The organism is Nonomuraea insulae (assembly GCF_042656245.1).
The window spans coordinates 1-55420 of the sequence record NZ_JBHSPA010000057.1 but is presented as its reverse complement, the minus strand read 5'-3'; the positions used below and the strand labels follow the sequence as shown (position 1 = coordinate 55420).

56 protein-coding genes and 1 riboswitch are annotated in these 55420 nt (G+C 71.1%); of the genes, 18 read left to right on the top strand and 38 right to left on the bottom strand.

Translation table 11 applies throughout. The features are described from left to right. Window positions 1–3: 3 nt before the first annotated feature. From gmk to pyrR, 10 genes are all read right to left on the bottom strand, one after another. On the bottom strand, window positions 4–591 hold the full coding sequence (gene gmk / locus ACFPZ3_RS43505; protein WP_379520392.1) for a guanylate kinase: 588 nt from the start codon (window positions 589–591) through the stop codon (window positions 4–6). Between the two features lie 121 nt (window positions 592–712). Next, window positions 713–1036 carry an integration host factor, actinobacterial type gene (mihF, locus tag ACFPZ3_RS43500; RefSeq protein WP_379520244.1) on the bottom strand — a complete coding sequence of 108 codons (324 nt, stop codon included), beginning with the start codon at window positions 1034–1036 and terminating at the stop codon, window positions 713–715. A gap of 1178 nt (window positions 1037–2214) precedes the next feature. Further along, the gene (gene pyrF, locus ACFPZ3_RS43495; RefSeq protein ID WP_379520243.1) at window positions 2215–2907 is read right to left on the bottom strand and encodes an orotidine-5'-phosphate decarboxylase; all 693 of its coding nucleotides are present in this window, start codon (window positions 2905–2907) and stop codon (window positions 2215–2217) included. Window positions 2908–3318: 411 nt separating this feature from the next. Then, window positions 3319–4296, bottom strand: a complete 978-nt coding sequence (locus ACFPZ3_RS43490) for a dihydroorotate dehydrogenase (protein WP_379520242.1) — start codon at window positions 4294–4296, stop codon at window positions 3319–3321. Beyond that, on the bottom strand, window positions 4286–5137 hold the full coding sequence (locus ACFPZ3_RS43485) for a dihydroorotate dehydrogenase electron transfer subunit (RefSeq protein WP_379520241.1): 852 nt from the start codon (window positions 5135–5137) through the stop codon (window positions 4286–4288). The genes ACFPZ3_RS43490 and ACFPZ3_RS43485 overlap by 11 nt, the downstream gene beginning before the upstream one ends. A 38-nt stretch (window positions 5138–5175) precedes the next feature. After that, complete coding sequence (gene carB, locus ACFPZ3_RS43480) at window positions 5176–8463, bottom strand: carbamoyl-phosphate synthase large subunit (protein WP_379520240.1); 3288 nt, start codon at window positions 8461–8463, stop codon at window positions 5176–5178. After that, window positions 8450–9556, bottom strand: a complete 1107-nt coding sequence (carA, locus tag ACFPZ3_RS43475; RefSeq protein WP_379520239.1) for a glutamine-hydrolyzing carbamoyl-phosphate synthase small subunit — start codon at window positions 9554–9556, stop codon at window positions 8450–8452. The genes carB and carA overlap by 14 nt, the downstream gene beginning before the upstream one ends. Further along, window positions 9553–10839: a dihydroorotase gene (locus ACFPZ3_RS43470; RefSeq protein WP_379520238.1), complete on the bottom strand. Its 1287-nt coding sequence runs from the start codon at window positions 10837–10839 to the stop codon at window positions 9553–9555. Before ACFPZ3_RS43470 ends, carA begins: the two co-directional genes overlap by 4 nt. Continuing rightward, on the bottom strand, window positions 10836–11753 hold the full coding sequence (locus ACFPZ3_RS43465; protein WP_379520237.1) for an aspartate carbamoyltransferase catalytic subunit: 918 nt from the start codon (window positions 11751–11753) through the stop codon (window positions 10836–10838). The genes ACFPZ3_RS43470 and ACFPZ3_RS43465 overlap by 4 nt, the downstream gene beginning before the upstream one ends. After that, on the bottom strand, window positions 11750–12310 hold the full coding sequence (pyrR, locus tag ACFPZ3_RS43460; RefSeq protein ID WP_379520236.1) for a bifunctional pyr operon transcriptional regulator/uracil phosphoribosyltransferase PyrR: 561 nt from the start codon (window positions 12308–12310) through the stop codon (window positions 11750–11752). The genes ACFPZ3_RS43465 and pyrR overlap by 4 nt, the downstream gene beginning before the upstream one ends. A gap of 275 nt (window positions 12311–12585) precedes the next feature. On the opposite strand from pyrR, the gene ACFPZ3_RS43455 reads away from it, so the two are divergent. The 6 genes from ACFPZ3_RS43455 to bldD all read left to right on the top strand — a co-directional run bounded on the left by ACFPZ3_RS43455 (window position 12586) and on the right by bldD (window position 18884). Then, window positions 12586–13830: an arginine deiminase gene (locus tag ACFPZ3_RS43455; RefSeq protein WP_379520235.1), complete on the top strand. Its 1245-nt coding sequence runs from the start codon at window positions 12586–12588 to the stop codon at window positions 13828–13830. A gap of 14 nt (window positions 13831–13844) precedes the next feature. Continuing rightward, window positions 13845–14849 carry an ornithine carbamoyltransferase gene (gene argF / locus ACFPZ3_RS43450; RefSeq protein WP_379520234.1) on the top strand — a complete coding sequence of 335 codons (1005 nt, stop codon included), beginning with the start codon at window positions 13845–13847 and terminating at the stop codon, window positions 14847–14849. A 1-nt stretch (window position 14850) separates the two neighbouring features. Beyond that, entirely contained in the window at window positions 14851–15786 is a 936-nt protein-coding gene (arcC, locus tag ACFPZ3_RS43445) for a carbamate kinase (RefSeq protein WP_379520233.1), read from the top strand. A gap of 10 nt (window positions 15787–15796) precedes the next feature. Next, window positions 15797–17218: an amino acid permease gene (locus ACFPZ3_RS43440; protein ID WP_379520232.1), complete on the top strand. Its 1422-nt coding sequence runs from the start codon at window positions 15797–15799 to the stop codon at window positions 17216–17218. Window positions 17219–17220: 2 nt separating this feature from the next. Continuing rightward, a complete protein-coding gene (locus tag ACFPZ3_RS43435) occupies window positions 17221–18087 on the top strand; it encodes a universal stress protein (protein ID WP_379520231.1) in 867 nt (288 codons plus the stop codon). A 302-nt stretch (window positions 18088–18389) separates the two neighbouring features. Next, window positions 18390–18884 carry a transcriptional regulator BldD gene (gene bldD / locus ACFPZ3_RS43430; RefSeq protein WP_026214021.1) on the top strand — a complete coding sequence of 165 codons (495 nt, stop codon included), beginning with the start codon at window positions 18390–18392 and terminating at the stop codon, window positions 18882–18884. Window positions 18885–20543: 1659 nt separating this feature from the next. On the opposite strand, the gene ACFPZ3_RS43425 is transcribed toward bldD, so the two are convergent. From ACFPZ3_RS43425 to ACFPZ3_RS43415, 3 genes are all read right to left on the bottom strand, one after another. After that, window positions 20544–20990, bottom strand: a complete 447-nt coding sequence (locus ACFPZ3_RS43425; protein WP_379520391.1) for an SAV_6107 family HEPN domain-containing protein — start codon at window positions 20988–20990, stop codon at window positions 20544–20546. A 740-nt stretch (window positions 20991–21730) separates the two neighbouring features. Next, window positions 21731–21922: a ferredoxin gene (locus ACFPZ3_RS43420; RefSeq protein WP_379520230.1), complete on the bottom strand. Its 192-nt coding sequence runs from the start codon at window positions 21920–21922 to the stop codon at window positions 21731–21733. Between the two features lie 6 nt (window positions 21923–21928). Then, window positions 21929–23119, bottom strand: coding sequence for a cytochrome P450 (locus ACFPZ3_RS43415; protein WP_379520229.1), 1191 nt, complete (start codon window positions 23117–23119; stop codon window positions 21929–21931). 78 nt (window positions 23120–23197) lie between these two features. Here ACFPZ3_RS43415 and ACFPZ3_RS43410 point away from each other — a divergent pair, with 78 nt between their 5' ends. Beyond that, window positions 23198–23821, top strand: a complete 624-nt coding sequence (locus ACFPZ3_RS43410; RefSeq protein WP_379520228.1) for a TetR/AcrR family transcriptional regulator — start codon at window positions 23198–23200, stop codon at window positions 23819–23821. A 67-nt stretch (window positions 23822–23888) separates the two neighbouring features. Next, on the top strand, window positions 23889–24515 hold the full coding sequence (locus tag ACFPZ3_RS43405; protein WP_379520227.1) for a hypothetical protein: 627 nt from the start codon (window positions 23889–23891) through the stop codon (window positions 24513–24515). 7 nt (window positions 24516–24522) lie between these two features. Here ACFPZ3_RS43405 and ACFPZ3_RS43400 read toward each other — a convergent pair whose 3' ends face one another. Continuing rightward, complete coding sequence (locus ACFPZ3_RS43400; RefSeq protein WP_379520226.1) at window positions 24523–25404, bottom strand: NAD(P)H-binding protein; 882 nt, start codon at window positions 25402–25404, stop codon at window positions 24523–24525. A 71-nt stretch (window positions 25405–25475) separates the two neighbouring features. Between ACFPZ3_RS43400 and ACFPZ3_RS43395 the strand changes: the two genes are divergently transcribed. Continuing rightward, complete coding sequence (locus tag ACFPZ3_RS43395; RefSeq protein ID WP_379520225.1) at window positions 25476–25868, top strand: winged helix-turn-helix transcriptional regulator; 393 nt, start codon at window positions 25476–25478, stop codon at window positions 25866–25868. On the opposite strand, the gene ACFPZ3_RS43390 is transcribed toward ACFPZ3_RS43395, so the two are convergent. Then, a complete protein-coding gene (locus ACFPZ3_RS43390) occupies window positions 25865–26704 on the bottom strand; it encodes a L,D-transpeptidase family protein (protein ID WP_379520224.1) in 840 nt (279 codons plus the stop codon). The two genes, ACFPZ3_RS43395 and ACFPZ3_RS43390, sit on opposite strands and share 4 nt — an antisense overlap. A gap of 97 nt (window positions 26705–26801) precedes the next feature. Between ACFPZ3_RS43390 and ACFPZ3_RS43385 the strand changes: the two genes are divergently transcribed. Beyond that, window positions 26802–27278 carry a YbaK/EbsC family protein gene (locus tag ACFPZ3_RS43385; RefSeq protein WP_379520223.1) on the top strand — a complete coding sequence of 159 codons (477 nt, stop codon included), beginning with the start codon at window positions 26802–26804 and terminating at the stop codon, window positions 27276–27278. 10 nt (window positions 27279–27288) lie between these two features. Next, window positions 27289–27855, top strand: coding sequence for a GNAT family N-acetyltransferase (locus ACFPZ3_RS43380; RefSeq protein WP_379520222.1), 567 nt, complete (start codon window positions 27289–27291; stop codon window positions 27853–27855). Between the two features lie 130 nt (window positions 27856–27985). Here ACFPZ3_RS43380 and metF read toward each other — a convergent pair whose 3' ends face one another. Then, window positions 27986–28906: a methylenetetrahydrofolate reductase [NAD(P)H] gene (metF, locus tag ACFPZ3_RS43375; protein WP_379520221.1), complete on the bottom strand. Its 921-nt coding sequence runs from the start codon at window positions 28904–28906 to the stop codon at window positions 27986–27988. 91 nt (window positions 28907–28997) lie between these two features. Between metF and ACFPZ3_RS43370 the strand changes: the two genes are divergently transcribed. Beyond that, on the top strand, window positions 28998–30065 hold the full coding sequence (locus ACFPZ3_RS43370) for a polyprenyl synthetase family protein (RefSeq protein WP_379520220.1): 1068 nt from the start codon (window positions 28998–29000) through the stop codon (window positions 30063–30065). 115 nt (window positions 30066–30180) lie between these two features. Here ACFPZ3_RS43370 and thiE read toward each other — a convergent pair whose 3' ends face one another. From thiE to ACFPZ3_RS43355, 3 genes are read right to left on the bottom strand one after another with little or no spacing between them, the layout of a single operon-like run. After that, window positions 30181–30819, bottom strand: a complete 639-nt coding sequence (gene thiE, locus ACFPZ3_RS43365; RefSeq protein ID WP_379520219.1) for a thiamine phosphate synthase — start codon at window positions 30817–30819, stop codon at window positions 30181–30183. After that, on the bottom strand, window positions 30797–31171 hold the full coding sequence (locus ACFPZ3_RS43360; protein ID WP_379520218.1) for an Rv2175c family DNA-binding protein: 375 nt from the start codon (window positions 31169–31171) through the stop codon (window positions 30797–30799). The genes thiE and ACFPZ3_RS43360 overlap by 23 nt, the downstream gene beginning before the upstream one ends. A gap of 30 nt (window positions 31172–31201) precedes the next feature. Then, window positions 31202–32365, bottom strand: coding sequence for an NAD(P)/FAD-dependent oxidoreductase (locus ACFPZ3_RS43355; RefSeq protein ID WP_379520217.1), 1164 nt, complete (start codon window positions 32363–32365; stop codon window positions 31202–31204). 58 nt (window positions 32366–32423) lie between these two features. Next, a riboswitch (TPP riboswitch) is annotated at window positions 32424–32540 on the top strand. Between ACFPZ3_RS43355 and ACFPZ3_RS43350 the strand changes: the two genes are divergently transcribed. The 4 genes from ACFPZ3_RS43350 (at window position 32509) to pknB (ending at window position 36741) form a co-directional block, all read left to right on the top strand. Then, window positions 32509–33762, top strand: a complete 1254-nt coding sequence (locus ACFPZ3_RS43350; protein WP_417629171.1) for an FAD-dependent oxidoreductase — start codon at window positions 32509–32511, stop codon at window positions 33760–33762. It overlaps the preceding riboswitch by 32 nt. Further along, window positions 33759–33959, top strand: a complete 201-nt coding sequence (gene thiS, locus ACFPZ3_RS43345) for a sulfur carrier protein ThiS (RefSeq protein ID WP_379520215.1) — start codon at window positions 33759–33761, stop codon at window positions 33957–33959. The genes ACFPZ3_RS43350 and thiS overlap by 4 nt, the downstream gene beginning before the upstream one ends. Then, window positions 33952–34707 (top strand): thiazole synthase, encoded by a 756-nt coding sequence (locus tag ACFPZ3_RS43340; RefSeq protein WP_379520214.1) that lies wholly within the window; start codon window positions 33952–33954, stop codon window positions 34705–34707. The genes thiS and ACFPZ3_RS43340 overlap by 8 nt, the downstream gene beginning before the upstream one ends. A 126-nt stretch (window positions 34708–34833) precedes the next feature. Continuing rightward, window positions 34834–36741, top strand: coding sequence for a Stk1 family PASTA domain-containing Ser/Thr kinase (pknB, locus tag ACFPZ3_RS43335; protein ID WP_379520213.1), 1908 nt, complete (start codon window positions 34834–34836; stop codon window positions 36739–36741). Between the two features lie 71 nt (window positions 36742–36812). Here pknB and alc read toward each other — a convergent pair whose 3' ends face one another. The 11 genes from alc to uraD form a co-directional block, all read right to left on the bottom strand. Further along, window positions 36813–37751 carry an allantoicase gene (gene alc, locus ACFPZ3_RS43330; RefSeq protein WP_379520212.1) on the bottom strand — a complete coding sequence of 313 codons (939 nt, stop codon included), beginning with the start codon at window positions 37749–37751 and terminating at the stop codon, window positions 36813–36815. Further along, window positions 37752–39062, bottom strand: a complete 1311-nt coding sequence (allB, locus tag ACFPZ3_RS43325) for an allantoinase AllB (RefSeq protein ID WP_379520211.1) — start codon at window positions 39060–39062, stop codon at window positions 37752–37754. Further along, on the bottom strand, window positions 39059–40216 hold the full coding sequence (locus tag ACFPZ3_RS43320) for a glycerate kinase (RefSeq protein ID WP_379520210.1): 1158 nt from the start codon (window positions 40214–40216) through the stop codon (window positions 39059–39061). The genes allB and ACFPZ3_RS43320 overlap by 4 nt, the downstream gene beginning before the upstream one ends. A gap of 82 nt (window positions 40217–40298) precedes the next feature. Then, complete coding sequence (locus ACFPZ3_RS43315) at window positions 40299–41615, bottom strand: nucleobase:cation symporter-2 family protein (protein ID WP_379520209.1); 1317 nt, start codon at window positions 41613–41615, stop codon at window positions 40299–40301. A gap of 125 nt (window positions 41616–41740) precedes the next feature. Beyond that, on the bottom strand, window positions 41741–42001 hold the full coding sequence (locus tag ACFPZ3_RS43310) for an EF-hand domain-containing protein (protein ID WP_379520208.1): 261 nt from the start codon (window positions 41999–42001) through the stop codon (window positions 41741–41743). Window positions 42002–42080: 79 nt separating this feature from the next. Further along, a complete protein-coding gene (locus ACFPZ3_RS43305) occupies window positions 42081–43481 on the bottom strand; it encodes an 8-oxoguanine deaminase (RefSeq protein ID WP_379520207.1) in 1401 nt (466 codons plus the stop codon). Beyond that, a complete protein-coding gene (locus ACFPZ3_RS43300; protein WP_379520206.1) occupies window positions 43478–43948 on the bottom strand; it encodes a (2Fe-2S)-binding protein in 471 nt (156 codons plus the stop codon). The genes ACFPZ3_RS43305 and ACFPZ3_RS43300 overlap by 4 nt, the downstream gene beginning before the upstream one ends. Continuing rightward, window positions 43948–44808 (bottom strand): FAD binding domain-containing protein, encoded by an 861-nt coding sequence (locus ACFPZ3_RS43295; RefSeq protein ID WP_379520205.1) that lies wholly within the window; start codon window positions 44806–44808, stop codon window positions 43948–43950. Before ACFPZ3_RS43295 ends, ACFPZ3_RS43300 begins: the two co-directional genes overlap by 1 nt. An 8-nt stretch (window positions 44809–44816) precedes the next feature. Continuing rightward, window positions 44817–45680, bottom strand: coding sequence for a factor-independent urate hydroxylase (pucL, locus tag ACFPZ3_RS43290; protein ID WP_379520204.1), 864 nt, complete (start codon window positions 45678–45680; stop codon window positions 44817–44819). Then, window positions 45681–45980, bottom strand: a complete 300-nt coding sequence (gene uraH, locus ACFPZ3_RS43285) for a hydroxyisourate hydrolase (protein WP_379520203.1) — start codon at window positions 45978–45980, stop codon at window positions 45681–45683. Continuing rightward, window positions 45977–46477 carry a 2-oxo-4-hydroxy-4-carboxy-5-ureidoimidazoline decarboxylase gene (gene uraD, locus ACFPZ3_RS43280; RefSeq protein ID WP_379520202.1) on the bottom strand — a complete coding sequence of 167 codons (501 nt, stop codon included), beginning with the start codon at window positions 46475–46477 and terminating at the stop codon, window positions 45977–45979. The genes uraH and uraD overlap by 4 nt, the downstream gene beginning before the upstream one ends. A gap of 259 nt (window positions 46478–46736) precedes the next feature. Here uraD and ACFPZ3_RS43275 point away from each other — a divergent pair, with 259 nt between their 5' ends. Next, window positions 46737–47576, top strand: coding sequence for a deoxyribonuclease IV (locus tag ACFPZ3_RS43275; RefSeq protein ID WP_379520201.1), 840 nt, complete (start codon window positions 46737–46739; stop codon window positions 47574–47576). A gap of 370 nt (window positions 47577–47946) precedes the next feature. On the opposite strand, the gene ACFPZ3_RS43270 is transcribed toward ACFPZ3_RS43275, so the two are convergent. The 5 genes from ACFPZ3_RS43270 to ACFPZ3_RS43250 all read right to left on the bottom strand — a co-directional run bounded on the left by ACFPZ3_RS43270 (window position 47947) and on the right by ACFPZ3_RS43250 (window position 52431). Beyond that, window positions 47947–49437 carry a sodium:solute symporter family transporter gene (locus tag ACFPZ3_RS43270; RefSeq protein ID WP_379520200.1) on the bottom strand — a complete coding sequence of 497 codons (1491 nt, stop codon included), beginning with the start codon at window positions 49435–49437 and terminating at the stop codon, window positions 47947–47949. Continuing rightward, complete coding sequence (locus tag ACFPZ3_RS43265) at window positions 49434–49721, bottom strand: hypothetical protein (RefSeq protein WP_379520199.1); 288 nt, start codon at window positions 49719–49721, stop codon at window positions 49434–49436. The genes ACFPZ3_RS43270 and ACFPZ3_RS43265 overlap by 4 nt, the downstream gene beginning before the upstream one ends. A 103-nt stretch (window positions 49722–49824) precedes the next feature. Beyond that, window positions 49825–50565 carry a LytR/AlgR family response regulator transcription factor gene (locus ACFPZ3_RS43260; protein WP_379520198.1) on the bottom strand — a complete coding sequence of 247 codons (741 nt, stop codon included), beginning with the start codon at window positions 50563–50565 and terminating at the stop codon, window positions 49825–49827. 66 nt (window positions 50566–50631) lie between these two features. Next, window positions 50632–51780, bottom strand: coding sequence for a sensor histidine kinase (locus ACFPZ3_RS43255; RefSeq protein ID WP_379520197.1), 1149 nt, complete (start codon window positions 51778–51780; stop codon window positions 50632–50634). 54 nt (window positions 51781–51834) lie between these two features. After that, the gene (locus ACFPZ3_RS43250) at window positions 51835–52431 is read right to left on the bottom strand and encodes a molybdopterin-dependent oxidoreductase (protein ID WP_379520196.1); all 597 of its coding nucleotides are present in this window, start codon (window positions 52429–52431) and stop codon (window positions 51835–51837) included. Between the two features lie 155 nt (window positions 52432–52586). On the opposite strand from ACFPZ3_RS43250, the gene ACFPZ3_RS43245 reads away from it, so the two are divergent. Then, window positions 52587–52874, top strand: coding sequence for a YiaA/YiaB family inner membrane protein (locus tag ACFPZ3_RS43245; protein ID WP_379520195.1), 288 nt, complete (start codon window positions 52587–52589; stop codon window positions 52872–52874). A 57-nt stretch (window positions 52875–52931) separates the two neighbouring features. Here ACFPZ3_RS43245 and thiI read toward each other — a convergent pair whose 3' ends face one another. The 3 genes from thiI to ACFPZ3_RS43230 all read right to left on the bottom strand — a co-directional run. Further along, window positions 52932–54128 carry a tRNA uracil 4-sulfurtransferase ThiI gene (gene thiI / locus ACFPZ3_RS43240; protein WP_379520194.1) on the bottom strand — a complete coding sequence of 399 codons (1197 nt, stop codon included), beginning with the start codon at window positions 54126–54128 and terminating at the stop codon, window positions 52932–52934. Window positions 54129–54189: 61 nt separating this feature from the next. Further along, window positions 54190–54840: a response regulator gene (locus tag ACFPZ3_RS43235; RefSeq protein WP_379520193.1), complete on the bottom strand. Its 651-nt coding sequence runs from the start codon at window positions 54838–54840 to the stop codon at window positions 54190–54192. Between the two features lie 138 nt (window positions 54841–54978). Beyond that, window positions 54979–55420, bottom strand: a 442-nt coding sequence (locus tag ACFPZ3_RS43230) for a sensor histidine kinase (RefSeq protein ID WP_379520192.1), incomplete at its 5' end; no start/stop codon positions are given.

The following is a 55420-nucleotide window of genomic DNA, read 5'->3' as shown; positions in this document are numbered from 1 at the left end:
TCGTCAGACCTCTCGGTTGGTGGTTGTCGTGACCCCCTGAGGGTCAGTCATCAAGGCTATCAGCCGGTGGCACACGCCTTGGACGCTCGTGTTCACCAAAGTCAGGTCGAATTCCGATTCCGCGGCCATCTCGACGTGCCCGGCCTCCAGACGGCGTGCGATGACGTCCTCCGGCTCGGTGCCGCGCCCGCGCAGCCGCTTCTCCAGCTCCTCCCAGGTGGGCGGGGCCAGGAACACCAGCAGCGCCTCCGGCATGCTCCGGCGCACCTGCCTGGCTCCCTCGAGGTCGATCTCGAGCAGAGTCGGTACGCCCTCGGCGAGTTTCTTCAGCACCGGCTCGCGTGGCGTGCCGTAGCGGTTGCCCGCGAACTCCGCCCATTCGAGCAGCTCACCCGCCTCCACGAGACGGTCGAACTCCTCGCCGTCGACGAAGAAGTAGTGCACCCCGTTGACCTCGCCGGGCCGGGGTCTCCTGGTAGTCACCGAGACCGACAGCCACACCTCTGGGTGTGCCCGCCGGAGCTCGGCGACGACCGTGGACTTACCGACGCCCGACGGCCCGGAAAGGACCGTCAGCCGTCTTTCACTCAGGGGCGGGAAGCCGACCTCGGCTCCCGATCCGACCGCCTCATAGGCACTGACATCGCCGGACCAGGACCTGTCGGTCACTTCCTACCCCCCATTGAACCTGCGCTTTCGTGTGGAACAGAGATTAGCTCTCGTTGCCACCGAACTCGCGCTCGAGGGAGGCCCTCTGGTTCGCACCGAGACCCCGCACACGGCGGGACTCGGCAATGGCAAGCCGCTCCATGAGCTGCTTGGCGCGGACCTTGCCCACGCCAGGGAGCGATTCCAACAAAGCCGACACCTTCATCTTGCCGATGACGTCGTCGGTCTGCCCACCTTTAAGCACCTCAGCCAGAGAAACCGCGCCATGCTTGAGCCGGTTCTTGACCTCGGCACGCTCTTTACGGGCCTTGGCAGCCTTCTCCAGGGCTGCGGCGCGCTGCTCAGGGGTCAGGGGAGGAAGAGCCACGCCGGGTCACCTCGAATTTCTGTCGATGTACTCGGACGGGAAGGGAAACTAGCTGGTCATCGCCCCCTAAGCAACGTCAAGAGCGGTTTCTCTCGCCACAAAATCCACTTCATCACTCTCCGTATTCGTAAAATCACATTGTGCTGATCAAATCGCCCTCACATCCGTCTTCGCGCGTCGGCTCGCGCCGGTGTCGCGAAACGCAACGATGATCACAATCCCGTCATCGCCCTATGTCCGAAACCCCGCCCGCACCAGGGCCGAAACCCGACGGCGCGATGGTGTCACGGCGTCCGCACAGATGCCTTATGATCTTGTTAGCGGGGGCTGCCAGGCACATTTGTCAGCTCCGCCGTCCGAGGCGCTTTTGTCCTCGGTCGAGCGTTTGGCACACCCGCCCTCTCAAAGCGAGAGTGACGGGGTTGATCGCGCACCATCACAGCGGCATTTCCACGCGGCGGTACGGCGCCGGCGCACGAACACAGGCGAATCAATCGGCGCGTCACAATGACCACCACAAAGAACGACGCAGGCACGACCAATCGGGGTCGGCACGACGCCCACACAACCGAACGGCGTAGTCACGGCAGCCAGCGCCGGTATGCACCAAGCGGCCGGGAAGCAGCGCGATCCCGCACGGCGCAGAACGCGGGGCAGCGCAACGGCGCAGATCCCACGGACGGAGGACCGGCGCACACACCAACAGCGCCGCCCCCTGGTGCGCTGAGCCGCGTGCACGGCACGTCGGCGGCACGTCGGTGGCGCGTGCGAGGCACGTCGGCGGCGCGTGGGTGCACGTCGGAGGTCCGTCGATGGCGCGTCGGCGGATCGGCTGTGTGCGTGCACACCCGGCCATCCCAAGCGCCGCAACGGCGAGAGGCGGTACGGCGGAGCCCGGCGCCCGCGAACGGCGCCCAGCCAGACGTCAGGCGGCGCGCTGCAACGGCCGACCGTCAGGTAGCGGGGCGACCAAGCGTCAGGTAGCTCGATGGAGCAGCCGGCGTCAGGTAGGGCGGGCCGATCCGCCATCACGTGGCGCGGTGGGGGTGGCCGGGCATCAGGTAGCGGGGCGGGCCGACATCGCGGGGCGCGGCGGAGCGGCTGGGCATCAGGTAGCGGGCGGGGCGGGCCGACGTCGCGGGGCGCGGCGGGTCAGCCCGGTAGCAGGTGGGCGGTGGTCAGGTGGCGCGGCGGAGGGAGGCGGCGATGGCGGCGGCGGCCGCGCCCGGGTCCGGGGAGCCCGTGATGGGGCGGCCGATGACCAGCAGGTCCGCCCCGTCGGCCAGCGCCTGCTCCGGCGTCGCCACCCGCATCTGGTCCTGCGTGGCGGCCCCTGTGGGCCGTACTCCGGGGGTGATGAGGGTGATGCCCTCCCCCACCTCCGCCCGTACCGCTGAGACCTCGTTGGGCGAGCACACGAGGGCGGTGGCGCCCGCCTCGACCGACAGCGCTGCCAACCGGCGGACGGCGTCGTCGGCGGGCCCCTTGACCCCGATGCGGTCCAGGTCGGTCTCCGTCAGGGAGGTCAGGATGGTCACGGCGGCGATCTGGGTGTGCGGCGCGGCCTCCACGGCGGCCCTGATCATGGCAGGGCCCCCAGCGGCGTGCACCGTGAGGATCGCGGGCCGCAGGCGCGCCACCGCCCGCGCGGCCCCGGCGACGGTGTTGGGGATGTCGTGCAGCTTGAGGTCGAGGAACACGCGTACGCCGCTGGCCCCGCGTACGGAGGCGATCACGTCGGGGCCGTAGCGCAGGTAGAGCTCCAGTCCCACCTTGACCGTGCTGACATGGGGCGTGACCAGGGCGGCCCACCGGGCGGCGGTCTCCAGGTCGGGGGCGTCGAGAGCGACGGCGATGGGTGCGGGAGTCAAGACGTGCGCTCCTGAGGTGCGAGGGTCAAAACGTGCTTTCCTGGGCTCCGGGAGCCGAAGCCTGGAGCCCAGGAATCCATGCCCGAGGTCCGAGAGCCGATGCCTGGGGCCCAGAAGTCAGAGCCCGCGGTCCAGGAATGAGTGCCTGAGGTCCAGAGATCAATGCCTGGGGCCCAGGAGCCACGACCTGTGGTCCAGGGGCCAGGGCCTGCGGTGCAGGGGCCAGGGCCTGCGATCCAGGGGCCAGGGCATGGGGTCCAGGAGCCAGGGCATGGGGTCCAGGAGCCAGGGCATGGGGTCCAGGAGCCAGGGCATGGGGTCCAGGAGTCAGGGCATGGGGTCCAGGCGCCAGGGCATGGGGTCCAGGAGCCACGGGTTCGGGTGCGGCGGCCGAGGAGTGAGGGGCGAGAGTCACGGCGCGACCTCCTCGGTGTCGACCAGCAGGTGCCGGGGCGCGCTCCCCGGCGGGCGGTGCGCCAGCCCGACCGCGTCGGCCAGCCGCTGGAACCCGCGGGCGCTCAGAAGGTCCTCAAGCTCACGCTCGATGCGCAGGCACGCGTACGGGTCGTGGAAGAGCGCCGTGCCCACTCCGACCGCGCAGGCGCCCGCCAGGACCAGCTGGAAGGCGTCCTTGCCGCTCATCACCCCGCCGATGCCGATCAGCGGCACCCCGGGGAGGGCGGCGTGGACCTGCCAGACGCACCGTACGGCCAGCGGCAGGATGGCGGGCCCCGACAGACCGCCGGTGACGGCGGCGAGCGAGGGACGCAGCGCCTCGGTGTCGATGGCCATGCCCAGCGGATTGTTGATCATGGACAGCGCGTCGGCCCCGGCGTCCACGCAGGCCCGGGCGACGGAGACGATGTCGGCCACGTCGGGCGCGAGCTTGGCGACGACCGGCACGTCGTAGCGCATGATGGAGCGTACGGAGGCGATGACCTCGGCCGCGGCGCTGCCCTCGCGGGCGAAGACGCGCCCGCGGTCCTCCATGTTCGGGCAGGAGAGGTTGACCTCCAGCGCGGTCACCCCGGGCGCGTCGGCGAGCCTGCGGGCCAGCTCCGAATACTCGGCGACGGTGCCCCCGCCGATCGAGACGATGGTCTTGATGCCCCGCTGGGCCAGCCAGGGCAGTTCGCGTTCCAGGAACGCGTCGATGCCGGGCCCCTGGAGGCCGACGGCGTTGAGCATGCCGGAGGGCGTCTCGGCCATGCGCGGCGTGGGCCGGCCCGCGCGCGCCGCCATGGTGATCGAGCGGGTGGTCAGGGCGCCGAGCCGGTGCAGGTCGAAGAACTGGGCCAGCTCGCGGCCCGAGGCGGCGCAGCCGGCGGCGGTGGTGATGGGGTTGGTCAGCTCCACGTGGGCCAGGAATGTACGCATATCAACTGACATGTCGCGCACCGCCTCCGGGGGCGCCGAGCGCGTCGAACGGGATCGTTCCCACGTCCTCGAACCGCACCCGCTCCCCCCGGAACACCGGGCCCTCAGCGCACGCCCTGACCATCCTGGTCGCCCCGTCATCCCCGATGACGGGCAGCACGCACGTCATGCACACCCCGATCCCGCAGGCCATCGACTCCTCGACGGCCACCTGCACCGGGATGTCGAACTCCATCGCCACCGCCGTCACCGCCCGCAGCGTCTCCATGGGCGCGCAGGCGTAGACGGCGTCGGCCCGCGTGTCGGCGATCACCGAGGGCAGCGCGTCGGTGACCTTGCCGCGCAGCCCGAGCGAGCCGTCCTCGGTGGTCAGCGTGGTCGTCTCGGAGATCCTGCGGGCCCGCATCGCCCCGAACACCCGCTCCGCCCCGGCCCCGCCGAGCACGAAGTCGACCCGGCAGCCGCGCGCCAGCAGCGCGTCGGCCAGCGGGAACAGCACGGCGGAGCCGTATTCGGCGCCGACCAGCACGCAGTTCACCGGGTCGCGCGGCAGCGGGAACGGGCGCCCGAGCGGCCCGACCAGGTCGAGCGTGTCACGGGCGCGCCGCTCGGCCAGCCATGCCGTGCCGGGACCGCGCATGGTGAAGACCAGCTCCACCGTGCCGCCGTAGTCGGCCTTCACGTCGTGGATGGACAGCGCGCGGCGCGTCACCATCGACGTGTGCGCCCCGCCGACCGCCACGGAGACGAAGTGACCGGGACGGTAACGCTCGGCGATGCCGGGCGCCACCACCGTCAGCGCATGGTAGGCGTCGACCCGGCGCGTCGTCAGCACCGTGCCCGTCACCTGCACCGGTGTACCGGCCAGTCGTCTTCACCTCCCGTGCGGGGTCAACCCCGGAGTGCCTGTGCGTGCTCCTGCAGGGACCGTACGCCGATGTCACCGCGTACGGTCGCCTGGATGCCCGCCGCCGCCGCGGCGAGCCCGGCGACCGTGGTGATGCACGGGATGCCGCGCAGCACGGCGGCCGTGCGGATCTCGTAGCCGTCGAGCCGCGGCCCCGACTGCCCGGGGCTGCCGAAAGGCGTGTTGACGATCAGATCGACCTCGCCGTCGAGAATGCACTGCACGCTCGTAGGCTCACCTCCGGGCCCGATCCCCTCGCTGTGCTTTCGCACGATCTTGGCATGGACGCCGTTGCGGCGCAGCACCTCCGCGGTCCCCTCGGTGGCCAGGATCTCGAATCCGAGATCCGCCAGCGCCTTCACAGGAAAGATCATCGCACGCTTGTCCCTGTTGGCCACGGATACGAACGCGCGTCCCTTCGTCGGCAGTTCGCCATAGGCGCCCGCCTGGGACTTGGCGTACGCCACGCCGAAGTGCGCGTCGATGCCCATGACCTCGCCCGTGGAGCGCATCTCCGGCCCCAGGACGATGTCCACGCCGCGGAACCGGTTGAACGGCAGCACCGCCTCCTTGACCGCGATGGACGCGTCGAGGGGCAGCGTGCCGCCGTCGCCGGAGGCGGGCAGCATGCCCTCCTCGCGCAGCGAGGCGATCGACGCGCCGAGCATCACCCTGGCCGCCGCCTTGGCCAGCGGCACCGCCGTGGCCTTGGACACGAACGGCACGGTACGGCTGGCGCGCGGGTTGGCCTCCAGGACGTACAGGACGCCGGCGGACATGGCGTACTGGACGTTCAGCAGGCCGCGCACGCCCACCCCGGCGGCGATGGCCTCGGTGGCGGCGCGGATGGCCTTGATGTCGGCGCTGCCGAGCGTGATGGGCGGCAGGGCGCAGGCCGAGTCGCCGGAGTGGATCCCGGCCTCCTCGATGTGCTCCATGACGCCGCCCAGGTAAAGTTCGTGGCCGTCGTAGAGGGCGTCCACGTCGATCTCGACGGCCTCGTCGAGGAACTTGTCCACCAGCACCGGGTGGCCGCCCTCCTGGGCCGCCATGTACGTGGTGAGCGTCTCCTCGTCGTACACGATGGCCATGCCGGCGCCGCCGAGCACGTACGAGGGGCGGACGAGCACGGGGTAGCCGATCTCCTCCGCGATCTCCTGGGCCTCGGCCACGGTCACGGCCGTGCCGTGCTTGGGCGCGGGCAGGCCGGCCTCGGCCAGCACCCGCCCGAACGCGCCGCGCTCCTCGGCCAGGTGGATGGACTCGGGCGAGGTGCCGACCACGGGCACGCCCGCGTCCTTGAGCGCCTGCGCGAGGCCGAGCGGCGTCTGCCCGCCGAGCTGCACGATCACGCCCGCCACCGGGCCTGTCTGCTGCTCGGCGTGGACGACCTCCAGGACGTCCTCCAGGGTGAGCGGCTCGAAGTAGAGCCGGTCGGAGGTGTCGTAGTCGGTCGAGACGGTCTCGGGGTTGCAGTTGACCATGACGGTCTCGAACCCGGCCCTGGCCAGCTCGAATGAGGCGTGCACGCAGGCGTAGTCGAACTCGATGCCCTGCCCGATGCGGTTGGGCCCGGAGCCGAGGATGATGACCTTGGGCCGGTCGCCGTCCGGGACCTCGTTCTCCTCGTCGTAGGTGGAGTAGAGGTAGGGCGTCTTGGCGGCGAACTCGGCCGCGCACGTGTCGACGGTGTTGTAGACCGGCCGCAGCCCGAGCGCGTGCCGCAGGTCGCGCACCCTGGCCTCGTCGATGCCGCGGATCTCGCCGATCTGCACGTCGCTGAACCCGAGGTGCTTGGCGTGTTCGAGCACCTCGGCGGTCAGCTCGGGCGCGCCGGAGACCGCCTCGGCCTCCTCGTGGAGCAGGAGGAGCTGGTCGATGAACCAGGGGTCCACGCTCGTCGCGTCGAACAGCTCCCCGGGCGTGGCGCCCGCCCTGATGGCCTGCTGCATCGTGCGCAGCCGGCCGTCGTGCGGCGTGCGGCAGGCCTCCAGGAGCTCCTCCTTGGGCTGTACGTCGCCCGCCCAGGAGAAGGAGGAGTCCTTCTTCTCCATCGAGCGCAGCGCCTTCTGCAACGCCTCGGGGAAGGAGCGGCCGATGGCCATGGCCTCGCCCACGGACTTCATGTGCGTGGTCAGCGTCGGGTCGGCGCCCCTGAACTTCTCGAAGGCGAACCGCGGCACCTTGACCACGATGTAGTCGAGCGTCGGCTCGAAGGAGGCCGGCGTCTCCTTGGTGATGTCGTTGGGGATCTCGTCGAGCGTGTAGCCGATGGCCAGCTTGGCGGCGATCTTCGCGATCGGGAAGCCGGTGGCCTTGGACGCCAGCGCCGACGACCTGGACACGCGCGGGTTCATCTCGATGACGATCATGCGTCCGGTGGCCGGGTCGACCGCGAACTGGATGTTGCAGCCGCCGGTGTCGACACCGACCTCGCGGATGACGGCGATGGCGACGTCGCGCATGTTCTGGTATTCGCGGTCGGTCAGGGTCAGCGCGGGCGCGACGGTGACGCTGTCGCCGGTGTGGACGCCCATCGGGTCGATGTTCTCGATGGAGCAGACGATGACGACGTTGTCGGCCATGTCGCGCATGACCTCCAGCTCGTACTCCTTCCAGCCGAGGATCGACTCCTCCAGGAGCACCTCGGTGGTCGGCGAGGCGTCGAGCCCCGCGCCGGCGATGCGCCGCAGGTCCTCCTCGTGGTAGGCGAACCCGGAGCCCGCCCCGCCCATGGTGAACGAGGGGCGCACCACCACGGGGTAGCCCAGCTCACCGGCGGCGGCCAGGCAGTCCTCCATGGTGTGGCAGATGGCCGACTTGGCCGACTCGGCGTTGAAGCCCTGCTCGCGGGCGACCTTGGCGACGATCTCCTTGAACCGCTCGCGGTTCTCCCCCGCCTGGATCGCGTCGAAGTCGGCGCCGATCAGCTCGACCTCGTACTTCTCCAGCACGCCCGACTCGTGCAGCGCGACCGCGGTGTTGAGCGCGGTCTGGCCGCCCAGCGTGGGCAGCAGCGCGTCGGGGCGCTCCTTGGCGATGATCTTCTCGACGAACTCGGGGGTGATCGGCTCCACGTACGTGGCGTCGGCGAACTCGGGGTCCGTCATGATCGTCGCCGGGTTGCTGTTGACGAGGATCACGCGGAACCCCTCGGCCCGCAGCACGCGGCACGCCTGGGTGCCGGAGTAGTCGAACTCGCACGCCTGGCCGATCACGATCGGCCCAGAGCCGATCACCAGGACCGACCTGATGTCCTCACGCTTGGGCACGGCTCATGACCTCGCAAAACTCGTCGAAAAGGTAGGCGGCGTCGTGGGGACCGGCGGCGGCCTCGGGGTGGTACTGGACGCTGAAGGCCGGCCCGTCCAGCAGGCGCAGCCCCTCCACGCAGCGGTCGTTGAGGTTGACGTGGCTGACCTCGGCCTGCCCGTACGGGGTCTCGAACGGCCCGTCGAGCGGCGCCTCCACCGCGAACCCGTGGTTGTGCGCCGAGATCTCCACCTTCCCGGTGCGCACGTCCTGGACCGGCTGGTTGACGCCGCGGTGGCCGTAGCGCAACTTGTACGTGGACAGCCCGAGGGCCCGCCCGAAGAGCTGGTTGCCGAAGCAGATCCCGAAGAAGGGCACCCTGGCCTCCAGCACTCCCTGCAGCGCCGAGACGTCGGCCGTGGCCGGGTCGCCGGGCCCGTTGGAGAAGAACACCCCGTCGGGCCGGACCGCCATGATCTGCTCGTAGGTGGCCTGCGCCGGCAGCACGTGCACCTCGCAGCCCCGCTCGGCCATCCGGTGCGGCGTCATGCCCTTGATGCCCAGGTCCACGGCGGCCACCGTGAAGCGCTTGGCCCCGATCGCGGGCACGACGTAGGTCTCGCCCGTGGCGACCTCGCGCGCCAGGTCGGCGCCCTCCATGCGGGGCGAGTGGCGTACGCGCTCGACGAGCTCCTCGACCGGGACGCCCGGCTCGGTGAAGATCCCGGCGCGCATGGCGCCGCGCTCGCGCAGGTGGCGGGTGAGGGCGCGGGTGCCGGGGATGGCGATGCCGACGACGCCCTGCTCCTTGAGGTAGTCGTCGAGCGATCGGTTGGCCCGCCAGTTCGAGACGACCCTGGACGGCTCGCGTACGACGTAGCCGGCCACCCAGACGCGGCCCGACTCAGGGTCCTCGTCGTTGACGCCGGTGTTGCCGATGTGCGGCGCCGTCATGGCGACGATCTGCCGGTGGTAGGAGGGGTCTGTCAGGGTCTCCTGGTAGCCGGTCATGCCGGTGTTGAAGACCATCTCGCCGAACGTCTCACCTTCGGCGCCGTACGGGGATCCGTGGAAGACGCGGCCGTCTTCCAGAACGAGCACCGCTGTATTCAAACCAGCTTCCCTTCGAGAACGGTCGGCCTGCCGCGCAGGAACGTCGCCACTACCCTGCCGGGCAGCGTCATCCCCTCGTAAGGGGTGTTCCTGCTCTTGGACGCGAAGGCGGCAGGATCCACCTTCGTACGCGCGGACGGGTCGTAGAGCGTGATGTTGGCCGGAGCGCCCACCTCCAGCGTCTGGCCCTGCCCGGCCAGGCGGCCGATGCGGGCGGGCACGACGGACATGCGCTGGGCCACTCCGGCCCAGTCGAGCAGGCCCGTCTCGACCATGGCCTCCTGGACCACGCTGAGCGCGGTCTCCAGGCCGACCATGCCCATGGCCGCGGCCGACCACTCGGTCTCCTTGTCCTCGACCGGGTGGGGGGCGTGGTCGGTGGCCACGATGTCGATCGTCCCGTCGGCCAGCGCGGCGCGCAGCGCCTCGACGTCGGCGCGGGTGCGCAGCGGCGGGTTGACCTTGTAGATCGGGTTGTAGGCGCCCACCGGCGACTCCTCGACCAGGTCGTCGGTGAGCAGCAGGTGGTGCGGGGTGACCTCGGCGGTGACGTTCCAGCCCTTGGACTTGGCCCAGCGCAGGATCTCGACCGAGCCCGCCGTGGAGACGTGGCAGACGTGCAGCCGGGAGCCGACGTGGGCGGCCAGCAGGCAGTCGCGGGCGATGATCGCCTCCTCCGCGACGGCCGGCCAGCCGGTCAGGCCGAGCCTGCCGGAGATGACGCCCTCGTTCATCTGGGCGCCGGAGGTGAGCCTGGGCTCCTGGGCGTGCTGGGCGACGACGCCGTCGAACGCCTTGACGTACTCCAGGGCGCGGCGCATCAGCACCGCGTCGTCCACGCACTTGCCGTCGTCGGAGAAGACGCGCACGCGGGCGGCGGAGTCGGCCATCGCGCCCAGTTCGGCGAGTTGCCGGCCCTCCAGCCCGACGGTGACGGCGCCGACCGGATGCACGTCGCAGTGCGCGAACTCGCGGCCGAGCCGCCACACCTGCTCGACCACGCCCGCGGTGTCGGCGACGGGCGAGGTGTTGGCCATGGCGTGCACGGCGGTGTAGCCGCCGCGGGCGGCCGACTGGGTGCCGGTCTGCACGGTCTCGGCGTCCTCGCGGCCGGGCTCGCGCAGGTGCGTGTGCAGGTCCACGAGGCCGGGCAGCGCGATCGCGCCCTCCCCGTCGATGCCCTCGCGACCGTCCAGCCGCGGCCCGATCTCGGCGATCACCCCATCGGCGATCCGGATGTCGGCGGGCTCCCCGCCGAGGATCCTGACGTTGCGGATGTTCATGCGGTCTCTCCCCCGAGCAGCAGGTACAGGACGGCCATGCGGATGGTCACGCCGTTGGCGACCTGTTCGACGATCGTGGACCGCGCCGAGTCGGCCACCTCGGCCGCGATCTCCATGCCCCGGTTCATCGGCCCCGGATGCATGACGATCGAGTCGTCGGGCATCTTGGCGAACCGCTCCCTGTCCAGGCCGTAGCGGCGGGAGTACTCCCGCTCGCTGGGGAAGTACGCGGCGTTCATCCGCTCCTTCTGCACCCGCAGCATCATGCACACGTCGGACTTGGGCAGCACCGCGTCGAGGTCGTAGGACACCTCGCACGGCCAGGTCGCCACCGAGACGGGCAGCAGCGTGGGCGGCGCGACCAGCGTGACCTCCGCGCCCAGCGTGCGCAGCAGCAGCACGTTGGAGCGGGCGACCCGGCTGTGCAGCACGTCGCCGACGATGGTGACCTTGCGCCCCTCCAGGTTGCCCAGGCGGCGGCGCATGGAGAAGGCGTCGAGCAGCGCCTGCGTGGGGTGCTCGTGGGTGCCGTCGCCGGCGTTGACGACGCTGCCGCGCACCCAGTTGGCCAGGCGGTGCGGCGCGCCGGAGGCGCTGTGGCGGATGACGACGGCGTCGGCGCCCATGGCCTCCAGGGTGAGCGCGGTGTCCTTGAGCGACTCGCCCTTGGACACGCTCGACCCCTTGGCGGAGAAGTTGATCACGTCGGCGGACAGCCGCTTGGCCGCCGCCTCGAACGAGATCCGCGTCCGCGTCGAGTCCTCGAAGAACAGGTTGACCACCGTGCGCCCGCGCAGCGTCGGCAGCTTCTTGATGGAACGTTCCGAGACCCTCGCCAGCTCCTCGGCGGTGTCGAGGATGAGCAGCGCGTCATCCTTGACCAGGTCTCCGGCGGAGATCAGGTGCCGGTTCACTTGGCGCCCCCCTTCATGAGCAGCACGGCGTCGCGGCCGTCGATCTCCTGCAGGTAGACCTTGACCTTCTCGCTCTTGGCGGTCGGCAGGTTCTTGCCGACGTAGTCGGCGCGGATGGGCAGCTCGCGGTGGCCGCGGTCGACCAGCGTGGCGAGCTGCACGGCGGTGGGCCGCCCGAGGTCGTTGAGCGCGTCGAGCGCGGCGCGCACGGTGCGGCCGGAGTAGAGGACGTCGTCCACGAGGACGACGACCTTGCCGTCGATGCCGTCGGGCGGGAGTTCGGTACGGCCGAGAGGCCGGACCGGGCCGCGCCGGAGGTCGTCGCGGTACATCGTGATGTCGATCGAGCCGACGGGGATCTTGACGCCTTCGAACTGCTCGATCCGGTCGCCGAGCCGGACGGCCAGCGTGGCGCCTCGGGTCGGGATGCCGAGGAGGACGACATCACCGGCGCCCTTGGTGCGTTCGAGGATCTCGTGCGCGATCCGGGTCAGCGCCCGATGGATGTCCGGGGCTTCGAGCACAGCCCGCGAATCAGGGCCTCTGGAATCGGACATGGCGAATCTCACCACCTTTCCCGCCTCACGGGACGGGTCTTAAAAGGGTGTTGGTCGGGACACACAGTACCAGGGGCTACCAGCTACAACTCGGGTGCCCTCGCCTGGCACTCTACGCGGAGCGACGGAATGGTCGCGGATTCGGCCGACATCCCGGATCAGGTAATTTCCCGGGCCGCCGCCGTGTCAGCGCCTCCCGGGCCGGGCACGTCATCCGCGTCGCGGGGGCGGGCGTCGCGGGTGACTTCCGCTGCCTGGAGGGGGATACAGCAGAGATGACCTTTCATGTCGATTCCGAGGTGGGGCGGCTGCGCCAGGTCCTGGTGCACAAGCCCGACCTGGCGCTGAAGCGGCTGACCCCGACCAGCAAGGACGCCTTCCTCTTCGACGACGTGCTGTGGGTGCAGCGGGCGATCGAGGAGCACGAGGAGTTCCAGCAGGTGCTCACCGACCGGGGCGTACGCGTCCACGAGCTGGCCGACCTGCTCAAGGAGACGGTCGACATCCCCGAGGCCCGCAAACACATCCTCGACGCGGTCATCGACGAGCGCTGGCTCGGCCCCGTCGCCATCGACGACGTGCGCAACACGCTCGACGGGCTGGACTCGGCGACGCTGCAGCTGTACCTGACCGGCGGCATCACCAAGCGCGAGCTGGTCGCGATGGGCTGCGACCCCAAGGCGCTGACCTTCCACACCACGGCCGACGACGACTTCGTGCTGCCGCCCCTGCCCAACCACCTGTTCACGCGCGACACGTCCTGCTGGATCTACGACGGCGTGTCGATCAACGCGATGAAGAAGAAGGCCCGGATGCGGGAGACGGTCAACATGGAGGCCGTCTACATGTACCACCCGACGTTCGCCGGCGGCTACAACCGTCCTGGGCAGGGCGGCTACCACTGCTGGATGCCCGGCCAGTCGGTGGCGCCGGCCACCATGGAGGGCGGCGACGTGCTGGTCATCGGCCGGGGGGTGGTGCTGATCGGGATGAGCGAGCGCACCCAGCCGCAGGCGGTGGAGATGCTGGCGCAGCGGCTGTTCAGGGCCGGCTCGGCGCGGCGGATCGTGGCGCTCGACATGCCGAAGGCGCGGGCGTTCATGCATCTGGACACGGTGATGACCATGCTGGACGTGGGGGTGTTCACCAAGTACGCGGGCCTGGGCATGTTGCCGGCGTACACGATCGAACCTGGGGAGACCTCCAAGGAGCTCACGGTCACCGACCACCCGCCGGAGGACATGCACAAGGCGATCGCGCACGCCCTGGACCTGCCGGACATAACGGTCCTGACACCCACCCAGGACGTGTACGCGGCCGAGCGGGAGCAGTGGGACGACGGCTGCAACGGGCTGGCGCTGGAGCCCGGCGTGGTGGTGGCCTACGAGCGCAACGCCACCACCAACAACCACCTGCGCGACAACGGCATCGAGGTGATCACGATCAGGGGCAGCGAGCTCGGCCGGGGACGCGGCGGGCCGCGGTGCATGAGCTGCCCGCTCGAGCGTGACGCCGTCTAAGGGGACCTTTTCCGATGGCTTTCAACCTGCGCAACCGCAGTTTCCTCAAGGAGCTGGACTTCACACCCGGGGAGTTCGGCTTCCTGCTGCGGCTGTCGGCCGAGCTGAAAGCCGCCAAGTACGCCGGGGTCGAGCGGCGGCGGCTCCGGGGCAAGAACATCGCGCTGATCTTCGAGAAGACCTCCACCCGCACCCGCTGCGCCTTCGAGGTGGCGGCCCACGACCAGGGGGCGCACGTCACCTACCTCGACCCGGCCGGCTCCCAGATCGGGCACAAGGAGTCGGTCGGGGACACCGCGCGGGTGCTGGGCCGGATGTTCGACGGGATCGAGTACCGCGGGCGCGCGCAGGCGTACGTCGAGGAGCTGGCGGCGCTGTCGGGGGTGCCGGTGTGGAACGGCCTGACCGACGAGTGGCACCCGACGCAGATGCTGGCCGACATGCTCACCATGCGCGAGCACGGCGACCGGTCGCTGCGTGAGGTGTCCTTCGCCTACCTGGGCGACGCGCGCAACAACATGGGGCACTCGCTGCTGGTGACGGGGGCGATGTTCGGCATGGACGTGCGGCTGGTCGCGCCCCGGGCGTTGTGGCCCGATCCGGACCTGGTGGTCAAGCCCGCCGAGCGGCTGGCGGCTGGCACCGGCGCCAGGATCACCGTCACCTCCGACGTGAACAAGGGCGTCAAAGGGGTGGACTTCCTCTACACCGACGTGTGGGTGTCGATGGGCGAGCCGGCCGAGGTGTGGGACGAGCGGATCAAGCTGCTGCTGCCTTACCAGGTGAACGACGCCGTGGTGAAGGCCACCGGCAACCCGTCGGTGAAGTTCATGCACTGCCTGCCCGCCTTCCACAACCGGGCGACGGAGATCGGGCGCGACATCTACGACAAGACCGGGCTCGACGCGCTGGAGGTGACCGAGAGCGTCTTCGAGTCGCCGCGCTCGATCGTCTTCGACCAGGCCGAGAACCGGCTGCACACCATCAAGGCCATCATGGTCGCGACCTTGGGAGACTGACATGCGGGTCATCGTGGCGCTGGGCGGCAACGCGGTGCTCAGGCGCGGCCAGCGGCCGGACGCCGACGTGCAGGTGGCCAACGTGCGGACCGCCGTCAGGACGCTCGCCCGGCTCGCGGCCGAGCACGAGCTGGTCATCACCCACGGGAACGGGCCCCAGGTCGGCATGCTGGCCATGCAGAGCGCCGCCGACCCCGGCCTGACCAGGCCCTACCCGTTCGACGCGCTCGGCGCGCAGACGCAGGGCCTGCTCGGCTACTGGATGCAGCAGGCCCTGCAGAACGCGCTGCCCGGCAGGCAGGTGCTGGCCATGGTCACGCAGACGCTGGTGACGGCCGTGGACCCGGCCTTCGAGCAGCCGTCCAAGTTCGTCGGCCAGGTCTACGAGCGGGAGGAGGCCGAGAAGCTGGCCGCCGAGCGCGGCTGGAGCGTGGCGCAGGACGGCCGGCACTGGCGGCGCGTCGTGCCCTCCCCCGCCCCGCAGCGCGTGGTGGAGACGCGGCTGATCCGCCGGATGATGGGCGAGGGCGTGATCGTGATCTGCGCGGGCGGCGGCGGCATCCCCGTCGTACGCGACGAGCGCGGCCGGCTGGCCGGCGTCGAGGCCGTCGTGGACAAGGACCTGACCACCTCGATGCTGGCCGAGGCCCTCGACTGCGACGCGTTCCTCAGCCTGACCGACGTGCCGCGCGTCATGCGCGACTTCGGCACCCCTGACGAAAGTGAGATCGCCCACACCACGCCGCACGAGCTTCGGGCCCTCGACTTCCCCGCCGGGTCGATGGGGCCGAAGGTGGCGGCCGTCTGCCGGTTCGTGGAGACCACCGGCGACATGGCCGCCATCGGGAAGCTGGACGAGGCCGAACGCATACTCGGCGGCTCAGCGGGAACCATCGTCACACCCAACGGCAGGTGGCCGCTGACGAGCACGCTGTAGGGGGTGTCACATGGCACTGGCCGGGCGGCTCTTCCGTACCAAGCCCACCGAGCTCATCGTGGCAGAGGGCGGGCACGGCGAGGGTGGTGAGCTGCGGCGCACGATGTCGCTGTGGCAGCTCACGCTGTTCAGCGTCGGCGCGACGCTGGGCACGGGGATCTTCGTCATCCTCGGGCAGGCGGTGCCCAAGGCGGGGCCCGCGGTGGTGGTGGCGTTCGCGCTGGCGGCGATCACGGCGCTGTTCTCGGCTCTGTCGTACGCCGAGCTGGCCGGGACGATCCCGGTGTCCGGATCGTCCTACTCCTACGCGTACGCGACGCTGGGCGAGCTCGTGGCCTGGATCTGCGGCTGGTGTCTCATGCTGGAGTACGCCGTCTCCGTCGCGGCCGTGGCCGTCGGCTGGGGCGAATACCTCAACTCGTTCCTGAACTCCCTGTTCGGCTTCACGCTGCCCGACGCGATCACCCGCTCCCCCGGCCAGGACGGCGGCGTGGTCAACCTCACCGCGATCGTCATCGTGGCGCTGGCCACCTGGCTGCTGCTGTACGGGGCCTCCGAGAGCGCCACGGCCAACGCCTTCTTCGTGCTCATCAAGATCGCGGTGCTGCTGTTCTTCTGCGTGGTGACGTTCACGGCCTTCCGCGCCGGGAACCTGTCCCCCTTCGCCCCTCTGGGGGTCGCCGGCATCACGGCCGCGGCCTCGCAGGTGTTCTTCTCCTACATCGGCTTCGACGCCGCCTCCACGGCCGGCGAGGAGGCCAAGAACCCCAAGCGCGACCTGCCGCTGGCGATCATCCTGTCCCTGGCCATCGTGACGGTCGTCTACGTGCTCGTCGCCCTGGCCGCCGTCGGCGCCATGCCGTGGACCGACTTCGACCCGCAGAACACCGAGGCGAGCCTTTCGTACGTCGCCAACCTCGCCGTCGGCGCCACCTGGCCCGGCCTCATCGTCTCCTTCGGCGCGGTCATCGCCATCGCCAGCGTCGTGCTGACCGTCATCTACGGCCAGACCCGCATCTTGTTCGCGATGTCCCGCGACGGGCTCATTCCCCGCATCTTCCAGCGGGTCAACCCGCGCCGGCAGGTGCCCGTCGCCAACACCCTCATCGTGTTCGCGTTCATCTCCGTGCTGGCCGGGCTGGTGCCGCTGGGACAGCTCGCCGAGGCGACCAGCATCGGCACGCTGTTCGCCTTCGCCATCGTCAACGTCGGCGTGCTCGTGCTGCGCTACCGCAGCCCCGAGCTGCCGCGCAGCTTCCGCACGCCGCTTTTCCCCGCCACTCCGGTGCTCGGCGCGATCCTGTGCGTCGTGGTCATGGCGGGACTGGCCGGGGTCACCTGGCTGGCCTTCGGGTTGTGGATGCTCGTCGGCCTGATCTGCTATTTCCTGTACGGCTATGGCCATTCCCGGCTGAATGCCGAGGTGCGCTGAAAATGAAGCTCGACAACGTGCTGGCCGGATACGTCCCCGGGCCCCGGGGGCGGGATGGGCTGGCGCTGGCCGTACTGGTCAGGAATCAGGCGCACGCGCGCCTGACGGTGGCGACCGTGCAGCCGCCCGCCGCCTCCACGCCGGGGCCCGCCAGGGCCGAGGAGAGCGTGTGGCGCGCCTACCTGCGCGAGCAGGCCGACGCGGCGCTCGCCCAGGCCCGCGAGCTGGCCGGCGACGAGGCCGACTACGTCAGGCACACCCATCGGGGCAGCGGGCGCGGGCTGGTGGAGCTGGCGCGCAAGCGCGCCGCCGACCTCGTGGTGATCGGCTCGGCCCCGGGCGGTGGCAGGGGGCGCATCGCGGTGGGCAGCACCGCGGACCAGCTCCTGCACTCCTCCTCCGTTCCCGTCCTGCTCGCGCCACGCGGCTACGGCGAGGAGCCGCCCGCCGCCTTCGACCGCCTCACCGTCGCCTACCGCCGCGGCCCAGGATGCGACGCCGCGGTCAAGGACGCGGCCAGGACGGCCGCGGCGCTCGACGTGCCCCTGCGGCTGGTCACGCTCGTGGTCAGCAGCGGCAGGCGGGCCAGGATCGAGGAAGAGATGCTCCTGCGCCTGCGCGACCAGGCCGCGGCCGATCTGCGCGTCGCGGTGCGGGGGCAGCGGCGGCGCTCGCCCGTGGAGGTCGAGGTGCTGGAGGGCCGCAACGTGGCTCAGGCTCTCGGCGCGACCTCATGGCTTCCCGGTGAGATGATCATATGCGCTTCCAGCGACACCGGGCCACTCAGGCGGGTCTTTCTCGGCGACACCTCGATAAAGATCGTCAGGGCTTCGACCTGCCCTGTCCTGATTCTCACCCGCCAGCCCTGACCGGCGCGGATATCCTCGTCAAACTCTGACGAAGTACTGTTACCAGCGCGACATGAGGGGCGTTTGTGGCGTTCCCTACCGGACCGGATTCGGCATCTTTTTTCCAATCAGCTTGACCTACGGCGTCCACCCCTTTACCGTCACTGTGCGTAACCACACCGCGTGGCGTTCTGGGGTAAACCCAGGGCCATGGCTACCGATGGTGCCGAGCCTGGCACCAGACCCCCCGGTGGCCCGGGCATACGCCGCAAGGGAGCACAATCTACTGAGAGCGCTACATACGAGAGCCGGGGGGCCACACGATGCCGTCTGAGTACGCAAAGTCGCTGGGTGCACGACTCCGCGCCATCCGCACCCAGCAGGGGCTGTCCCTGCACGGAGTCGAAGAGAAGTCGCGTGGCAGGTGGAAAGCCGTAGTCGTTGGCTCTTATGAGCGCGGCGACCGAGCGGTGACCGTGCAGAAGCTTGCCGAGCTTGCCGACTTCTATGGGGTTCCGGTTTCCGAGCTGCTGCCGGGCGGAGCCGCCCCCAGTCCGCTCGGGCCGACGCCCAAGCTGGTGATCGACCTGGAGCGCCTGGCCACTCTGCCGAAGGAGAAGGCAGGCGCACTGGCCCGGTACGCGGCCACCATCCAGAGCCAGCGCGGAGACTACAACGGCAAGGTGCTGTCGATCCGCCAGGAGGACCTGCGCTCCCTGGCCGTGATCTATGACAAGTCGCCGAGCGAGCTGACCGAGGAGCTCATCAGCTGGGGCGTTCTCGACGCGGAGGCCCGCCGGGCCGTCGAGTCGTTCTGAGACCGTCCTTGAGGTTGTTCCGGCCTCAGGCCGTCGGTTCCGCGCCGGTCTGAGGTCGCCTGTTTTGAGGTCTTGAGGTCACCCGCCCAACGCCAAGGGGCCCGCCGCACACCGGCGGGCCCTTCGGCATCTTGAGGTCACCCGCTCAACGCCAAGAGGCCCGCCGTGCACCGGCGGGCCCTTCGGCATCTCCGGTCCCCGCCCCTGGGGCACCTCCCCGTGTGGCGCGCCCTTTGCCATCTCCGCCCGCCCCACCCAGGGCAGCGCCCCACACGCCGAGCCGGCGCGGCAGCCGATGCCGCATGTGCTCCCACCCGGCGACCCATGGCGCCAGTGCGGCGGGGGCGTCGCATCGTGACGCTCGACCGCAAGGGGCATCGCGAAGGCTCTGAGCCCGCGCGCGTGCGGGGCCATCTGAGCCCAGCGCGCGTGCAGGCCATAGGCGGAAGGCTGGGCTGGCGCGTGTACGGGCCATGGACGGGAGGCTGGGCTGGCGCGTGTACGGGCCATGGACGGGAGGCTGGGCCCGGTTGCACCTGTGGGCCACGTGCGTGGTGCCGGGCCCCACATGCGCATGCTGTGGTCACGCGCGCAGGGGCGAGCCGACGCGCGTCCTGGGTCACATGCCCGATGCCGGGATGCGTGCTGAGCGGCATGGCCTGCCTCCGAGCCCGGCGTGCCACCCCAGCCCGGGGCGGTGACGTTCAGCAGAGCGGTGTAATTTCGCACCCGCTCAGCGATGTTTGCCGAGGTAGGCATCGCGCGACGAGATCGTTGATCCACCACTCGGCGGGACACCACCCCCGGGGCGCCTCCAAGCCCGGGATACCACCCAACCGGGATGCCACCGGGCGCGAGACGTCGCCGGGCGCGAGACGTCGCCGGGCGCGAGACGTCGCCGCAGGCGGCCGTGGATGGCCTGGGCGGGCGAACGAACTGCGCGGGCCTAGGGCAGCCCAAGACCCTTGGCGCCGGACGTCGTCGAGGCCGACCACGAGCAAGCGGGCATGCGTCCAGAACCGGCACACCCTGTGGGCGTGGCGGCGGCCCGCCGGGCGTTCAGCGCGAGCATGGCGCCGAGACCGCCCTTGGACGGCCTTGCCCAGCCCAAAGACGGCCTTGCCCGACCGAGCGGCGGAGTGGTCAGGCCGGAGAGCGGCCATGCCCCGACTAAGAGACGGGATGTGGTCCGGCCCAAGAACGGCCCTGCCCGGCCGATGGGCCCGACGGTCCGACCGAGGGGCGGGGCTGCCCGGCCGGAGGGCGGCATTGCCCGACCGAGGGGCAGGGTTGCCCGACCTAGGGGCAGGACGGTCTGGCCGAGGGGCAGGGTTGCCCGACCTAGGGGCAGGACGGTCTGGCCGAGGGGCAGGGTTGCCCGACCTAGGGGCAGGACGGTCTGGCCGAGGGGCGGGGCTGTCCGGCCGGAGGGCGGTCTTGCCGACCGAGAGACGGGATGTGGTTCGGCCCATGAACGGCCTTGCCTGGCCGATGGGCGCGGCGGTCCGACCGAGGGGCAGGGCCATCCGGCCGGAGGGCGGCATTGCCCGACCGAGGGGGCAGGGTTGCCCGACCTAGGGGCAGGACGGTCTGGACGAGGGGCAGGGTGGTCTTGCCTGAGGGCGGATTTGCCTGGCCCAAGGGTGGGTGGGTTGGGGGTTAGCCTGCCAGGGGCACGTCCACCGGCAGTTGGGGCTGTCCTGGGACCCCCAGGAGGTCTTCGACCGTGGCGACGAAGGTCTCCGCCTCGGCGAGGATCTCGTCGGCGTCCGCCGCGCTGATCCGGCGCACCATGCCCGCCTCAGCGGCGGCGCGCTTGTCGGCGGTCTGGGCGAAGTAGGCGGCCCATTCCGTCAGGTGCGGCTCCGCCTCGGGCAGCAGCTCCCAGGCGCTGCGCAGGCGGCGCCTGCGGCCCTCCATGGGGCGGGGACGAGCGGCCAGCATCGCCGCCGCCGCTCGCAGAGCCGCCAGGTGAGCGGCCACATATCGGGATGCCGGGGTGCGAGCGCCGGTCGCCTCCGCCAGGCAGGAACGTGAATCGGTCAGGTGTGCCCGAACCGCAGGGGACAGCCGGGGCCCGGGTGTGTCTCTAGGCCGTGGTGCCATCTTGCGCGCCTCCTTGGAGTCGTGGGCGGCGGCCGGCGTCTCCGCCAGTGGAGCCAACAATCGCAGACGCCACCGACATTTCCGCCGGGCAGGCCGGACGAGGAGCTTCCCCTTCTCCCCGCCCGGCCAGGGCACGCCCACTCGTCTCCGCCGACGACGAGGACGCACCCTTCGCCCGAGGGCCTGGCCGTGGGTGTCGCTTGGGGAAGCAACGGCCCGCGACCAGGTCCTGGTGACGTTGAGCCGCGAGCCCCACCGTCACATGGTCGAACATAATTTCGATCACGCTCGGTGTCAACTGGTTCCACGAACATAGGTTCGATGACCATGGAGGGAAAGGATCGGCACGCGGCGAAGCCTCCGCCGTACACCTGAAAGATCGAACGCGCGAAGGCCGAATGCGTGAAGGCCCGCACACGCCGAGACCCGCCGCGCACGCCGAGGCCCGCACACGCCGAGACCCGCCGCGCACGCCGAGGCCCGCACACGCCAAGGCCCGCCGCGCACGCTGAAGCCCGCACACGCGGAGGCCCACCGCACACGCTGAAGCCCGCACACGCCGAGCCCCGCACGCGCTGAAGCGCGCACTCACGGAAACCGTACGCACGGAGCACCCGGACGCGCGGAAGAGGCGCACGCGCCGAAGTGGCCGTGCGCATGAAAGAGCCGCCGCCGCGGGAATCGGGATCGCGGCGACGGCGAGGTGGTGCGTCAGGGGGGTGTCAAAGGCACTGCGAACGTCACTCCACCGAGATGGCCCCGGACGGGCAAAGGGTCACGGCGCGGCGTACGGCCTCCTCCAGCTCCTGCGGTGGCACGTCCTGCAGAAGTACGACCGTGCCCTCCTCCTCGCTCTGATCGAACACTTTCGGCACCGTCAGCGCGCACATGCCCGCCCCGATGCACACCGATTCATCTGCCTTGATTTTCATCGGAACCTACCAAGTGACAGGGAGGCGGTGCACTCCATAGATGCTCATGTCTGAGCGCATCGGCACCTCCTCGGGTGTTACCGCCAAGCGTAGGCCAGGCAGCCGGCGCAGCAGCGCAGGGTAGGCGATGCGCATTTCGGCGCGGGCGAGCTGCTGGCCGAGGCACTGGTGGATGCCGTGGCCGAAGGTCAGGTGCCCGCCGGCGGGCCGGGTGAGGTCGAGCCGGTCGCCGTCGGGGAAGCGGGAGGCGTCGCGGTTGGTGGCGGGCAGGTGGATGGCGACGTTCTCGCCCGCCTTGATCGAGACGCCCTGGATCTCCGTGTCCTCCAGCGCGGCGCGGATCGGCCCGAGGTGGATGATCGTGAGGTAGCGCAGCAGTTCCTCGACGCCGTTGTCCACCGCCGAGGGGTCGTCGCGCATGAGGGCGAGCTGGTCGGGGTTGGCGAGCAGCGCGTACGTGCCCAGCCCCAGCATGTTGGCGGTCGTCTCGTGCCCGGCGATCAGCAGCAGGACCCCGACCCCGGCGAGCTCCTCGTCGTTCAGCTCTCCGCTCTCGACGAGCCCGCTGAGCAGGTCGTCGGCCGGTTCCTTGCGCTTACGCTGGATGAGTCCGCCCAGGTACGCCCAGACCCGCTGGATCGCCGCCAGGGCGTCGTCGGCCTTGGTCTCGAGGTTGACCAGGATCTTGGAGTCCTCCTGGAACTGCGCACGATCCTCGTACGGCACCCCGAGCAGCTCGCAGATCACCAGTGACGGGATGGGCAGCGCGAACGCCTGTACGAGGTCCACAGGCCCGTCCGCGGCCTCCATCGCGTCCAGGCAGGCGTTGGTGATCTCCTCGATCCTGGGTTCGAGCAGTTTCATCCTGCGTACCGTGAACTGCCCCGTCAGCAGCTTGCGGAAGCGCGTGTGCTCGGGGGCGTCCATGCGCAGGAAGAACCCGGGCGGGACCCCGAGCGCATTCCGCTTGACGAACTCCTTCCTGGCCGGGATCAGCGGGTGCGCCTGTTCGGGCCGGTTGCTGAAGTGCGGGCTCGCCAGGATCTCGCGGGCGGCCGCGTAACCGGTGACGAGCCAGCCCTGGTGGTCGTCGGCGAAGGTCAGGCGGTGCATCTCCCCCTCTTGCCGCAGTGAGGTGACCTCGTCCGGCGGGTCGAGCGGGCGCTGGCGGACGGTGGGCAGGGTCAGTTCGGACATGTTCCGGCTCCTTTCCGAGCTCCATCTCCAGAAAACAGCAGCCGATGCAAAATTTCAATGGATGAAAAGAGTCAGCTCATGAACTATAGTGCCGCCATGGTGGGACTGCGGGAGCGCAAGAAGCAGCGCACGCGCCGAGCGCTGATCGAGGCGGCGCTCCGGCTGTTCGGGGAGAAGGGTTTCGAGCAGACCACGCTCGCGGAGATCGCGGCGCAGGCCGACGTCTCCACGCGCACGTTCTTCAGCTACTTCGCCAGCAAGGAGGACGTGGTCTTCTACGACTCCGAGGCCCGGGTGGAGCTGGCGGTGGCGACCATCGCGACCAGGATGCCGGACGAGCCGGTGATCGACCTGCTGCTGCGGGTCATCAACGAGAGCATCGAGTACATGTCCTCGAACGAGGGCCTCACGTTCGAGGACACGGCGCTGCGGGTGAGCCTCCTGCAGACGGAGCCGGCGCTGCAGGCCAGGGCGCTGATGCTGCTGTTCGACAGCCAGCTCAGACTGGCCACGGCGCTCCACGAGAGCTACCGCGACCGGCTGACCCTGGCCGAGGCGGGAGCGGCGGTGGGGGCGCTGGTCGGGGCGGTCAAGCTGGCGGTGATGGCGAACATGCGCAACGAGCGTTCGCTGCAGGACATCTGGGAGACCGCCCGGCGCGCCACCGAGGTGGCGGTGTCCGGTCTGCGTTCGCTCGGTTAGCCTGATTCGCGGCTCTTTGAGAGGCTGTCCCCCGGAAACCCGGAACCCGGAGTGGTGAGGAGAGCGGATGGCGGGGAGAGCTCGGCCGGTCGGCCTCGTCCTGCTGGCCCTGGGGCCTGTCCTGGTGGCGGCGTACGCGGGGGCCGGCTATCTGGCCGTCCGCAGGGGGGTGCGCGCCCAGGTCTCGGACCCCGGATGGCCGGGCGGCATGATCGACGCCTCGGGGATGACCACGCTCGGGGTGGACAGCTGGCGCCTGACCTGGTGGACCGCTCTCTTCGTCGGCGTGGTGGCGCTGGCCTACGCGGTCATGGGGATGCTGTTACGGCGTGGCCGGGGCCGGACGCCCCTGCTGGTGATCTCGGGTGTCCTCATCCTCCCGTACTCGCTGGGGTTCCTCATCGCGCTGATCAACCCCGTCAGGGGCTTGGCGGCCCTGTCCGACTCCCCCGAGTTCCTTTCCGGCCTGCCCCCATGGCAATCCGCCCTGGCCTACCTCCTGCTCGCCGCCGGGCTGGTCCAGGCCGTCGGCATGTCCATCGCCACCGCGCAGGGCAAACGCCGGAAACCGCCCGAGGCCGCCGGCCAGGACACGGACGCGCGACCATCCCAGAGCACAGACACGCGACCGCCCGAAAGCGCGGACGCGCGGCCGTCCGAGAACGCCGGCCAGGACGCGGCAGCCGGCCCCTGAGACCGGCTCAGCCCTGTACGCCGGACTTGACGACCGCCGCGATCAGGTCGAGCACCGGCCGCGGCGCGTCCAGGAAGGCCGGCAGGTCGCTGCTCCGGGCTTCGAGCAGCCCCGCGCCGAGGTTGGCGAACGTCGAGACCGTGTGCCCCGCCCGGTACGGCTCCAGCCCCGCCAGCACCGGCCGTACCTCCCCCAGAGACACCGGCAGATACTCAACCGGCTGCCCCAGCACCTCCCCCAGCACCCCGGCCAGCTCACGCCCGCCGACCGCGCTCACGCCCTCCAGCTCGTACGTCCTGCCCGCGTGCCGCCGGCTCCCGCCCGCCACCACGTCGTGCCACGCCTCGGCCGCCACGCGCACGGCCACGGCGGCCAGGTCCTCCCTGGCGACCACCGACATCCGTCCCTGCCCGAACGGCGCCGCGAACACCCCGCTCTCCGCCGCGCCCGCGGCCCCGACCAGCGCCAGATCGGCCGGCAGCTCGGCGTACAGGCCGTTGCGCAGCACCGTGACGTCGAACGGCGCCTCGGCCAGCCGCGCCTCGGTCCACCGGTGCGCGAGGGCGATCGTCAGGTGCTCGCCCGACCCGGCCAGGCTGGTGTAGATCACGTGCTCGACGCCCGCCCCGGCCGCCGCCCGTACGACCGCGCCGTGGCGGGCCAGCACGACGTCGTCCTCGGCGTACCCGGCCGACACGAACACCAGCACCCGCGCCCCCTCGAACGCCCGCTCCAGCGTGTCCGGCCGGTCGAAGTCGGCGTGCCGAACCTGCGCGCCGTCGCCGGAGCTGCTCGCCCCGGCCACCTCCAGCTCGTCCAAGTCCCTCAGACCGGCCAGGATCGAACCGCCCAGCGCTCCGGACACACCCGTGACCACGATCATCGTCATCCCCCTCTACTGTGGTTCTGCCAGGTGACAGCATGGGCGCCGGCCGGCGCTCGCCGTAAGGAGGCACTCTCATGTCAGTCGCGCACACCGAGGTAACCTCCCAGGCCGACGGCCCTTGCGGGGACGACGACTGCGGAATCCGCGACGTGCTCGACCGCATCGGCGACAAGTGGACGGTGCTGGTGCTGGTGGAGCTGGCCAAGGGGGTGCGGCGGTTCAGGGAGTTGGAGCGGGCGATTCCCGGCATCTCGCAGCGCATGCTGACGCTGACGACGCGGCGGTTGTGCCGGGACGGGCTGGTGGAGCGCACGGCGTACGCGACGATTCCGCCGCAGGTCGACTACCGGCTGACGCCGATGGGCAGCAGCCTCGCCGAGGCCGTGCGGCGGCTGGCGGACTGGTCACGTGACCACAAGGACGCCATGGAGGACGCCCGCGCCCGCTGGGACACCGCGGAGGGCTAGCCGCGCCTGAACTTGCCCCTGACGTGCACCGGCACGCCCTTGCCGAGCAGCTTGGGCAGGGCCTGGGCCACGTTCATCGGCATGCGCACGCACCCGTGGGAGGCCGGGTAGAGCGGCACCGACAGCGCGCCGTGCAGGGCGATGCCGCCGTTGAAGAAGATCGGGTTGTACAGCTCGCCGAGGTAGGACTTGTGCCAGCCGCTCGCGCGCCACGTCGTGCGGTAGTTGCCGGTCGGAGTGCCGGCCGAGCCGCAGAAGCGCTGCTCCTTGCCCTGCCAGGTGGCGGTCTCGCAGTAGGGGATGCCGCTGCCCGAGGACACGTGGGTGATCAGCTTCTGCTCGCCGTCCACGTACAGGACCATGATCTGCTTGGTCAGGTTGACCTCGGCGCGGGTGGGCTTGCCGTTCTTGACCAGGACCTTGGGCGCCTTCGGCGCCTCCAGGGCCGCCCAGGTGCGCCTGGCGACGGTGCTGGTCGGCCTGATGTCGTTGACCTTCTGGAACGCCCACACGGCCGTCAGCGTCGTGCCGCCGTACTGGCCGTCCACCTTGCCCGGCCGATAGCCGAGCTCGATCAGCCGCTCCTGCAGCCAGGTGACGGACTTGCCCTTGGCGCCCAGCTTGAGCGTCTTTCGCGGAGCCGTGACGGGTTCGGCGGCGGCCGGGCCGGTCTGGCCGGCGGCGGCGGTGCGCGTGGCGGCGGGTGTGGGAGCGAGGGTGGCGGCGGGCGTGGCGGCGGCCTCAGGACTCTGGTGCGCCTGCGTCCCGCAACCTGAGAGGACGACCGCGCCGGCCGTCAGGAGAGCTGCTATCCCGGGCAGACGTGGAGCCCCCACGTGTACCACCTCTCATCACTTAAAGAATAGATCAGAGGACCATACACCACTCACCATGAATGGGTAATCAAGCCGTCAACCTGTTTAGAGTGTCTCCATGTCTGAGAAGTTGCCGAGCAATGCCCTTGTCGTACAGTCCGCGTTGCGCGAACAAGGAGTGAGCGGCGAGATCGTCGTCCTGCCGGAGAAGGCGCCCACCGCCGCGACGGCGGCGGCCCAGGTCGGGTGCGAGGTCGGCGCGATCGCCAACAGCCTGATCTTCGACGCGGACGGGGCGCCGCTGCTGGTGCTGACCAGCGGCGCGCACCGCGTGGACGTCGAGCTGATCGCCCGCACGGCGGGCGTTGAGCGGGTACGCCGGGCGACGCCGGAGTTCGTACGCGCCGCCACCGGTCAGCCCATCGGCGGCGTGGCCCCCGTCGGGCATCCCGCGCCCGTGCGCACCCTGGTGGACAACTGGCTGGGCAAGCACGAGGTGGTGTGGGCGGCCGGTGGGCATCCGCTCACGGTGTTCCCGACGACGTTCGACGAGCTCGTGCGCATCACCGGGGGTAGGCCGGTTGACGTCGAGTAGTGTGCGACGGGTGATCGAGTTTCGCGGAGCCGGGCCGGCCGAGTTCACCGAGCGGCTTGAGACTGTGATCGGCATTTACACGGCGGCGATGAACCCGCCGGAGGACCAGATCACCGGCCGCAAGACCATCATGCGAAATCACGGGACATATCCCCATTTCCAGTGTTATTTCGCAGAAATGCGTGATTCATCCCCCGATGCGCTGGAACCCCGAACTGTCGGATTCGCGTACGGATTCCGGGGCGCGCCCGGGCAGTGGTGGCACGACGTCGTCTCCAGGGGCCTGTCGGGCCAGTTGGGCCAGCCGGCGGCCGAGGCCTGGATGGGCTACGCGTTCGAGCTCGCCGAGATCCACGTGCACCCCGACTACCAGGGCAAGGGCATCGGCCGCGCCATGATCAGCACGCTGTGCGCCGGCCGCCGCGAGCGCTCCGCGGTGCTGTCCACCCATGACCGGCCCACGGCCGCCCGCCACCTCTACGCCAGCATGGGCTTCCATGACCTGCTGACGGCGTTCGTCTTCCCGGGCGGCCACGAGGAGTACGCGATCGCGGGCCGCCCCCTGCCCCTGACCTGAGGGTTTATCGGGCATGATCGTGGGGCAACTTTCATTACAGAAAGTAGCCGACCCTTTACCGACCGACCGGAGTTCCCTGCCCGTCACCCGCCCGGTCCCCCTGCGGGCGGATGGCGGGCTTCCCTTCGCCTCAGGCCGACTGGGGCACCCGCTCCAGCCGCTGGAACACCTCACGCGACGCGCTCGAGTGGTTGAACGTGATGAAGTGGATCCCCGGCGCGCCCTCGTCGAGCAGCCGCTGGCACATCGCGACCCCGTGCTCGATGCCCAGCCGCCGCACCGCCGCCGGGTCGTCCTTGACGGCCTCGAACCGGGCCGCCAGGGCCGGCGGGAACGGCGCCCCGGAAAGCTGCTCGGAGCGCGCGATGGTGCCCATCCGGGTGACCGGCATGACGCACGGGATGATCGGCGTCTGACCGCCCCTGGCCGCCACCCGGTCGCGCAGCTTCAGGTAGTCCTCCGCCTCGAAGAACATCTGCGTGATCGCGTAGTCGGCGCCCGCCTCGCACTTGCGTACGAAGTAGTCGGTGTCGGACTCGATGGACGGCGAGCGCGGGTGCTTGTAGGGGAAGGCCGCCACGCCGACGCAGAAGTCACCCACCTGCCTGATCAGGCGCACGAGGTCTTCGGCGTAGAGCACACCCTCAGGGTGTTGCACCCACTCGGCGGTCGGGTCACCCGGCGGGTCGCCGCGCACCGCCAGCATGTTGCGCACGCCGGCGTCCGCGAAGCGGCCCACGAGGTGGCGCAGCTCGCGGATCGAGTGGTTGACCGCGGTGAAATGCGCCACAGGCGTGAGCGTGGTGTCGTGGGCGATCCGCTCGACGATGTCGACCGTGCGGTCGCGGGTGGTGCCGCCGGCGCCGTACGTCACCGACACGAAGGTCGGACGCAACGACTCCAGCTCTCTGATCGCACGCCAGAGCTGCCGCTCGCCCTCGTCGTTCTTCGGGGGCATGAACTCGAACGAGAACGATCGGCCACCGGCCGCGAGCAAGTCGCGGACTGTGGGGACACGTTCCGGACGGATGGGGGATCGACCAAGCGCCATGGACCAAGGCTACCGCCACATCTCCCAGACCAGCGGGTCAGAGCGGCACCTGGAGATCCGCACCCTTGCCCACGGCCATTAGTCTCATGGCATGACCACTGACGCCGCCGGCCTGGACACCCTGCGCACGCAGGTGGAGCGTGCCCTCGGAGAGTTCGTCGAAGGACAGCTGCCCGCCGGCGGCGATCCCGAGTTCGCGCCGCTGCGCATGGCGGCCGACGCGCTGCTGTCCGGGGGCAAGCGGCTGCGGCCGGCCTTCTGCTACTGGGGCTGGCGCGGCGCCGGGGGCACCGACGTGCCGGGCATCTTCACCGCCGCCGCCTCGCTGGAGCTGCTGCAGGCCAGCGCGCTGGTGCACGACGACGTGATGGACAAGAGCGACCTGCGCAGGGGCATGCCGTCCGCGCACCGCCGCTTCCAGGCGATGCACGAGAAGGCCGGCTGGCACGGCTCGGCGCGGCAGTTCGGCGAGGGCGCGGCCATCCTGCTGGGCAACCTGCTGCTGATCTGGTCGGGCGAGATGTGGCGGGCCAGCGGGCTGCCGCCCGAGTCGCTGGAGGCGGCCCAGCCCGTTCACGATCACATGCGCACCGAGCTGATGTGCGGGCAGTACCTCGACCTGCTGGAGCAGGCGCACGGGGAGAACACCTTCGACTCGGCCCTGCGGGTGGCGCTCTACAAGAGCGGCAAATACTCGGTGGAGCAGCCGCTCAGGCTCGGCCTCGTGCTCGCCGCCCGCGAGCTCGCGCCCTGGATGGACGACCTCTGCACCGGGTACGGCCGGCGCGTCGGGATCGCCTTCCAGCTCCGTGACGACATCCTGGGCGTCTTCGGCGACCCCGCGCAGACGGGCAAGCCCGCGGGGGACGACCTGCGGGAGGGCAAGCGCACGATGCTCGTGGCCCGCACCCTGGCCGCCGCCTCCCCCGCCGAGGCCGAGACGGTGCGGCGGCTGCTGGGGGATCCCGAGCTGGACGAACGGGGGGTGGATGCGTTGCGGCAGATCATCGACGACACCGGCGCGCTGCAGGAGTGCGAGGACCTGATCGGCGACTATCTGGGTGAGGCGCTCGCCGCCCTCGACCCGGCCCCGGTCACACCCGGCTCCCGCACGGCACTCACGGACCTGGCCATCGCCGCCACATCCCGCAAGACCTGACCCGCGCCTGGACCGCACGGACAGCGGGCAAGCCGACAGACCTTGGCTGCCGTCGTGGCATGGGAACGGCGTTGTGGGCCGAGACGCCCGCCGGGGTGGCGGGCGTCTCGGGTAGTCAGCGGGCCGACAGGCGTTTGGCGAACTCCGCCGCCGCCGCACCAGGGTCGTCGGCGTCGGTGATCGCGCGTACCACCACCACCCGGCTCGCCCCGTACGACATGACCTCGTCGAGATTGACGAGGTCGATGCCGCCGATCGCGAACCACGGCCGCGAGGAGCCCAGCGACGCCGCGTGCCGCAGCAGCGGCGGGCCGGGAGCCGGGCGGCCCGGCTTGGTGGGTGTGGGCCAGGTGGGGCCGCAGCAGAAGTAGTCGACGCCCTCCTCCACAGCCGCGGCGGAGGCCTCGGCGGAGGAGTGGGTGGACCGTCCGATGACGATGTCGTCGCCGAGTATCTCTCGCGCGACCGTCACAGGAAGGTCGTCCTGCCCCAGATGGAGCACGTCGGGCCGGGCGGCGTAGGCGATGTCCGCCCGGTCGTTGACGGCCAGCAGTTTGCCGTGCCGGTCGCAGGCGTCGCGGAAGACCTCCAGGAGCGCGAGTTCTTCGCGTGCCTCCAGGCCCTTCTCCCGCAGCTGGATGATGTCCACGCCCCCGGCCAGCACCGAATCGAGGAACTCTGCCAGATCGCCGCGGTCGCGGCGAGCGTCTGTGCAGAGATAGAGGCGGGCCTCAGAAACCGAGGGCTTGGGCACGCCGCTTGACCTCGGTATGACGGCCGGCCTTGATCGCGTCTATGGGCGATCCTGGCAGGGACTCGTCGGGGGTGAAGAGCCAGCGTAGCGACTCGACATCGTCGTAGCCGGCGTCCTGCAACACGGTAAGTGTGCCGGGCAGGCCCTTCATCACGTCCTTTCCATCGAGGAACACCGCGGGCACCTGTGGCCCGCCGCTCCCACGGCGCACGCCGAGGAGCTTGTGGTCCTTAAGGAGTTGCTTGGCCCGCCCGATCGAAAGGTCAAGGCACTTAGCCACTTCGGGGAGTGTGAGCCACTCTTCGACGAGCTGCTCGGTCTCCCGGTCGATCTGTGCAACAGAAAGCGTCACGAAACCACAACTACCACATGCCGTGCTTGCTCAAACAACACAATCTCGTAGAACGACTTGTGGATCTACCAGGCGTTCCGCGTCCAGGCGGTGTCCTGCGCCGATGATCCGGCGACCCTGGACGAGATCGCGCGGCCGGTCCACGGCGAGCACCGCGGCGAGGGTGTCGTCGGCGGTGAGCCAGACGGCCGACCACTTGCCCTCGGGTTCGCCTCGGTAGATGAGCCGGTCGCCCGCGGGATGGTGCCCGGCATATTGCACCATGTGCCCGAACTGCTCCGACCAGAAGTACGGAACCGGATCGTACACCGCATCCTCCCCCAGCAGCGTCGCGGCGGCGACCTCGGGGGCGTTGAGCGCGGTGTCCCAGTGCTCGACCCTGAGCCTGGTCCCCCAGCGGCGCGACCACCAGGCGGCGCAGTCGCCCACCGCGACCGTGTTCGGCAGCGAGGCGCGCAGGTGCTCGTCGGTGACGACGCCGTTGTGCAGGTCGATGTCGGCGTCGGCGAGCCATCCGACGGCAGGGCGTACGCCGATGCCGGTGACGACCACGTGGGCCTCGATGAACTCGCCGCCCACCAGTCGCACGCCGCCCTCGTCGACGGAGTCGACCATGGTGCCGAGCCGCAGGTCGATGCCGTCGTACCAGGGGATGGTGCGGGCACCGATCTCGGTGCCGACGGCGGTCGCGAGCGGGGTGGGGGCCGACTCGATCACCGTCACCGCGCAGCCCGCGCGGCGGGCCGCGGTGGCGACCTCCGCGCCGATCCAGCCCGCGCCGATGATCACGATGCGGGCGCCGGGGACGAGCGTGGCCCTGAGCTCGTGGGCGTCGTCGAGGGTGCGCAGGACGTGCTGAGGGCCGTCGCCCGGCAATCTGATCGGCTCGGAGCCGGTGGCGATGACCAGGCCGTCGTAGGCGACCTCGCCCTCGGTGGTCTCCACGACGCCCGCGCGCAGCGACTTGGCGCTGACGCCCGGCCAGAAGTCGACCTCCATGGCCTCGAGGTCGGTCTCGACGAAACTGGTGTCGGCATCGCCGGCCAGCACGGCCTTGGACAGGGGCGGGCGGTCGTAGGGAGGATGGCGCTCCTGGCCTATCAGGGTGATCCGGCCGGTGAATCCGCGCCCCCGCAGGGCCTCCACGGTGCGCACTCCGGCCAGGCCCGCTCCCACCACCACGACTTGGTTCACGTTGATGACGATAACGGGGGGTGTGCTTGGACGTCGCACCGAGGCCGTAGGCTGTGGATGAAAGACGCGCGGGAGTCCGGCCGTAACCGGGCTGAGAGGAAGGCTTCGTCGGGCCTTCGACCGCAAGACACCTGATCCGGATCATGCCGGCGAAGGGAGCGCAGGTGAATGTGATCGTTGGTGGCGGGGTCGTCGGACTCTCCGTCGCCTGGCAACTGGCCCGCCAGGGTCACCCGGTGACCGTCGTGGACCCGGCGCCCGGCAAGGGCGCCTCCTACGCGGCCGCGGGCATGCTGGCCCCGGTCAGCGAGGTGACCTACACCGAGACGCCGCTGCTGCGGCTGGGGGCGGCCTCGCTACGCCGCTGGCCCGCCTTCGCCGCGCAACTGACCGCGGACGCCGGACTGACCGCAGATGCCGGACTGACCGCAGACGCCCGGCCGGGCACGGACGCCGGGCGCGGTGCCGGTGGCGGGTCGGACAGGCGCGGCTGGCAGGCCGCCGGCCCTGGGCCGGCCGCGGTGGAGGGGCTGGATCTTCGGACCGAGGGGACGCTGGACGTCGCGTTCGGGGCCGATGACATGGCGGCGCTGGAGGAACTGGCGGCGTACATGGAGAAGCTGGGGCTGCCGGTCGAGCGGCTGACCGGCCGTGAGTGCCGCTGGCTGGAGCCCATGCTGGCCCCGTCCGTGCGTGGCGGGCTGCTGGCCTCCGGCGACGCCTGGGTGGATCCGCGCCGGGTGACGGCGGCGCTGCTGACCGCGCTGGAGCGGCGGGGCGTCCCCGTGGTGCGCGCCCGCGTGACCGAGCTGCTGTACGAGGGCGGCGCGGTCGTGGGAGTACGTCTAGCGCCGCCGGAAGAGCTCGAAGCCGGAGGCATGCCGTCGGAGTTGGCGGCCGAGCGGGTCGTCCTGGCGGCTGGGGCGTGGAGCGCTGGGCTGGCCGAGGTGCCGGTGCGGCCGGTCAAGGGGCAGATCATGCGGTTGCGGTCGCCCCAGCCGCTGCTCGGCCGGTGTGTACGCGGCACGGTGCACGGCTCGTCCGTCTACCTCGTCCCCCGGGGTGACGGCGAGCTGGTGGTCGGGGCCACGCAGGAGGAGATGGGGTTCGACACCAGGGTGACGGCCGGCGGGCTCTACGAGCTGCTGCGCGACGCCAGGGAGCTGGTGCCCGGGGTCACCGAGCTGGAGGTCGCCGACGTGGTGGCCGGGCTGCGGCCGGGCACACCGGACAACCTGCCGGTCATCGGCCCGAGCGGGACGCCTGGGCTGACGTTCGCGACTGGGCATCATCGGGGCGGGGTGCTGCTGGCGCCGCTGACGACGGCCATCCTGCTGGGCGAGGAGAGCGAGCTGGCGGCGTTGTGCGCGCCAGGGAGATTTCGGGAAATTTCATGATTCTTACCATCAACGGGGCCACGCACGAGGTGGCCGACGGTATGACCGTGGCGCAGGCCGTACACACATTGACCCCGGCCACCACCGGAGTGGCAGTGGCCGTGAACGACGAGGTGGTCACCCGCAGCGCCTGGGAGACGACGGCGCTCAGCGACCGTGACCGCGTGGAGGTTCTGACGGCGGTGCAAGGTGGATGATCTGATCATCGCCGGGGAGAAGTTCTCCTCCCGGCTCATCATGGGAACCGGCGGCGCGCCCTCGCTGGAGGTGCTCGACCAGGCGCTGGCGGCCTCGGGCACGGAGCTGACCACGGTGGCGATGCGGCGGCTCGACCCGGAGGCGCGCGGCTCCGTACTGGACGTGCTGCGCAGGCGCGACATCAAGGTGCTGCCGAACACGGCGGGCTGCTTCACCGCGGGCGAGGCCGTGCTGACGGCCCGGCTGGCCAGGGAGGCCCTGGGCACGAACTGGGTCAAACTTGAGGTCATCGCCGACGAGCGGACGTTGTTGCCCGACCCGATCGAGACGTTCGACGCGGCCGAGCGGCTGGTGGCCGACGGGTTCGTGGTGCTGCCGTACATCGGGGACGACCCGGCGCTGGCGCGGCGGCTGGAGCAGGCCGGTTGCGCGGCCGTGATGCCGCTGGGCGCGCCGATCGGCTCGGGACTGGGCATCCGCAACCCGCACAACATCGAGCTCATCGTGGAGGCGGCCTCCGTGCCGGTGGTCCTCGACGCGGGCATCGGCACGGCCAGCGACGCCGCGCTGGCGATGGAGCTGGGCTGTGACGCCGTGTTGCTGGCGACGGCCGTCACGAGGGCGCAGCGGCCCGATCTCATGGCGACGGCCATGAAGGGGGCGGTGGTGGCCGGGCGGCTGGCCCGGCAGGCGGGCCGCATCCCGCGCCGCCGCTACGCGGAGGCGTCCTCCCCGATGACGCCGTGACGGCGGCGTGGCGCGTGGCCGGGGAGGCTGTGGGGCGGGTGCGGGGGCGTTCCAACGAAAACGTCTCCGCATCGGTTTCGGGCGGTCGGGCCCTCCCAGTGGCAAAACGCCCGTAAACTCAGCGGGGTGGATACGACGACTGCGGACCCCCTGGTCGGGCGGCTCCTCGATGGGCGCTATCGCATCGAGAGCCGGATCGCCCGGGGCGGTATGGCGACCGTCTACCTTGCGCTGGACATCCGGCTCGACCGGACGGTGGCGCTGAAGGTCATGCATCGCTCCCTCGCCGAGGACCCGGCGTTCGTCCGGAGGTTCATCGGCGAGGCCAAGTCGGTGGCCAGCCTCTCTCATCCCAACGTGGTGCACGTCTTCGACCAGGGCACCGACAACGACGTCGTCTACCTGTCGATGGAATACGTCCCGGGCCGGACGCTACGTGACATCCTGCGCGAGCGCGGCAGGCTGCCCGCCCGCGAGGCCCTGGAGCTCATGATCCCGGTTCTGGCCGCCCTCGGCGCGGCCCACCAGGCGGGCCTGGTGCACCGCGACGTCAAGCCGGAGAACGTCCTGATGACCGACGACGGCCGGGTCAAGGTCGTCGACTTCGGCCTGGCCAGGGCGATCGAGGCGACCAACCAGACCCGTACCGGCGTGATGATCGGCACGATCGGCTACATGGCGCCGGAGCAGGTCATGACCGGCGCCGCCGACGTGCGCAGCGACGTCTACGCCGCCGGGATCATGCTGTTCGAGCTGGTGACGGGCGAGCAGCCGTATGACGGCGAGACGCCCATGTCGGTGGCCTACCGGCACGTCCACGACACCGTGCCGGCCCCGTCGTCGGTGGCGCACGAGGTGCATCCGCTGATCGACACGCTGGTGGCGCACGCGACCGCCCGCGAGCCGCACGACCGGCCCGCCGACGCGACCGCGATGCTCGTGGCGGCGGTGGACGCGCACCGCATGTTGCCGCGCACGACCTCCCCGCCGGGCAGCGGCCCGATGATGTCCCACGCCCAGCCGCCGCGCACGTTCTCCGGCGCGCAGTCGATGCCGCAGGCGTCCCCCTCGCACACGATGATCCAGCCGCGGGCGGAGATGCCGGAGCAGCGGCGCGGGTTCCGGCCCAACTGGTTCCTGGTGGCGCTGGCCGCGGTGATGGTGGTGGCGGTCGGGCTGACGGGCTGGTATTTCGCCCAGCCCGAATACGTCTCCGTGCCCAACCTGGCCGACAACAACCTCGCGGTGGCCGAGAAGAGCCTCACCGGGGTCGGCCTGCTGATGCGCAAGGCCGAGGGCCAGTACGACGAGAAGGTGCCCGAGGGCCTGGTGCTCAGCACCGACCCGGCGTCCGGCACCGAGTTGGAGAAGGGCTCGACGGTCACGCTGGTGCCCTCGCTCGGGCCTCTGCGCATCGTCGTGCCGAACGTGTCGGGCATGACGGGCAACGACGCCCGCGCCGCGATCGCCAAGGCCGGGCTGACCGTCGGGTCCGTCAGGCGGCTGGCCAACCAGGACGTCGAGCGCGACAAGGTGATCCGCACCTCGCCGCAGGTGGGCGAGAAGGTCAAGAAGAGCGCCAAGGTCTCCATCTTCGTCAGCGCCGGGCTCGTCATGCCCGACGTCTCCGGGATGCCGAAGGACGAGGCCGCCGGCTTCCTCGGCGGGCAGGGCTTCCAGGTGCAGGTCAACGAGGTGGACGACGACGCCGAGCCGTGCACGGTGATCGCCCAGACACCCAAGGCCAAGTCCGAGGTGGACAAGAACGCGCCGGTCATGATCACGGTGGCGCGATGTGGCGGCGACATCCTCGACTGGTTCCGGCAGGGTGACAACGAGGCCCGCGACGACCAGCAGTTCGCCATGGTGCCCGGGGTGATCGGGAAGAACGTCAACGACGCCAAGGCCGAGTTGGAGGCGCTGGGGTTCAAGGTGCAGGTGCAGCGGCTGGGCAACGGCGGCGTGGTGCAGTTCCAGCGGCCGCTGCCCAACAGCGAGCGGCCCCCGCAGAGCACGGTCGTCCTATGGCAGTGAGCCTCAGGCCCCAGGTGCCGGTGAGGCTCAGGCCGGGTGGCCGTGAGCCTCAGGTCAGCTGGGAGTGAGGCTCAGGTCAGGTGGCCGTGGAGCCGGACGCGGGCCAGGCCGCCGTCCGGGTGGATGTCGACGCGCACGTGTGTGACCGGCTCCAGGCCGTCGAGGCGGAAGCGGTGCGGGGTGTCGGGCTGGAGCGGCGTCCTGGGCAGGAGGGGGATCTCGCGGTCCCCGTCCAGGCCCGTCAGTGACACCGCGCCGGGCGCGTTGAACAGCAGGTTCGTGGTGTCGATCTCGGCCAGCCTGACCACCCCGCGCCCGGCCAGGCGGATGACGAGCCAGTCGTTGCCCGGGCCGCGCCGCCTGGCGGTCTCCCAGCCCTCGGCCTGGTGCCGGGCCAGGCCGGGCGCGATGACGTTGTTGGGCGCCGAGTAGAACTCGTCGGAGCAGGCGGTGACCAGGCCGCCGTTGGCGAGGGCGGCCAGGTCGAGGCCGAGGCCGTCGTAGAGGGTCAGGTCGGGGCGGACCTCGCCGTGCACCCGGAGCCGGGCGACGCCGCCGTCGGGGTGGATGGTGAGCCGCACGTGGGTGTAGCGGTGGTCGTCGGCGACCTCGAAGTGCTGCTCGGCGTCTCCCTTGAGCGGCGACCTCGGTACGATCTCCGTCCACGTCCCCGCCAGCGCCTCGGCCGCGGAGGGATGCCCTTCGAGGGCGATCGCCTCCACGGAGGCGTACGGCGGATAGTTGCCCTTGAACCAGGCCGTGTCGATCACCACGCCGCGGATCACGCCCGGCATCCCGAGCCGTACGAGGGCCCAGTCGTGCCCGGGTGAGCGGCGGCGCCGGGTCTCCCAGCCGTCGTACACCTGCCCCTTGTTGCCGAAGGTCTCCGGCCTGAACCCCGGCCGGCCCGGCCTGATCAGGCTCTCCTTCTCGGCGAACGACTCGTCGCTGGCCGCCACGACGGACCCGCCGAGGGTGCGCAGGGCGAGGTCGGGCAGGGTGGTGAACATCTAGTGAGCCCCCAACAGGAATCGTCCGTGCGGCGAGCCGTCCACCGGGCGGCCGCGCAACCAGGTGGTCAGGACGGCGCCCTTGAGCGTGCGGCCGTGGTAAGGAGTGACCGGGTTCTTGTGGTGGAGGCGGGCGGCGTCGATCAGGTTGTCGGCCTCGGGATCGAAAGCCACCAAATCAGCGTCATTACCAACCTTTAGCCCGCCTTTTCCCGAAATTTCGGCCAATGTGGCGGGGTTGGTGGACATCCAGCGGACCACGTCCTCCAGTCCGAACCCTCTGCGTGCCCCCTCCGTCCAGATGGCGGCCAGCCCGAGCTGGAGCGAGGCGATGCCGCCCCACGCGGCGGCGAAGTCGGGCACCTTCAGCTCGGCCGTCGAGGGCGAGTGGTCGGAGACGACGCAGCTCAGCACGCCCCTCGCCAGCCCGTCCCAGAGCAGGTCGCGGTTGGCCTCGGAGCGGATGGGCGGGCAGCACTTGTACGTGGTCTCCCCCTCGGGCACCTGCTCGGCCGCCAGCGTCAGGTAGTGGGGGCAGGTCTCGGCCGACACCGCCACCCCCCTGGCCTGGGCCGCCTCCAGGACGTCGAGGCAGTCGGCGCTGGAGACGTGCAGGATGTGCACCCGCGCCCCGGTCTCCTCCGCCAGCCGCACGACCTGCTCGACGGCGCTGCGCTCGGAGGCCCCCGGCCGCGAGTCCAGGAACTCCCGGTAGGTGGGCCCGCCCGGCTCGGCCAGCAGCGCGGGGTCCTCGGCGTGCACCACCGTCAGCCCGCCGAACCCGGCGATCTCCTCCAGGGCGAGCCGCAACTCGGCAGCGGACAGCGGCGGGAACTCCTCGACCCCGGACGGCGACATGAAGCACTTGAACCCGCGGACCCCGCGCTCGTGCAGGGGCGCGAGGTCCTTGACGTTGCCGGGCACGGCCCCGCCCCAGAACCCGACGTCCACGTGGCACTGCCCCTCGGCGGCCCGCAGCTTGACGTCGAGGGCCTCGGCGCTGACGGTGGGCGGCAGGGAGTTGAGCGGCATGTCCACGATCGTGGTGACGCCTCCGGCGGCGGCGGCCCTGGTCGCGGAGTCGAAGCCCTCCCAGTGGGTGCGGCCGGGCTCGTTGACGTGGACGTGGGTGTCGACCAGGCCGGGCAGCAGGGCCAGGTCGTGCAGGTCGATGTCCTCGGTGGCGGTCAGCGGCTCGGTGTAGTCGTACAGGGCGGCGATCTTCTCGCCCCGTACGGCGAGCGCGGCGGGCCGCTCCCCCTCGGGCGTGACGGTCCTGCGGGATCTGACGACGAGGTCGAATCCGGTCATCCGTTCCCCTCGGGAAAGCGCTCGGCGGCGAGCCGGGCGGCGAGGCGTTCGAGCAGCGGCCCTGCCTCGGCCATGCAGCGGGCCGGGTCGGGCTCCAGGTCCGTCAGGGCGTAGGCGGCCTCGATGCCGGCGGCCTTCAGCTCGGCGTCGGTGAGCGTACGGCGGCCGCAGACGGCCACCACGGGCACTCCCGCCCTGGCCGCGGCCTGGGCCACGCCGACGGGCGCCTTGCCGCGCAGCGACTGCTCGTCCAGCGACCCCTCGCCGGTGATCACCAGCCGCGCGCCCTTGACCAGCTCGCCGAACCCGAGCAGGTCGAGCAGGTAGTCGATGCCGGGCCGCAGCTCGGCGTGCAGGAACGCCAGCGCCGCGAACCCGACCCCGCCGGCCGCGCCCGCTCCCGGCGCCCCCGCGACGCCCATCGCGCGCGGTGTGCCGTCGTGCTCGACGGCGCCTGCCAGCCCGTGCGTGGCGGTCGCGACCGCGGCCAGGCGGGACAGCGCGGCCTCCAGCGTCTTGACGTCGCCGGGGGTGGCGCCCTTCTGGGGCCCGTAGACGGCGGCGGCGCCGTGCGGGCCGAGCAGGGGGTTGTCCACGTCGCTGGCCACCACGAACTCGACGCCGGAGACGTCGAGGAAGCCCGACAAGTCGATCCTGGCCAGGTCCTTCAGCGCGGCCCCGCCTCTGGGCAGATCGTCGCCGTCCGCGTCCAGCAGGCGGGCGCCGAGTGCCTGCGCCATGCCCGCGCCCCCGTCGGTGCAGGCGCTGCCGCCCAGGCCGAGGACCACCCGCTTGGCGCCCCGGCGTACGGCGTCGGCGATCAGTTCGCCGGTGCCGTAGCTGGTGGCGGTCAGCGGCTCGCGCCCGCCGGGCAGGCGGCGCAGGCCGGACGCCTCCGACAGCTCGACCACGGCGGTGCCGGCGGCCTGCCACGCGTAGGAGGCCGGCACGCGCTCGCCCGTGGGCCCGGTGACCTCGATCGTGATCCGGCCGAACCCGCCCGCCACGGCGGCGTCCACGGTGCCGTCGCCCCCGTCGGCCACGGGCAGCTCCACCGTGGGCACGCCGAGCCCGGCCGACACCCGGGAGGCCACCTCGGCCGCCGTCAGCGACCCCTTGAACTTGTCCGGGGCGACCAGAACGTGCTGAACCACTACGAACTCCCACCTGATGATGAACAATGTCCTGACACGCCTTCCTGCCCGGTGCGAGCGGGCAGGAAGGCGTGACTCATCATCACATCCCGGGCTCGCGGCGGTCCGGCCGCAGGTGGTTGAAGACGAGGTTCAGGACGATCACCAGCAGGCTACCCGTGCTGATGCCGCTGTTCAGAATGGTCTGGGACCAGTCGGGGAACTTGTCGTAGAAGTCCGGCACGCCGACCGGGATGGCGGCCACGCCGATGGAGACGGCCACGATGACCAGGTTGTGGTTGCCCTCGAAGCTCACCTTCGTCAGCGTGCGGATGCCGCTGGCGGCCACGGTGCCGAACATGGCGATGCCGGCGCCGCCGAGCACGGGCTGCGGGATGGCCGCGATCACCGCGCCGAGCATGGGGATGAGGCCGAGGACCACGAGGATGCCGCCGGCGGTGGCGACGACCCAGCGGCTGCGTACGCCGGTCAGCCCCACGAGGCCGACGTTCTGGGCGAAGGCGGTGTAGGGGAAGGTGTTGAACACGCCGCCGAGCGCGGTGGACAGGCCGTCGGCGCGCAGCCCGTCCGCCAGCCGCCGCGGGGTGAGGTCGGAGCCGGTCATCTCGGCCACCGCCACGAAGTCGCCGGTGGTCTCGGTCATGGAGACGAGCATGACCACGCACATCGAGACGATCGCGGTGAGCTCGAAGGCCGGCAGCCCGAACGCGAACGGCGTGCTGATCCCGAACAGGTCGGCCGAGCCCACGTTCGAGAAGTCCGTGAACCCGAGCGGGATGGCCACCAAGGTGCCCGCGGCGATGCCGGCCAGCACGGCGATCCGGCTGAGGAACCCCTTGGAGAGCCGGTAGACGGCCAGGATGAACAGCAGCACGGCGGCGGCCATGGCGATGTTGCGCGGCTGCCCGTACGTGGGGCTGCCCACTCCCCCGACGGCCCAGCGGGCGGCCACCGGCAGCAGCGACATCCCGATGATCGTGATGATGGTGCCGGTGACGAGCGGCGGGAAGAACCTGACGATCCTGGCGAAGTAGGGTGCGACGGCCACGACGAGCAGCCCCGACACGATGACGGCGCCGTAGATGGCGGGCAGCCCGCCCTGGGTGGTGCCGATCAGCACCATCGGGGTGACGGCCGCGAACGTGCAGCCCTGCATGATGGGCAGCCGGACCCCGAACCGCCACACGCCGACGCACTGGATGAGCGTGGCGATCCCGCTGATCAGCAGGTCGGCGTTGATCAGGTACGCGAGCTGGTCGGGAGGCAGCTTGAGCGCTCCGCCCACGATGAGCGGCACCGCCACGGCTCCCGCGTACATCGCCAGCACGTGCTGCAGCCCGAGCGTGCCGAGTTGCACGGCCGGCAGGCGGGCGTCGACCGGATGGACCTCACTCTTCACGGGTCACTCCAGGTTCAGGGGGGTGGCCTCCAGTGAAGCAAGCCATCCCCGCCCGAACCTATGCACGAGCCCATCAACCGCCGCCCGCCCTGCCCGTCGTCAGGTGTGGGATCCTCCAACGCCGCTCACTGCGGGGGCGAAGGCGTTTGTGCGATTCTGACGAACTCCTCGAAGGAGTAGCGGCCGTCCTGGTCGAAGTCGGCCTCCTGGCTCATCGCCCCGAGGGCCTCCGCCGGGAGGTCGGGGAAGTGCCGATTCAGCTCCACCTCGCTGATGTAGCCGTCGCCGTCGGTGTCGATCGAGGCGAACGTGCTCTTGAGCTGCGCCAGCCGCTCGTCTGTGGGTTCCGCCGACACGGGACCGCCCTTCCTACGCGTTTCGGACATTTACACCCTAGTGGGACCGACATCATGGACCCATGACGCGTGTGGGAGAGCCCGGCGGCCCGGTCACGCTCGTCAGCCGCTACGAGCCGGCGCTCTGATCCCCGTGCACCTCCTTGGCGACGGTGAAGCCCCGCTCCTGCGCCAGCCGCATCAGCCGCCGGTGCGCCTCTGCGCCCGCGCGGCCGGCCGCGTCGTGGGCCACGGTCCTCAGCTCGCCGTCCGCGACCACCGTCCGGCCGCCGACCAGCACGCGGACCAGCGGCGGCGGGGGTCCGAAGACGAGCGCGCAGACGGGGTCGGCGACGGCGGCGGTGTACGGCCCGTCCACGCGCCACAGGGCGATGTCGGCGAGTTTGCCGGGCTCCAGTGAGCCCAGCTCGCCCTGCCTGCCGAGGTTGCGGGCGCCGCCCAGCGTGCCCAGTTCCAGGGCCTGCCTGGCGGTGAGCGCCCCGGGGCCGTACCTGGCGCGCTGGAACAGCAGGGCCTGCCGCATCTCCCCCGCCAGCGGGGTCAGCTCGGAGGAGGCGCTGCCGTCCACGCCGAGCCCCACGTTCGCGCCGCGCCGCAGCAGCTCCGACACGCGGGCGATCCCCGCGCCGAGCCGCCCGTTGGAGGAGGGGCAGTGCGCGGCGCCGGTGCCGGTCGCGGCCAGCTTGCCGATGTCGGCGTCGCTCAGGTGCACGGCGTGCGCGAACCACACGTCGGGGCCCAGCCAGCCGAGCTTGTCCATGTAGTCCACGGGCCGCAGCCCGAACTGCTCCAGGCAGTGCTCGTCCTCGTCGAGGGTCTCGGCGAGGTGCGTGTGCAGGCGTACGCCCTTGGCCCTGGCCAGCGCGGCGGACTCGGTCATCAGCTCGGCGCTGGCCGAGAACGGCGAGCACGGCGCGACCACCACGCGCGACATCGAGGAGGGCGACGGGTCGTGGTAGGCGTCCACGGCCTCGGCGGTGGCGGCCAGGATGTCGTCCAGCTCCTCGACCACGACGTCGGGCGGCAGCCCTCCCTTGGACTGCCCCCGGTCCATGGAGCCGCGCGCCGGGTGGAACCTCAGCCCCACCTCGCGGGCGGCCTCGATCTCGGCGGCGAGCAGGTCGCCCCTGCCCTTGGGGAAGATGTAGTGGTGGTCGCTGGTGGTGGTGCAGCCCGACAGCGCCAGCCAGCCCAGCCCCGCCGACGCCGCGCCCCTGACCACCTCGGCGTCCATGGCGGCCCACACCTGGTAGAGCGCCACCAGCCACTCGAACAGGGTGGCGTCCTGGGCGAGCCCCTGGGAGGCCCACTGGTAGAGGTGGTGGTGGGTGTTGACCAGGCCGGGGGTGGCCAGGCAGCCGGTGCCGTCGATCCGGGAGGCGCCGGGGACGTCGGGCGCGGGCCCGGGGCCCAGCGCGGTGATCCGATCCCCCTCGATCCTGATATATCCGGATTCGATCTCGGGGCCGACGACCGGGGCGATGTGCACGTTGCCGATGACGACGCTCACGGGGTGGCCTTCCTGACGGCGGCGAGGCGTACCGCGTCGAGGATCTTCTCGTAGCCCGTGCACCGGCACAGATTGCCCGCCAGCGCCTCCCTGATCTCCGCGTCCGACGGCCGCGGCACGCGTTCGAGCAGGTCGTGGGCCTGAACCAGCAGTCCTGGCGTGCAGAAGCCGCACTGCACGGCCCCGCACTCCACGAACGCCTCTTGGATCGGATCGAGCCGGTCGCCGTCGGCCAGGCCCTCGACGGTACGCACCCGCCGCCCCTCCGCCTGCCCGGCGGCGACCAGGCAGGCGCAGACCGGCACGCCGTCGAGGTAGACCGTGCAGGAGCCGCATTCGCCCTGCTCGCAGGCGTTCTTGGAGCCGGGCAGGCCGAGGCGCTCGCGCAGCACGTACAGCAGGCTCTCGCCCTCCCAGACGTCCTCCGCCCGCTCCTCGCGGCCGTTGACCGTGAAGGTGACGCGCATCAGGCTGCCCTCTTTTCCAGGTGGTCGTTCCAGGCCCAGGTGAGCGTGCGGCGGGCCATCACGCCGATGGCGTGCACGCGGTACGCGGCGGTGCCCCGCACGTCGTCGATCGGCGCGGCGGCCCGCGCGCACAGGTCGCCGAAGCGCCGCAGCAGCGCGGGGTCGAGCGGCGCGTCCCAGTCGAGCTCGGCGGCCAGCAACTCCTCGGCCTCCAGCGCCCGGCGCGGGGTGGGCGCGGCCGAGCCGAGACCGGTGCCGACCCGCCGCTCCCTGGGATGCAGCGCGACCGCGAACGAGCACACCGCGATCACCATGGCGTTGCGCGTGCCGACCTTGGAGAAGTATTGGGGCCCTGTCGCGGGCGGCACGTGCACGGCCCTGATCAGCTCGTCCGGCTCCAGCGCGCTGCGCTTGACCCCGAGGTAGAACTCGGCGGCCGGGATCATCCTGACGCCCCGCTCGCGCGACTCCACCTCGACCACCGCCCCCGCCGCCAGCAGCGGCGGATGGCTGTCACCGGCGGGCGAGGCCGCGCCGAGGTTCCCGCCGACGGAGCCGCGGTTGCGGATCTGCGGCGAGCCGACCGTGCGCGCGGCCTGCGCGAGCCCCGGCAGCGGCCCGCCGAGCTCGTCGATCACCACCGTGTACGGCACCCCGGCCCCCACCCGGCAGTGCCCGCCCGTCATCGACCATTCCCGCAGCTCCGCCACCCGGTTGAGGTCGAGCAGCGCCGTCGGCCTGCGCACGTCGAAGTTGAGCTCCACCATCACGTCGGTGCCGCCCTGGATGGGCACCGCCTCCGGCCGGTCCGCCTTGGCGGCCAGCGCCTCCTCCCACGTCGTGGGGCGCAAGAAGTCCATTTTCCCGCCTATTCCCATGCGAATCCGGCGGCGGGCGCGTCCTCGCGCAACACGCCACCCTCGATCAGACCGTACGGCCGGTCGGCGGCGAAGAAGACCTCGTTGTTGTTGTCCAGCCCGAACGGCGACAGGTCCACCGGGAAGTGATGCTTGTTCGGCATGGCCAGCCTGACCTCGCAGATCTCGGGGCAGGCGGTCAGGGCTCGCTCGCCCATGGCGTACAGGGTCTGCTGGAGCGAGAGGCTGTGGGTGCCGGCGAACGCGTCGAGCAGCGCCCCCCTGACCTCCTCGTACACCTTGACGTAGGAGGCGGTGTCGTCCGCTCTGTGCCGCCACTGCGCGGCGACGGCGGTGGCCAGGATGCGGTCGGTGGTGGGTTCGAGGGTGGTGTACTCGTCCACGATGTAGCCGTGGAACTCCGAGCCCGTCGAGTTCAGCACCACCAGGTCCTTCAGCCCCGACACGACCGTGGTGCGGCCGTCGATGTCGTGGTGGACCACGCAGGTGCGCACCTCGCCGCCGTCGCGCACGAACGAGTGCGCGCCCGTACGGTTCCAGCCGTACTCCTCGACCTCCACCCTGGCGTGGTGGATCGGGCGTTGCGACCCGACGAAGTGCCTGGCCAGCAGGAGGGCGAACTCCTCGATCTGGCCGACGCCGTGCCGCCTGGCGAAGGCGTAGACGGTGTTCTTCTGTGTGTCGGTGGGCAGCACGGTGGCGTTGTCGCCGGTCAGGTGCACGGCCTCCATGTCGCCCGACAGCGCGATGCTGACGCTGACGTCCTTGACGTGGTGCGTCGGGCCGTCCCTGACCACGTGGACGAGCCTGGTCTCGGCCTTGCCGTAGCGGTTGGCGCCCAGCTTGACGGTCATCTAACTCCCTCGGTAGGTGGAGTACGCGTACGGGCTGAGCAGCAGCGGCACGTGGTAGTGCTGGTCGGGGTCGGTCACGGTGAAGGTGACGACGACCTCCGGATAGAACGTCTCCTCCAGGTATGCCCCGGTGTCGAAGACGACCCGGTGCACGCCGGGGCCCGGGTTCCAGCCCTTGAGCCGCCCGTCTGCGTCGGTGTGGCCCTCGGCCACCACCCGGCCGTCGTGCTCCAGGCGTACACGCAGGCCGGCGGCGGGCCGGCCGGTGACCGCGTCCAGCACGTGAGTGGACAGGCTCATGACCCCTCCTCCAAGAGCTTGCCCAGCCGCAGCCGGGTGATGGCGGCCAGCTCGCCCCGCACGACCTCGCGCTCGCGCTCCGCGTCGTTGCCCAGCCGTTCCCTGAGCCTGGCCAGGAGCTGCTCGCCAGTGAGGCCGGTGGCGCAGACGAGGTAGACGTGCCCGAACCGCTCCTCGTAGGCCCTGTTGCCCTCGGCGAGCGCCGCGCGCAGCCCGTCCTCGACGCCTGACTGCTCCTGCCGCGACCAGGACGCCTCCCTGCCGCCCCCGCCGGGTCGCTCGCCGATCCTGGGGTGCGCCCGCAGCGCCTCCAGCACCTCGCCCCAGTCCAGCTCCAGCACGGCCGCGCCGGCGGCGGCGAGCAGCCGGTCCGGGTCGTCGTAGGGCCGCAGCGCGGCCACCTTCCCCGCGAAGGCCGGGGAGGCGCAGCAGGCCAGCAGGCCGGCCTCCGCCTCTGCCGGGGACCGGGCGTTGAAGGCGGTGAGCGTGTCGGGCATGTCAGAAGTACACACATGCGCTTCGTGCCCGGTCCATCCGCGAGAACTCCCAACTCCCGACCCCGATGCCCGGCCCTTTTGGTGGCATGCTCCAATCGCACCGTCGGCACGTGCCAGAAGGCGGGCTTTCCCCGTCTCTGGTGACGCCGTAGGGCGTTCCCCGCGGGCCGGGGCGGCAAGGGGCACTTGGCGCAAGCTTTGTACGCCGCCGCGCTGATCAGCGGAACTGTCCGCCGCGGGCCGTAAACTGGGGGCCATCATGCACCCAACATCCCTCATCGGCGGACACGTGTCCGTCACGGGCGGCCTGGCGACCGGCGGCCTCAAATACATGGCCGAGATCGGCGCCGAGATGATCCAGGTCTTCGTCACCAACCCGCGCGGCTGGGCGCTCACGGAAGGCAAGCCCGACCAGGACGCCAAGCTGGCCGAGTCGGGCGTGGCGGCGTTCATCCACGTGCCCTACCTCGTCAACTTCGGCTCGCCCAGCCCGGAGACGCTGGCCAACTCGATCGCGATCGTGCGGCACACGTTGCGGCGCGGGGTCGAGACCGGGGCGAAGGGGGTCGTGGTGCACACCGGCTCTGCGGTCACGCAGTCGCGCGACGACGCGCTGCGGCAGGTCCACGACAACCTGGTGCCGCTGCTGGAGGAGATCCCCGAGGGCGGGCCCGACCTGCTGCTCGAGCCGATGGCGGGCCAGGGCGCGATGTTGTGCGCCACCGTCCAGGACCTGGAGCCCTATCTGGCCGCGCTCGACTGGCATCCCCGCGCCCGCATCTGCCTCGACACCTGTCACGCCTTCGCCGCCGGTCACGACCTGGCCGCCGAGGGCGGGGTGGAGGAGACGTTCGACGCCCTGCACACGATCGCGCCCGGGCGGCTCAAGCTGATCCACGCCAACGACTCCAAGGACGTGTGCGGAGCGAAGAAGGACCGGCACGAGAAGATCGGGGCCGGCCACATCGGCGCCCAGCCGTTCGCCGACCTCATGCGGCATCCGGCGGTGGCCGGGGTGCCGATCTGCATCGAGACCCCGGGCAAGGCGCCCGAGCACGCCGAGGACATCGCGCTGCTGAAGAAGCTCCGCGACGGCTGAGCAACCAGGTGACGGCGGGGGATAAGTCCGGCACCTGACCTCGAACCGTGATAGGGGCACCCGCTCGCGCGATCCGACCGCCCCCGAAGGCCGGATCGCGGGGCCCGGTCGTGCGGCCTCGCGGGCGCCCCTTCACGGATCCGGCGTGTCGGGCCCAACCCCCCGGTCAAGGGCCCGACAGCCGCGGCGACCTGCGCGTCACCGGTGAACCCTGCGCATCAGACCTGTCGTGAGCCTTCCGGCTCGTCCCCCCCGATGCGCCGGGATGGCTTCCGATGCCGAAACACTACGGTTGCGATCTTGTGGGCAACACCCTGTTTACGGACAGCTCGTCGAGCGGCGTGTAGTCAGCGACATACGGAGAGTCACCTCACGACGAGCGGTCACCCCGGAACGACGAACGGTAGGTTGGGGGGCCCGCGAAAGGCTCGGGCACGTGCATCCTGGCCATCATCCGGACCACTCCTCGCGGCATACGACCCGGCGTGACCAGGGAAATCACTACCATCGTGGCAAAGGCGACCGGCACGGCGACCGGTGCGGGGCAGGAAGTCAGCACGCCCATCTTCACGCCTGCCCGCTCCCCGATCACCAGCGCCACCGTCATGCCCCCGCCGAGCACGAACCCCGCCGCCGCCCCCACGTCCGTCAGCCGCCGCCACCAGATCCCGAGCACCAGCAGCGGGCAGAACGTGGCCGCGGACAGGCTGAAGCCGAGCAGCACGAGCGGCACCGACGCCGCCGGAGCGGTGAGCGCGGCCACCGCGACCGAGCACAGCAGCACCACGGTCACGGCCACGCGGAACGAGCGCGCCCCGGCCCGCGTCACGCACGCCGACAGCGCGCCGCCCACGGCGACCAGCACACCCCCGGTGGTGGCCAGGAAGGCGGCGAACGCCCCGGCCGCCAGCAACCCCGTGAGCAGGTCCCCCGCGGTCCCTGGGAGCATTCTGGCGGGCAGCAGGAGCACGATCTCGTCGGTGGCGGCGCCCCGCACATGCGCGTGCCCCAGGACGCCGTACAGCGGCGGCACGACGCAGAACCCGGCCAGCATGACCTGCGTGGCCACGATCGAGCGCCGTGCCCCGCGGCCGTCCCTGCTGCTGTAGACCCGCACGATCACGTGCGGCAGCCCCATCGTGCCCAGCGCGCACGACAGCAGCACGGCCAGCACCCCGGGCAGCGACGGGTCGCCCGCCCCCGCCAGCCCGGCGGCCACGGCCCGGTAGCCCCCCTCGAACCAGGCGACATGCCACCCCCCCGCCATCCACCAGCACGCCACCCCGACCCCGACGAACACCACCAGCTTCAGCCAGAACTGCGAGGCCTGCACGCTCGTCACGCTCCCCAGCCCGCCGGCCAGGGCCACGACCAGCGCCGCCACCGCGACGCCCGCCCAGCCCAGCCACGGCGGCAGCCCGGTCAGCAACTTCACCACCGCCCCGGCGGCGTGGAACTGGGCCACGATGAAGGTCATCCCGATCACGAGCACGAAACACGTGGTGAAGCGGCGCAGCAGCGCCGAGCGCAGCCGCCACTCGGCGAAGTCCGGCAGCGTGTACGTCCCCGACCGCCGCAGCGGCGCCACCACGAGCGCCAGGATGACGACGAACCCGGCCGCGGCCCCCACCGGGTACCACAACATCGGCGAGCCGTGGGTGGCGATGAGCCCGGCCGTGCCCAGGCAGGCGGCGGCCGAGGTGTACTCGGAGGTGATCGCGGCGCCGTTCCACCAGGGAGGAACCGCCCTGGCCGCCACGTAGAGGCTGGACACACCGCTGGCGCGGCGCGGTCGCGCGGCGCCCACCATGACGCCCAGAACCAGCACGAAGGCGATCCCGGTCAGCACCGCGACGGTCATCTCTCCAGCCGCTCCGCCCGCCTGAGCTGCAACACGGCCAGGCCCACCCACGCCGCCTGAACGACCACCGACAGCGCCACCCAGGCCACGGGGTCGGGCACCCACACGGCCACGATCGGGGTGCCCACCAGCAGCCCGGCGACGGCGCCCACGGTGAGCAGCGCCTGTCGTAACTGCCGGCCCACGATGGCGGGCACGTCGGCCCCGCGCTCGCCCGGGTCGGAGCGGCCCCGGGGGCGCCTGAGCGCGGCGGGCCGCCGCGACACGACGACGCGCCGCCCCACCGTCACCTGTGCGCGCCCATCAATGCGCCCGTCAATGCGACCCTCGATGCGCCCGTCGATGCGCCCGTCGATGCGCCCGTCAGCGAGTCCGCCGTCGGGGCCGTCACGAGATCAGGCCACGGTGCTGGCGTACGAGCTGCTCGCGCACCTGCCGGCTGTGCCGTCTGCTGACCTGCAGCGTCTCGGTGCCGACGGTGAGCGTCACCCGCCCGCCCTCGAACCTCAGCTCGCTGACGTGCCGCCCCGAGACCAGCGTGCTGCGGTGGATGCGGATGAACCCGGCCTCCGACCAGCGCCGCTCCAGCGCGGCCAGCGACATGCGCACGAGGTAGCTGCCGTCCACGGTGTGCAGGCGCACGTAGTCGCCCTTGGCCTCGGCGAACCAGACGGCCTGCTGCGGCACGAACCGGGTGCGCCCGCCCAGCTCGACCGGGATCACGTCGTCCTGGCCCGGCTCGGGCGCGGGGCACGTGACGGCCTCCAGCCTGCGCACCGCCTCCGACAGCCGCTCGGCCCTGACGGGCTTGAGCAGGTAGTCGACCGCCTCCAGCTCGAACGCCTGCACCGCGCACTCCTCGTGCGCCGTGACGAACACCAGTCTGGGCGGGCTGGGGAACCCGCCGACCAGCCGGGCGAGGTCGAGCCCGTCGAGCCCGGGCATCCGGATGTCGAGGAACACGCCGTCGAGCCGCTCCCCGCCACCGATCATCTGGACCATGTCCTGCAGCGCCGTCACGCCGTCGGCCGCGGTCATGACGTGTTCGATTCTGTCGTCCTGGCGCAACAAGTAGGCGAGCTCCTCCAGAGCGGGCACCTCGTCGTCGACGGCCAGAACTCTCAACATGTCCACCACGCTGCCGTATGAAAGCAGAGGTCACAAGAGACACGCCAGCATAGCGTAAGTATTTGACTACAATGAGCTCACCTGATTCTTGGGCACGCGCAGCCGCACCTTCGTGCCCGCGCCCAGCGCCGTCTCCACGACCAGCCCGTAGCCGTCGCCGTAGATCTGGCGCATGCGCAGGTCCACGTTCGCCAGCCCGATGCCGCTGCCCTCGCGGGCCGGGTTCTCGTCCAGCATGCGCCGCGCGCACTCGGGGTCCATCCCCGTGCCGTCGTCCTCGACCGAGATGTGCGCCTCCGGCCCCGCGTCGCGCACCACGACCCGCACCTCGCCGGAGCCGCCGCGCCCGCGCATGCCGTGCTTGATGGCGTTCTCGACCAGCGGCTGCAGGCACAGGAACGGCACCGGGACGGGCAGCACCTCCGGGGCCACCTGCACGCTGAAGCGCAGCTTGTCGCCGAAGCGGGCGCGTTCGAGCACGAGGTAGCGGTCGACGCAGGTCAGCTCGTCGGCCAGGGTGGTGAAGTCGTGCGCGCGGCACAGGGCGTACCGGGAGAAGTCGGCGAAGTCGAGCAGCAGCTCGCGGGCGCGCCTGGGGTCGGTGCGGACGAACGAGGCGATCGTCGTCAGCGCGTTGTAGACGAAGTGCGGCGAGATCTGCGCGCGCAGGGCGCGCATCTCCGCCTCCAGCGCGCGCCGCCGGGAGGCGTCGAGCTCGGCCAGTTCGAGCTGTCCCGAGACCCAGCGGCCGACCTCGGTGACGGTACGCACGAGCGCGGCGCTCACCTCGTCGTCGAAGGCCGCCAGCGCGCCCACCACCGTGCCGTCCACGCTCAGCGGCACCACGACCGCCCCCTGGGGCTCGCCGGGGAACACCTGCGCCCGCCCGGCGGCCAGCGTGGCGCGGGCGTAGGTGAGCACGTCGTCGGTGCACGGCCCCTCCCAGGCCAGCGCGGCGTCCGTCGAGGTGATAGCGACGGCCTGGGTGCCGAGCAGGATCCGCAGGTGCCGTACGGCCTTACGGGCGGAGTCGCGGTCGAGCCCGGCGCGCAGCGACGGGCCGGCCATCGCGGCGATGTGCAGCGTGGTGAACGTCGCGTCGTCCGTCCTGCGCTCGTCCGGCGGCGCGGAACCGGGCCAGAGAGCCCGGGCGAACGCGAAGCCCAGCAGGAAGGTCAGGAGGGAGGACAGCGCCACGCACGCGGTGGTCAGCATGCGGGAAACCGTAGCCAATAACGCAGTGTGCCCGGGGGAAAACCCGGAGTGAAGTCAGGGTGGCCCCTCGCCGGGTTCTTCCTGGTAGGAGTAGCGCTGCTCGCGCCACGGATCGGCCACGTTGTGGTATCCGCGCTCCTCCCAGAAGCCCCGGCGATCTTCGAGGAGGTATTCGATGCCGCGCACCCACTTGACGCTCTTCCACGCGTACAGGTGGGGCACCACGAGCCGCAGCGGGAAGCCGCGGTCGGGGCTGAGCGGTTTCTCCTCCAGTTCCATGGCGAACAACGTGTCGGGGGCGGCGAAGTCGGACATCCGCAGGTTGGCGCTGTAGCCGTATTCGGCCCAGATCATCACGTGCCGCACGCCGGCGTCGGGCGGAACGGCCGCGATGATCGTGGCCGGGGTGACGCCGCGCCACTCGTTGGCCATGAGCGAGAACTTGGTGACGCAGTGGAAGTCCGCGACGCGGGTCCTGCGCGGCAGTTGTTCGAACGCGGCCCAGTCGAAGCGGTGCTCCTCACCGGAGGCGGTGGCGCCGAAGACGCAGAAGTCCCAGCTCTCCGGCTTGAACGCGGGCACCCGGCCGTAGTGGATCACGGGTCGGCCGCGCGGGACGTACTGGCCTGGAGGCAGGCGCGACTCTTCCACGATCACTCCCCTCACCACTCTCGGGTCTTGGGCCATCCTGCCATCGGGTCGCCGGTGCCCGCCCAGCGGGTGCGGTGCTGCGCGATATCGTACTCAGCAGTAACTTGAGTACGGCAACCCATGTGCCGCGCTCTGCCCGGCGACACGATGGCTGCATGACGAAGCCCATCCAACCCACCCAGACCACCGCGTTCTACGCCCAGGCGATCCTGTCGTTCGCCATCTCGCTGACCTCCGTGGTCATCTCGCTGGTCTACCTGCCCGCCGACGGGTGGATCAAGGCGTTCCTCGGGCTCGGCTTCCTGTACGTCGTCACCTCCACCGTCACCCTGTGCAAGGTCGTCCGCGACCGGCAGGAACTGTCGGAGGTCACCAACCGGGTCGACCAGGCCCGCCTCGACAAGCTGCTGGCCGAACACGACCCGTTCAAGGTCGACGCCTGACCCGCGGGGGCTTCCGAGACACGGCGGGGACCCGCGACGGGCCCCCGCCGGCCACGGTCAGAGGGTGTACTCCTGGATCGAGTCGGCGAGCTGCACGCACAGCTCCTCGGCGTCGAGCCGCTTCTCGATCTGCTTCAGGTCCTCGATCTTGGCCCGGGTCTCGGCCCGCTTGGGCGCCAGCAGCGAGCAGCAGTCCTCGTCGGGCAGCTCCGAGATCTCCAGCGTGCCGAGGCGCCGGGCCTCGGCCATGATCTCGGTCTTGTCCCAGCCCACCAGCGGCCGCAGGATCGGCAGCTCCACGGCCTGGTCCTGGGCGGTGATGTTGGTCAGCGTCTGCGACGACACCTGGCCGAGCGCGTCACCCGTGATCAGGGCGGCGGCGCGGATGCGGTGGGCGACCTCCTCGGCCGTCTTGAGCATGAGCCGCCGCTGCGCGATCACGGCCAGCCGGTCCTGCCCCGAGGCGCGGATCGACTGCTGCGCCTTGCCGAACGGCACCACCCACAGGCGCGATCCGCCCTGGAACCGGTCGAGCTTCCTGACCAGCGCGTACGCCTTGTAGATCGACTCCGAGGTGGTGAACGGGATGCCGGAGAAGTGCAGGAAGTCGACGTGCAGGCCGCGCCGCATCATCCGGTAGGCAGCCACCGGCGAGTCGATGCCGCCCGACATGAGGACGAGCGCCCGCCCGCTGCTGCCGACCGGCAGGCCGCCCTGCCCGGGGATGCCGCCGGTGAAGATGAACACCTCGTCCCTGTCGACCTCGATGAACAGCGTCAGCTCGGGGTTCTTCAGGTCGACCGGCAGGCCGTACTCGTCGTTGATGGCGCCGCCCACGAGCCGGTCGAGCTCGTTGGAGCGCAGCGGGAAGCGCTTGTCGCGGCGGCGGGAGCGGACCGCGAAGCGGGCGCCCCGCTTGGCCTCCTCGCTCTCCCCCGCCAGCTCCACCCCCGCCTTCAGGACGGCGTCCGGGTCCTTGGCGACCCGCCAGGCGCGGTGGATCCAGACCAGCCCGGGCACGTCGGAGACGCGCTGGGCCACGGCTTCCGCCTGCTCGGCGGTGGCGCCCTGGGGCAGGAAGATCGCGATCACGCCGTGCCGCTTGCGCACGTCGAGCTCGATGCCGACGGTCTTGAGCGCGTCGCGGATGTTGCTGATGAGGCGGCGTTCGAACAGGTCGCGATTCTTGCCCTTGAGGACGATCTCGCCCAGCTTGAGCAGAACGCACGGCTCGCCCAGGGCGGACATCGTCATGGTGGAACCTCCGGAAGATGGGGAAGCGCGACGTTGGTGGGAACGTCGCGACCCATCGAGTTTAGTCCGCGTCGAGCCCGCGCTCGATCGCATATCGCACCAGCTCCACCCGGTTGTGCAACTGGAGCTTGCCGAGCGTGTTCTGCACGTGGTTCTGCACGGTGCGGTGGGAGAGCACCAGGCGTTCCGCGATCTGCCTGTACGACAGCCCCTTGGCGACCAGTCTGAGCACCTCGGTCTCGCGCTCGGTCAGCCTCGGCCCCTCCGCGGGCTCGGCGGGCTCGGGCTGCGTGGCCAGCCGCCGGTATTCGCCCAGCACCAGCCCCGCCAGGCCGGGGGTGAAGACGGCGTCGCCGTCGGCGGTGCGCCGGACCGCGTCGAGGAACTCCTCCCGCCCGGCCGATTTCACCAAATATCCGGACGCGCCGGCCTTGACCGCCTTGAGGACGTCCTCCTGTTCGGCGCTGGCCGAGAGCACCAGCACCCTGGGCGCCGGCCGCACCTGGGCCAGCCGCGCCGCCACCTCGAAACCCGGCATGTCGGGCAGGTGCAGGTCGAGCACCACGACATCGGGCAACACGGCCTCCGCCACCCGGACCGCCTGCCGGCCCTCCCCCACGGCGGCCACGACCACGTATCCGGCCTCGGTGAGGTCTCTGGCGACCCCGTCACGCCACATGGGATGGTCGTCCACCACCATGACCCGAACCATGCCGCAACTCTAACCTCGCGACCGCGATTCCCGATCAGGCCGGCATCCACCCGTCTCGCGGCCCGGTCCCGTCAGGACAGCGTCCGCCCGTTTCACGGCCCCCGGTCCCGTCAGGCCGTCTCGCGGCCCCCGGTCCGGTCAGGCCGGGAGGGTGATCTCCACCTCCGTGCCCTGGCCCGGCACGCTCACGATCGACACCCGTCCGCCCAGCTCGGCCACCCGCCCCCGGATCGAGCGGGCCACTCCCATCCGCCCGTCGGCCACCGCCTCCTCCAGCCGCCCGTCGGGGATGCCCGGCCCGTCGTCCCTGACGCTGACCGTGACCGTGCCGTCGCCGGACTCCGCCAGCACCCACGCCCGCGCCCCGGAACCACAGTGCGCGCGCACGTTGTCCAGGGCCGCCCCGACGGCGGCGCAGGCGCCCTGGGCCACCGCCGCGGGCAGGACCAGCGGTGTGGCGGGGGTGGAGACCGTCACCTCAGGAGATCCGTACCGGGCCAGGAGGGAGCGCAGATCGGCGGTGGCGCCCGGCGGCGGCGGGCCGCCGTCGACGACGGCGCGCAGGGCGGCCTCCTGCTCG

Excerpts from the sequence above, each read along its gene's own strand:
- ACFPZ3_RS43490 (WP_379520242.1), bottom strand. The coding sequence starts at position 4,296 with ATGTCAGTTGATATGCGTACATTCCTGGCCCACGTGGAGCTGACCAAC.
- ACFPZ3_RS43470 (WP_379520238.1), bottom strand. The coding sequence starts at position 10,839 with ATGAACATCCGCAACGTCAGGATCCTCGGCGGGGAGCCCGCCGACATC.
- pyrR (WP_379520236.1), bottom strand. The coding sequence starts at position 12,310 with ATGTCCGATTCCAGAGGCCCTGATTCGCGGGCTGTGCTCGAAGCCCCG.
- ACFPZ3_RS43455 (WP_379520235.1), top strand. The coding sequence starts at position 12,586 with ATGACCTTTCATGTCGATTCCGAGGTGGGGCGGCTGCGCCAGGTCCTG.
- argF (WP_379520234.1), top strand. The coding sequence starts at position 13,845 with ATGGCTTTCAACCTGCGCAACCGCAGTTTCCTCAAGGAGCTGGACTTC.
- arcC (WP_379520233.1), top strand. The coding sequence starts at position 14,851 with ATGCGGGTCATCGTGGCGCTGGGCGGCAACGCGGTGCTCAGGCGCGGC.
- ACFPZ3_RS43440 (WP_379520232.1), top strand. The coding sequence starts at position 15,797 with ATGGCACTGGCCGGGCGGCTCTTCCGTACCAAGCCCACCGAGCTCATC.
- ACFPZ3_RS43435 (WP_379520231.1), top strand. The coding sequence starts at position 17,221 with ATGAAGCTCGACAACGTGCTGGCCGGATACGTCCCCGGGCCCCGGGGG.
- bldD (WP_026214021.1), top strand. The coding sequence starts at position 18,390 with ATGCCGTCTGAGTACGCAAAGTCGCTGGGTGCACGACTCCGCGCCATC.
- ACFPZ3_RS43425 (WP_379520391.1), bottom strand. The coding sequence starts at position 20,990 with ATGGCACCACGGCCTAGAGACACACCCGGGCCCCGGCTGTCCCCTGCG.
- ACFPZ3_RS43420 (WP_379520230.1), bottom strand. The coding sequence starts at position 21,922 with ATGAAAATCAAGGCAGATGAATCGGTGTGCATCGGGGCGGGCATGTGC.
- ACFPZ3_RS43415 (WP_379520229.1), bottom strand. The coding sequence starts at position 23,119 with ATGTCCGAACTGACCCTGCCCACCGTCCGCCAGCGCCCGCTCGACCCG.
- ACFPZ3_RS43410 (WP_379520228.1), top strand. The coding sequence starts at position 23,198 with ATGAACTATAGTGCCGCCATGGTGGGACTGCGGGAGCGCAAGAAGCAG.
- ACFPZ3_RS43405 (WP_379520227.1), top strand. The coding sequence starts at position 23,889 with ATGGCGGGGAGAGCTCGGCCGGTCGGCCTCGTCCTGCTGGCCCTGGGG.
- ACFPZ3_RS43400 (WP_379520226.1), bottom strand. The coding sequence starts at position 25,404 with ATGACGATGATCGTGGTCACGGGTGTGTCCGGAGCGCTGGGCGGTTCG.
- ACFPZ3_RS43395 (WP_379520225.1), top strand. The coding sequence starts at position 25,476 with ATGTCAGTCGCGCACACCGAGGTAACCTCCCAGGCCGACGGCCCTTGC.
- ACFPZ3_RS43385 (WP_379520223.1), top strand. The coding sequence starts at position 26,802 with ATGTCTGAGAAGTTGCCGAGCAATGCCCTTGTCGTACAGTCCGCGTTG.
- metF (WP_379520221.1), bottom strand. The coding sequence starts at position 28,906 with ATGGCGCTTGGTCGATCCCCCATCCGTCCGGAACGTGTCCCCACAGTC.
- ACFPZ3_RS43370 (WP_379520220.1), top strand. The coding sequence starts at position 28,998 with ATGACCACTGACGCCGCCGGCCTGGACACCCTGCGCACGCAGGTGGAG.
- ACFPZ3_RS43350 (WP_417629171.1), top strand. The coding sequence starts at position 32,509 with ATGCCGGCGAAGGGAGCGCAGGTGAATGTGATCGTTGGTGGCGGGGTC.
- thiS (WP_379520215.1), top strand. The coding sequence starts at position 33,759 with ATGATTCTTACCATCAACGGGGCCACGCACGAGGTGGCCGACGGTATG.
- alc (WP_379520212.1), bottom strand. The coding sequence starts at position 37,751 with ATGTTCACCACCCTGCCCGACCTCGCCCTGCGCACCCTCGGCGGGTCC.
- allB (WP_379520211.1), bottom strand. The coding sequence starts at position 39,062 with ATGACCGGATTCGACCTCGTCGTCAGATCCCGCAGGACCGTCACGCCC.
- ACFPZ3_RS43310 (WP_379520208.1), bottom strand. The coding sequence starts at position 42,001 with ATGTCCGAAACGCGTAGGAAGGGCGGTCCCGTGTCGGCGGAACCCACA.
- ACFPZ3_RS43300 (WP_379520206.1), bottom strand. The coding sequence starts at position 43,948 with ATGCGCGTCACCTTCACGGTCAACGGCCGCGAGGAGCGGGCGGAGGAC.
- ACFPZ3_RS43295 (WP_379520205.1), bottom strand. The coding sequence starts at position 44,808 with ATGGACTTCTTGCGCCCCACGACGTGGGAGGAGGCGCTGGCCGCCAAG.
- pucL (WP_379520204.1), bottom strand. The coding sequence starts at position 45,680 with ATGACCGTCAAGCTGGGCGCCAACCGCTACGGCAAGGCCGAGACCAGG.
- uraH (WP_379520203.1), bottom strand. The coding sequence starts at position 45,980 with ATGAGCCTGTCCACTCACGTGCTGGACGCGGTCACCGGCCGGCCCGCC.
- uraD (WP_379520202.1), bottom strand. The coding sequence starts at position 46,477 with ATGCCCGACACGCTCACCGCCTTCAACGCCCGGTCCCCGGCAGAGGCG.
- ACFPZ3_RS43275 (WP_379520201.1), top strand. The coding sequence starts at position 46,737 with ATGCACCCAACATCCCTCATCGGCGGACACGTGTCCGTCACGGGCGGC.
- ACFPZ3_RS43270 (WP_379520200.1), bottom strand. The coding sequence starts at position 49,437 with ATGACCGTCGCGGTGCTGACCGGGATCGCCTTCGTGCTGGTTCTGGGC.
- ACFPZ3_RS43260 (WP_379520198.1), bottom strand. The coding sequence starts at position 50,565 with ATGTTGAGAGTTCTGGCCGTCGACGACGAGGTGCCCGCTCTGGAGGAG.
- ACFPZ3_RS43255 (WP_379520197.1), bottom strand. The coding sequence starts at position 51,780 with ATGCTGACCACCGCGTGCGTGGCGCTGTCCTCCCTCCTGACCTTCCTG.
- ACFPZ3_RS43245 (WP_379520195.1), top strand. The coding sequence starts at position 52,587 with ATGACGAAGCCCATCCAACCCACCCAGACCACCGCGTTCTACGCCCAG.
- thiI (WP_379520194.1), bottom strand. The coding sequence starts at position 54,128 with ATGACGATGTCCGCCCTGGGCGAGCCGTGCGTTCTGCTCAAGCTGGGC.
- ACFPZ3_RS43235 (WP_379520193.1), bottom strand. The coding sequence starts at position 54,840 with ATGGTTCGGGTCATGGTGGTGGACGACCATCCCATGTGGCGTGACGGG.